This window comes from Streptomyces sp. NPDC025793, from assembly GCF_055558375.1.
On the sequence record NZ_JBVHMR010000006.1, the window covers coordinates 181,637 to 238,257 of the forward strand.

Genomic DNA, 56,621 nt, shown 5'->3' on the forward strand with positions numbered 1-56,621 from the left:
CAGCACGCCGACCAGCGCGTGGTCGGCGACCTCGCGGCCCGGTCCGACGATGCCGGAGTTGCCGACGAACGCGCGCTCGCCGACCCGTACCTCCCCCAACTTCAGCCAGCCGCCGCGCAGTTCGTACGGCGCGACCAGCGTGTCGTCGGCGAGGAACGCCCCGTCCTCCACCGTGAGCAGCGACGGCAGCGGCAGCACCGTGGAGATCTCGGTGCCGCGGCCGACGCGGGCGCCGAGCAGCCGCAGCCAGGACGGTGTCGCCAGGCTCGCGTACAGGGGGAAGTAGCCGGCCCGGGCACCGTCGAGGATGCGTGTCACGAGCCAGGCGCGCCAGGCCACGCCGCCGTCCGCACGGTGCATGCCGGGCCTGATCGACCGGTTCAGCAGCCGCACGGTCGCCGCGGTGAGCAGCAGCCCGAACACCATCGTCATGACGGCGAACAGCGGGGCTGCGGCGAGCAGGTGCCCCGCCGCGCCGGACAGCGTCGGCGTGGAGCGGACCAGCAGCCAGGTGAGGAACAGGGCGGGGGCCGCCGCCAGCAGTGAGGTCAGGGGCAGTACGGTCAGGGAGAGCGCGTAGGCCACGTGCCAGCGGCGCCGGCGGTCCGCCGGGGGTGCCGGCCACCCGACACCCGCGAGGCGCTCGGCGGGCTCGGCCGGCCGGGCCGGGGAGCCGGTCCACACCATGCCGTCGGGGATCCGCTCGCTCAGACAGCTGCCTGCGGTCAGTTCCGCGCCACGGCCCACGACGGCACCGGGCAGCAGCGTGCTGCGGTGACCGACCCGGGCGCCCGCCCCGACCGAGATTCTGCCGACGTGCAGCGTGTCACCGTCCAGCCACCAGCCCGCGATGTCCGCCTCGGGTTCGATGCTGCACCCGTCGCCCAGCTCGGCGAGGCCCGTCACCGGGGGCATCGTGTGCAGTTGGACGTCGCGCCCGGCGCGGCAGCCCAGGATGCGGGCGTACAGGACCGCCCACGGGGTGCCGAGCAGGGACGGCACACCGAACGTGGCGACCGCCCGTTCCGCGGTCCACAGCCGCAGATGCGTGCTGCCCCCGCGCGGGTGGGCGCCCGGAGTGATCGAGCCGGCCAGGGTGCGGGCGAGGACCGCGCCGGTCAGACAGCGCACCGGCGAGCTGAACAGCACCACCCAGCCTGCCAGGACCAGCCACCACGACGTGTGCGGCGCCCACTGGTGCGGCGCGACCCAGCCGAGCACGTTGTCGGCCGCCGCCAGCCCGACCAGTCCGCGCAGGCCCGTGACGGTGTAACCGGCCAGCTGTACGAAGAACTGCACGACGGCGGTCGTCCGGGGGATCGGCCGGACCTCGCGCACCTCCCGCGTGGTCCCGGCGAGGGAGTCGAGGTGGTCGGCCATGCGGTGCAGCACCGAGTGCCGGTAGAGGTCGGCGACGGACAGGCCCGGATACTCCTCGCGGAGTATCGAGGCCATCCGGGCGGCCGTCAGGCTGGTGCCGCCGAGCGCGACGAAGTCGCTGTCCGGGCCGGGCCGCAGCCCGAGCAACTGCTCCCAGACGTCCGCCAGCCGCGCCGCCGTACCCTCCAGCGGGTGGTCCCCGTCACCGGCGTCGCTCTCGCCGCCCGCCAGGGGCACCGGCCAGGGCAGGGCCGTGCGGTCGGCCTTCCCGGAGGCGCGCGTGGGCAGCGTCGTCACCTCGGCCAGCACCGGCACGAGCGCCGCGGGCAGTTGCTCGGCGAGCAGTGCTCTGGCCTTGCCCGCCTCGAACGCGGACCGCCCCGCCACGTCCTGTTCCGGTACGACGTACCCGACCAGGATCGAGGCACCGGCGGCCGTCGGCTGGACGGCCGCGGCCGCGCCGCGCACCCCCGGCAGGGCGAGCAGGGCCGCGTCGATCTCGCCCAGTTCCACGCGCCGTCCGCCGAGCTTGACCTGGTCGTCGACGCGGCCGAGGAACACCAGCCCCGCGGCGTCGGCGCGCACGAGGTCGCCCGAGCGGTAGGCGCGGAGAGAGTCCAGCGCGGGGCACGGCCGGAAGCGCTCCGCGTCCTTCACGGGGTCGAGGTAGCGCGCGGTACCGGCACCGGCGATGACCAGCTCGCCCTGCTCCCCGTACGCGACCGGTTCCCCGGCCTCGTCGACCACGGCAAGGTCCCAGCCCGCCAGCGGCAGGCCGATGCGCACGGTGCGGCCGCGCCGCAGCGGGGCGGCGCAGGCCACGACGGTGGTCTCCGTGGGGCCGTAGGTGTTCCACATCTCCCGCTCGGGACCGGCGAACCGCTCGACCAGGCCGGGCGGGCAGGCCTCGCCGCCCAGGATCAGCAACCGCACGCGGCGCAGGGCCTGTTCGGGCCACATGGACAGCAGGGTCGGCACGGTGGAGACGACGGTGATGCCCCGCTCGTCGAGCCAGGGCCCGAGTTCGTGGCCCGCCCGGACCAGGGCGCGTTCGGCCGGTACCAGGCAGGCACCGGAACGCCAGGCCAGCCACATCTCCTCGCAGGAGGCGTCGAAGGCGACGGACAGCCCCGCGAGGACCCGGTCACCGGGGCCGAGCGGCCGCTCGCGCAGGAACAGCCGCGCCTCGGCGTCCACGAACGCGGCCGCGGACCGGTGGGTGACGGCCACGCCCTTGGGGGCGCCGGTCGAGCCGGAGGTGAAGATGATCCACGCGTCGTCCTCCGGAGCGGGCGCGCGGCGGCCGCGCACCGCCCCCGACGCGACGGCCGCCCCGGCGGGCTGCGGGTGGGGGCCGAGGACGAGGCACACCCCGGCCTCGCGGAAGACGGTGGCCGCCCGCTCCTCGGGGTCGTCCGCGTCGACCGGTACGTAGGCCGCTCCGCAGTGCAGTACGGCGAGGATCGACAGATACAGCTCGGCGGTGCCCGAGGGGATCCGGATCCCCACCCGGTCGCCGGGACCGACACCCTGGCCGGTGAGCCACTGGGCACGACGGACGACCTCGGCCGACAGCTCGCGGTAGGTCAGTGTTTCCGTGCCGGTGTCCAGGGCCGGGGCGTCCGGATTCCGGGCGACGGTGGATTGCAGGACATCGACGAGGGTACGCGGCGACGAGGCGGCCGCGGAGCGGAAGAGAGCCTGATTCCCGGGCGAGCCGAGGGGTGGGTGTGACGCATCGAATGCGGGCGAAGACAAAGTGGTGCCTCTGGTGTGCGGTGCCAACGGATGCGAAATCCATTACGTCTAGTCAGACGTACTTGTGCCGCGAGGCGTTCACCAACTCATTGCAATTAATACACGGTCGGCCCATGGGGGGAAATTGATGAAGTCCAAACCGTGATTCGACCACTCGATTTGGCGTACGTACATTCTCTTCAATTACGGGAAGAATTCGGCGTGAGAACGGTTTGATTTCTGCGCCCTCATTGTGTGATGATCGCATGGTCGGCGCGTCCATCGGGCGCCGGGCGCGAGCGTCAGGAGTGATCGATGACTGTGGGAACCGAGCGGGCCGTGCTGGCGGGCGGTTGTTTCTGGGGCATGCAGGATCTGGTCCGCAAGCAGCCGGGCGTGGTCGCCACGCGCGTCGGCTACAGCGGCGGGGACACGCCGAACGCCACGTACCGCGACCACGGCGACCACGCCGAGGCCATCGAGATCCTCTTCGACCCGGCGGTCACGAGCTACCGCGACCTCCTGGAGTTCTTCTTCCAGGTCCACGACCCGACCACGAAGGACCGCCAGGGCAACGACATCGGGCGCAGCTACCGGTCCGCCATCTTCTACGGAGACGAGGAGCAGCACCGCGTCGCCCTGGACACGATCGCCGACGTCGAGGCGAGCGGGCTCTGGCCGGGCAAGGTCGTCACGGAAGTGGAGCCCCTGGGCGACTTCTGGGAGGCCGAACCCGAGCACCAGGATTACCTGGAGCGCTACCCCGACGGCTACACCTGCCACTTCCCCCGCCCGAACTGGAAGCTGCCGCGCCGGGCGTGAACGCCCCCCCCCGACGGACCGGGCGCCAGGGTGACATGTCCCCTCGGCGCCCGGTCCGTTGCGTAGACCGGCTGCCGCGGCGGGCGGGGCGCGGTGTGCGCCGCTGCTCGATCTCGCGCTGACGCCGGGTCCGTTCCCTGGGCGCCGGGCCCGCCGCCGCCCGCAACTCCGCGCCGTCACCCCGTACTTGGGGCAGGTCCGCGACGGACGCCTCCAGCCGATCGGCACGGACCGAAGCCCCGATTCTTGACCGCCGCCCCGGCCTCCGCGATGCTGTGTTGCGAACCGCGAGATGCGTGCCGTAATGGGCAACATAGGCAACATCCCAACTGTCAGCCGAGGAGTGGCCATGTCTCAGCAGGTCCGTGCTGTCGTCGCGATGCGCAGGGGCGCCCCCGTCAGTCTGGAAACGATCGTCGTGCCCGATCCCGGACCGGGCGAGGCGCTGGTCAAGATCGAGGCCTGCGGTGTCTGCCACACCGATCTGCACTATCGCGAGGGCGGGATCAGCGACGACTTCCCGTTCCTGCTGGGCCATGAGGCGGCGGGTGTCGTGGAAGCGGTGGGGGAGGGCGTCACCGGCGTCGCTCCCGGTGACTTCGTCATCCTCAACTGGCGTGCGGTGTGCGGTCGGTGCCGGGCCTGTCTGCGCGGGCGGCCGTGGTACTGCTTCGACACGCACAACGCGAAGCAGAAGATGACGCTGACCGACGGCACGGAGCTGTCACCGGCGCTGGGGATCGGTGCGTTCGCGGAGAAGACGCTGGTGGCGGCGGGACAGTGCACGAAGGTGGACCCGGCCGCGTCCGCGGCTGCCGCCGGGCTGCTGGGGTGCGGTGTGATGGCGGGTCTGGGCGCGGCGATCAACACCGGGAACGTCGGCCGCGGTGACAGCGTCGCCGTGATCGGCTGCGGTGGGGTCGGGGCCGCGGCCATCGCCGGGGCGAAGCTGGCCGGCGCGGCGAGGATCATCGCCGTCGACATCGACGACCGCAAGCTCGCCACGGCGACGAAGCTGGGCGCGACCCACACCGTCAACTCCAGGCAGGCGGACGCGGTCGACGCCGTGCGCGAGCTGACCGGGGGCTTCGGCGCGGACGTGGTGATCGACGCGGTGGGGCGTCCCGAGACGTACCGGCAGGCCTTCTACGCCCGTGACCTCGCCGGCACCGTCGTCCTGGTCGGCGTGCCGACGCCGGAGATGAAGCTGGAGCTGCCCCTGCTCGATGTGTTCGGGCGGGGCGGGGCGTTGAAGTCGTCCTGGTACGGCGACTGCCTGCCCTCCCGGGACTTCCCGATGCTGATCGACCTCCATCTCCAGGGGCGGCTCGACCTGGACGCCTTCGTCACCGAGACCATCGCCCTCGACGACGTGGAGAAGGCGTTCGAGCGGATGCACCACGGCGACGTCCTGCGCTCGGTGGTCGTCCTCTGATGCCGGGCGCCCGCATCGAACGCCTCGTCACCTCGGGGACGTTCTCGCTCGACGGCGGCACCTGGGACGTCGACAACAACGTGTGGATCGTGGGCGACGACACCGAGGTGATCGTCATCGACGCCGCCCACGACGCCGAGGCCGTCGTCCGGGCCGTCGGCGGACGCGCCCTGCGGGCGATCGTGTGCACCCACGCGCACAACGACCACATCGACGCCGCGCCCGAACTCTCCGCCCGGACCGGGGCGCCCGTCCTGCTGCACTCCGGCGATCTGGAACTGTGGAAACAGACCCATCCCGACCGGGCGCCCGACGCCGAGCTGACCGACGGGCAGCCCCTCCTGGTCGCGGGGACGGAGCTGACCGTGCTGCACACCCCGGGCCACGCTCCCGGGGCCGTGTGCCTGTACGCCCCACGGCTCTCCGCGCTCTTCAGCGGCGACACGCTCTTCGCCGGCGGGCCGGGCGCGACCGGACGGTCGTACAGCGACTTCCCGACTCTCATCGGCTCGATCAGCGAGCGCCTTCTCACCCTGCCGGGCGACACCGTCGTACACACCGGTCACGGTGACACCACCACCATCGGCGCCGAGGCGCCGCATCTCCAGGAGTGGATCGACCGCGGTTTCTGACCGCCCGGTCGGTGAGCGGCCCTGCCCCCGGCGCCTCCCCTGTGCGGACGGCATCGGCGGCAGGGTCGTCGGCGCGCCTCACGGACGCCCGTTTCCCCCGTCTGACCTGCGCTTTCGGGGGCGCTTCGGCATGCCCGGAACGGCGTCGGCGCAGCCCGCGCAACCTGGCCTTCCGACGCCTTGACAAGCCTTCAGCGCCGCCAGCAGACTGACGTTGCGCTCATCGCAATCCGTTTCGCTATACGCACCGAGGTGTCATGATGATTCCCGCGTGCCGTCTCGCGGATCTGCCGCGAGGCGAGGCCCATCGGCTCGACGTCGACCCGCCCGTGGCGGTGTTCCACACCGACGACGGTGAACTCTTCGCCGTCGACGACACCTGCACCCACCAGGACGCGTCGCTCGCCGACGGCTGGCTGGAGGGCTGTGAGGTGGAATGTCCCCTGCACGCCTCGAAGTTCGACCTGCGGACGGGTGCCGTGGACGCACCCCCGGCCAAGCTGCCGGTCCGCACCCACGAGGTCGTCGTCGAGGACGGCATGATCCACGTCCGGCTCTCCACGGCGGCACCCAACCTGCCGCCGTGCGTCTCCGCCCGCCTGGCCGGAGGCGCCGCGTGAGGACCGTGGCCGTCGTAGGCGCCTCGCTGGCCGGTCTGTCGGCCGCGCGCTCACTGCGCAAGCGGGGTTACGACGGCCGCCTGGTCCTCGTCGGCGAGGAACTGCACCGGCCGTACGACAGGCCGCCGCTGTCCAAGGAGTTCCTGGCCGGCGCCCTCGGCGAAGCCGAACTGGCGCTGGAGCGGGACGACGAGGACCTCCAGGCGGAGTGGGTGCTCGGCACCCGCGCCACCGGACTCGACCGCACCGAGCGGGCGATCCGGCTCGCCGACGGCCGGGAGATCCGCGCCGACGGCGTGGTCGTCGCCACCGGCGCGGCCGCCCGCACCCTGCCCGGCACCGAGGGCCTCGCCGGCGTCCACGTGCTGCGCACGCTGGACGACGCCCGCGCCCTGCGCGACGAACTGGCCCTGGGTGGACGGCTGGTGGTGATCGGCGGCGGGTTCGTCGGCGCCGAGGTCGCCTCCACCGCGTACGCCCTCGGCCTGGACGTCACGGTGGTCGAGGCGGCCCCGACGCCGCTGGCCGGCCCGCTCGGCGCGGCCATGGGCGCCGTTGTCTGCGCCCTGCACGCCGATCACGGCGTCCGCCTGCTGTGCGGTGCGGGAGTCAAGGGGCTCGGCGGGGAGCGCCGGGTGGACGCCGTGCTCCTGGAGGACGGCCGCAGCGTTCCCGCCGACACCGTCGTCGTCGGCGTGGGGGCCCGCCCCTGTGTCGACTGGCTCGACGGTTCCGGTGTCGCCCTCGACAACGGCGTGAAGTGCGGCGCCGACGGCCGCACGACCCTGGCCGGGGTGGTCGCCGTGGGCGACTGCGCCAACTGGTACGACCCGCACACCGGCGCCCACCGCCGGGTCGAGCACTGGACCGGCGCACTGGAACGGCCGGACACCGCCGTCGCCACGCTCCTCGCGGGCGGTGCCAGGGAACCGGGCGTGCCCCGGCCCGCGTACTTCTGGTCGGACCAGTACGGCGTGAAGATCCAGTTCGTCGGCCACGCGGCCGGGGCCGACGAGGTGACGGTCGAGGAGGGCTCGACCGGCGACCGCAGCTTCCTCGCCGTGTACCGGCGGGCGGGCCGGCCGGTCGCCGTGCTCGGGATGAACCAGCCGCGGCTGTTCACCCGCTGGCGCAAACAGCTCACCTCCGCGGCGACCGGGTCCTGACGCCACCGCGGCTCGACGTGCCGATGTGCCGATGTGCCGACGTATCGATGTACCGACGTATTGACGACACCACGACGTTTTCCCGAGGAGTGCACCGTGACCTCGACCAGCCTGCCGGACAGCCTGATCGCCACCCTCCCCGGCTCCGCCTACACGGACCCCGGTGTCTTCGCCCAGGAGCAGGAGCACATCTTCGAGACGATGTGGTTCTGTGTCGCGCGCTCGTCCGAACTGGCGAAACCCGGCGCGTTCCGCACCGTCGACGTGGGCCGCGAGAGCATCCTCGTCACCCGCGCCCGGGACATGTCCGTCCGGGCCTACTTCAACGTCTGCCGGCACCGTGGGGCCAGGCTCCGCACCGAGGAGACGGGTGAGGTCAAGCGCGCCTTCCAGTGCCCGTACCACGCCTGGACGTACGACCTGGAGGGCAAGCTCGTCGCGGCGCCCAACCTCACCAGGATGCCCGACGTCGGCCGTACCGAGTACGGCCTGGTGAGCGTGGCCGTGCGGGAATGGCTCGGCTATGTCTGGGTGTGCCTCGCGGAGCACCCGCCCTCCTTCGAGGAGGAGGTCATCGGCGAGGTGATCACCCGCCTCGGCGACGTCGAGTCGATCGACCGCTACGACATCGCGAACCTCTCGGTGGGCAGGCGGATCGTCTACGACGTGCGGGCGAACTGGAAGCTCATCATCGAGAACTTCATGGAGTGCTACCACTGCGCCACCATCCACCCCGAACTCACCGAAGTGCTGCCGGAGTTCGCCGACGGCTACGCCGCCCAGTACTACGTCGGCCACGGCGCGGAGTTCGGCACGGACGTCCGGGGCTTCACCGTGGACGGCTCCGAGGGCCTGGACCGCATTCCCGGGGTGTCCGAGGAACAGGACCGCCGGTACTACGCGATCACCGTCAAACCGCAGGTCTTCATCAACCTCGTGCCCGACCACGTGATCTTCCACCGGATGTACCCGGTGGCCGCCGACCGCACGATCGTCGAGTGCGACTGGCTCTACCTGCCGCACGTCGTGGAGAGCGGCAAGGACGTCAGCCGGTCCGTGGAGCTCTTCGACCGGGTCAACCGCCAGGACTTCGACGCCTGCGAGCGCACCCAGCCCGGCATGGGTTCACGGCTCTACGGCAAGGGCGGCGTGCTGGTCCCCAGCGAGCACCACATCGGCGCGTTCCACGACTGGGTGAGCGAGCGTCTCGGCGCACGCACGCCGCGATAGCAGGGGTCGCCCGTGGCCCGCGCAGGGGGCGAACGCGGGCCGAACGGCGGTCGTACCGGGTGCGATCAGCCCAGGTATCCCATCCGGTGGCTGATCTCCTCCGCGCCCTCGACGAGCACGGGAGCCAGCTCGTGCATGCGCTCCTCGGTGAACCGGTACCCGGGCCCGGACGCGCTGACCGAGGCGATGACCCGGCCGTCCCGGTCCCGGATCGGGGCGGCCATGGCGTGCAGCCCGATCTCCAGCTCCTCCAGCGTCCAGGCGTAACCGCGCTCCCGGGCCTCGGTGAGGTTCTTCTCCAGCTTCGCCTTCGAGGAGATCGTGTGCGGGGTCAGCTTCTTCTGGCCCGTCTCCGTCAGCAGCGCGGCGCGCTCCTCGGCGGGCAGGTGGGCCAGCATGATCTTGCCGCTGGAGGTGGCGTGCAGCGGGGTCAGCTGGCCGACCCAGTTGTGCGCGGTGACGGCGGCCTGCCCGCGCACCTGGTAGAGGTTGATCGCGTAGTGCTCCTGCAGCACGGCGATGTTGACCGTCTCGCCGATCTCCTCGGCCAGCCGCTCGCACACCGGCCGGCTCTGCTGGGTGATGTCGATACGCGCCGTGACGGCGCCGGCCAGGCGCACGATGCCGAAGCCGAGGGAGTATTTGCCCCGCTCGCCCGACTGCTCCACCAGGCCGCGCGCCTCCAGGGCGCCGAGCAGACGGAACGCGGTCGACTTGTGCACGTCGATCTCGGCGGCCACCTCGCTCACTCCCGCCTCGCCACGCTGGGCGAGGATCTCGAGGACGCTGATGGCCCGGTCGACGGACTGCACCCCGCCGGACTGTGGTCCGCTTGTTCCGGTATCCGGACTGTAGTTGCTCATGACGGAACTATACGCGCAGTAAACAACACCTTTCACGTAACGCGGTGTGAACAAGGATCTTACAAGTTGCGTTGTTCGCAACCTGGTGCGCATTGCGACACCCGTACTAGCATGCCGCGCATCACGACGGCGCGAGCGAGACGAGGCGGACACATGGCTCCTCTGCACTACGACTTCGTCATCGTCGGCGGCGGATCGGCCGGCAGCGCACTGGCGAACCGGCTGTCGGCCGACCCCGGAAACCGTGTGCTCGTCCTGGAGGCGGGCCGCTCCGACTACCCCTGGGACGTCTTCATCCACATGCCCGCGGCCCTCACCTACCCCATAGGCAGCCGCTTCTACGACTGGAAGTACGAGTCCGAGCCCGAGCCGCACATGGGCGGCCGGCGCATCTACCACGCCCGCGGCAAGGTGCTCGGCGGCTCCAGCAGCATCAACGGCATGATCTTCCAGCGCGGCAACCCCATGGACTACGAGCGCTGGGCCGCCGACCCCGGCATGGAGACCTGGGACTACGCCCACTGCCTGCCGTACTTCCGGCGGATGGAGAACTGTCTGGCGGCCGATCCGGACGACGAGTTCCGCGGCCACGACGGACCCCTCGTCCTGGAACGCGGCCCGGCGACGAACCCGCTCTTCGGCGCCTTCCTCCAGGCCACCCAGGAGGCGGGCTACGCCCCCACCGACGACGTCAACGGCTACCGGCAGGAAGGCTTCGCCAAGTTCGACCGCAACGTCCACCGCGGACGTCGGCTGTCGGCCGCGAAGGCCTATCTCAAGCCCGCGATGAAGCGGCCGAACCTCACCGTGCGCACCCGCACGCTCGTCACCCGGGTGCTCTTCGAGGGCGAACGGGCCGTCGGCGTCGAGTACCGGCGCGGCAAGGGCGCGCCCCAGCGGGTCCGGGCCGGCGAGGTCATCCTGTGCGGCGGCGCGATCAACTCGCCCCAGCTGCTCCAGCTCTCCGGCATCGGCAACGCCGCCGAACTGTCCGCCCTCGGCATCGACGTCGTCCACGACCTGCCGGGCGTCGGCGAGAACATGCAGGACCACCTGGAGGTGTACGTCCAGTACGCCTGCAAGCGGCCCGTGTCCATGCAGCCGTACATGGCGAAGTGGCGTGCCCCCTTCATCGGGCTGCAATGGCTGTTCCGCAAGGGGCCCGCGGCCACCAATCACTTCGAGGCGGGCGGATTCGCCCGCAGCAACGAGGACGTGGAGTATCCCAACCTGATGTTCCACTTCCTGCCGGTCGCGGTGCGCTACGACGGCTCCTCGCCGGCCGGCGGCCACGGCTATCAGGTGCACGTCGGACCCATGTACTCCGACGCGCTCGGCTCGGTGAAGATCAGGAGCACGGACCCGCGGGTCAAGCCCGCGCTGCGCTTCAACTACCTCTCCACCGAGCAGGACCGGCGCGAGTGGGTCGAGGCGATCCGCGTCGCCCGCAGGATCCTCGACCAGCCCGCGCTCGCCCCCTACAACGGCGGCGAGATCTCGCCCGGACCCTCCGTCGACACCGACGAGGAGATCCTCGCCTGGGTCGCCAAGGAGGGCGAGACGGCCCTGCACCCCTCCTGCACCTGCAAGATGGGCACCGACGAGACGGCCGTCGTCGACCCGCTGACCCTGCGGGTGCACGGCGTGGACGGGCTGCGCGTGGTGGACGCCTCGGTGATGCCCTACGTCACCAACGGCAACATCTACGCGCCGGTGATGATGGTCGCCGAGAAGGCCGCCGACATCATTCTCGGCAGGCAGCCGCTGGAGCCCTCCAAGGCCGTGTACTACCGGCACGGCGACGCCCGGACACAGGCCGGGTAGCCGGTGGCAGCCGAGGCTCTGCGGGCGCTGCTCGGCCGCGTCCGCTACGAGGTGCTCCCCGCGCGGGCGACCGAGGACAAGGTGCTCGCCCATGTGCCCCGCGACGTCGTGGTCACGGTCACGGCGTCGCCGGTCAAGGGGCTGGAACCGACCCTCGCCCTCACCGAGCGGCTCGCGGCACACGGTTACCGCGTCGTCCCGCACCTGCCCGCACGGCTGTTGCGGGACGACGCGCACCTGAAGGACGTCGCCGAGCGGCTGCGTGCGACGGGTATCGAGGACCTCTTCGTGCCGGCGGGCGACGCCGACCCGCCGGCCGGGCCGTACGAGGGCGCGCTCCCGGTGCTCCGCAGGCTGACCGAACTGGGCAGTCCCTTCCGGGAGTTGGGTATCACTGGGTACCCGGAGAGCCATCCCCTCATCCACGACGACATCACCGTCCAGTCGATGTGGGACAAGCGCACGCACGCGACGTACATCGTCAGCAACCTGTGCTTCGACCCGCGGGTGCTCGGCGACTGGATCACCCGGATCCGGCGCCGTGACATCACCCTGCCCGTGTACGTCGGGGTCGCGGGGCCGGTGCAGCGGGCGAAGCTGCTGGCCATGGCGACGAAGATCGGGGTGGGGGAGTCGACGCGCTTCCTGACCCGGCACCCCGCCTGGTTCCTGCGGTTCGCGGCCCCCGGCGGCTACGCCCCCGAGCGGCTGCTCAGCCGGGGCGCGCAGGCGCTGACCGGGCCGTCTGCCGCGGTGGCCGGGCTGCATCTGTTCACCTTCAACCAGCTTGCCGAGACGGAGTGCTGGCGGCGTGCCCTGCTGGACCGGCTGGGCGGCTGAGAATCGCGGTCGACCGACCCCTTGACGGGTGCCGGGCATTCGGCCAGGGTGTTCCACCACGAGCAATGCAATGCACAATGCGCAACGGATTCGGTTCGAAGGGCGCGTCGCATGGCAGATCTGTATGTGGCCGGAGAATGGCGTGATCCGGTGGCCGGGGGTCAGCGCGAGATCCGCTGTCCGGCGGACGGCACGCTCGTCGCGACGGTCTCGGAAGGCACCCGCCCCGACACCGGGGCGGCGATCGCCGCGGCCCGGCGGGCCTTCGACGACGGCACCTGGCCCGGCACCCCCGAGCGGGAGCGTGGCGCGCTGCTGCTGCGCACCGCGGACGTCATCGAGCGCGAGGCCAAGGAGTTCGCCCGCGCCGAGTCCCTCGACACCGGCAAGCGCCTGGTCGAGAGCGAGTACGACATCGCCGACGTCGTCTCGTGCCTGCGCTACTACGGCGGCATCGCCGGCACCGGCGCCGGCCGGGTGGTCGACACCGGCCGCGACGACGCCCTCAGCCGGGTCGTGTACGAGCCCGTCGGTGTCTGCGGGCTGATCACCCCCTGGAACTATCCACTGCTGCAGGCCTCGTGGAAGGTCGCCCCGGCCCTGCTCGCGGGCAACACGATCGTCCTCAAGCCGAGCGAGCTGACGCCGTCCACCTCGATCCTGCTGATGAAGGCGCTGGAGGAGGCCGGGCTGCCCGCGGGCGTGGCCAACCTCGTCCTGGGCGCCGGAGCCGAGGCGGGCGCACCGCTGGCCGAGGACCCGGCCGTCGACATGGTGTCGTTCACCGGAGGCCTGGACACCGGACGGCACATCATGGCGACCGCCGCCGCGACGGTGAAGAAGGTCGCGCTGGAACTCGGCGGCAAGAACCCGAACGTGGTCTTCGCCGACGCCGACGTCGAGACGGCCGTCGACTTCGCGCTCACCGCCGTCTTCCTGCACTCCGGGCAGGTCTGCTCGGCCGGTGCCCGGCTGATCGTCGAGGACTCGCTGCACGACGCCTTCGTGGACGAGGTCGTACGCCGTGCCCGGCTCATCCGGCTCGGCGGGCCCTTCGACCCCGAGGCGGAGACCGGGCCGCTGATCTCCGCGCGGCACCGGGAGAAGGTCGAGGCGTATGTCGCGGCGGGCCTCGCCGAGGGAGCCGTACTGCGCTGCGGCGGGGTACGCCCCGACGACCCGGCGCTGGCGGGCGGCTTCTACTACCCGCCGACGGTCCTCGACGCGTGCCGGCAGGACATGCGCGTGGTGCACGAGGAGTCCTTCGGACCCGTGCTCACCGTCGAGAGCTTCCATGACGAGGACGACGCCGTGCGCATCGCCAACGACACGGAGTACGGCCTCGCGGGAGCCGTGTGGACACAGGACGCGGGCAAGGCACAGCGGGTCGCCCGCCGACTGCGCCACGGCACCGTGTGGATCAACGACTACCACCCCTATGTGCCACAGGCCGAGTGGGGTGGGTTCGGGCACTCCGGCGTGGGCCGTGAGCTGGGGCCGACCGGCCTCGACGAATACCGGGAGCCCAAGCACGTCTGGCAGAACATCCAACCCCGGCCGCAGCACTGGTTCCGCGGCTGAACGCCGAAGAGAGGTCGACCATGGCCCCAGCACAGACCGAGGTGTCGCAGCGGCGCGACACGTCCGAGGATCCCCAGGACCGCACCCCCGTCATCTCCGTGCGCGGGCTGTGGAAGGTGTTCGGGCCGAAGGCCGACGAGGTGCCGGACTCCGCGGAGCTGTGCGGACTCACCCGCCGCGAGCTGATGGACCGCACCGGCTGCACCGCCGCCGTACGGGACGTGAGCTTCGAGGTGTCGCCCGGCGAGGTGTTCGTCGTCATGGGCCTGTCCGGTTCGGGCAAGTCCACCCTGGTGCGATGTCTCACCCGGCTGATCGAACCCACCGCGGGCGAGGTCGTCTTCGAGGGCGAGGACATCCGCGGCGCCGACCCCCGGCGGCTGCGCGAGATGCGACGCAGCAAGTTCTCCATGGTCTTCCAGCACTTCGGCCTGCTGCCGCACCGCAAGGTCGTGGACAACGTGGCCTTCGGGCTGGAGATCCGTGGCATGAGCAAGGCCGAGCGTGTCCGACGGGCACTGGAGACAGTGGAGTTGGTGGGCCTCGCCGGGTACGAGAACTCCTACCCCGACCAGCTCTCCGGCGGTATGCAGCAGCGCGTCGGCCTCGCCCGCGCCCTCGCCGGCGATCCCGACGTCCTCTTCTTCGACGAGCCGTTCTCGGCGCTCGACCCGCTGATCCGCCGTGACATGCAGAGCGAGGTCATCCGGCTGCACCACGAGGTCGGCAAGACCATGGTGTTCATCACCCACGACCTCTCCGAGGCGCTCAAACTGGGCGACCGCATCCTGATCATGCGGGACGGGAAGACGGTCCAGTGCGGCACCGGGGACGAACTGGTCGGCGCCCCCGCCGACGACTACGTACGGGACTTCGTGCGGGACGTGCCGCGCGGCGATGTCCTCACGCTGCGCTGGATCATGCGCCCCGCCCAGCCCGAAGACGCCCTCGACGGGCCCGAGTTGGGCCCGGACGTCGTCGTGCGCGAGGCCACCCGGGCGGTGCTGGCCGCCGAGAAGCCGGTCAAGGTCGTCGAGGGCGGCAGGCTGCTGGGCATCGTCGGCGACGAGGAGATCCTCTCCGTCGTCGCCGGTGACGAAGGCGGTGCGTGATGGCCGTCGCCGCCGACGCGACCGCGTCGGTCACCCCCCTGCGCGAGAAGGTCAGCCGCCCGATGGTGGTGGCCGCCGTCCTGGTCGGCTGGCTGGTGCTGTTCGCCGTGCTGCGCGGTCGGCAGACGCTCACCCTCGCGGCGGCCGACCTCACCGGACTGCACCGCTGGCTGAACGACGTCAACGACACCATCGGCGCCAACCGCGACTCCAACCCGCTCTTCCTGTACTTCTTCAACGAGATCCGGCTGGCCATCGACCACCTGGTGACCTTCGTCCAGCAGCTGATCTCCCAGCCGGTCGGCGCCCGCCCGGTCCCGCAGATCGGCTGGCTCGGCGTCGTCGGCATCACCGGCTACGTCTCCTGGGCCGTGGGCAACTGGCGGGTCGCCCTGCTGGCCGTCGCCGGCTTCACCTTCTTCGGGCTGCAGGGGCTGTGGCAGGAGAGCATGGACACCCTGGCGCTGACCCTGTCGGCGGTCCTCGTGGCGCTGCTCATCGGCATCCCGCTCGGTGTGTGGGCGGGCCTGTCCGACCGGTTCAACCGGATCATGACGCCCTTCCTGGACTTCATGCAGACGATGCCGACCTTCGTCTACCTCGCCCCGCTGACCCTGATCTTCCTCATCGGCGGCGCCTCCGCCGTGATCACCACGGTGATCTACGCGGCACCGCCCGCCATCCGCATCACCGCGCACGCCATCCGCTCCGTGCCCGAGACCACCGTCGAGGCGGCGGACTCGCTCGGCACGACACGCGGGCAGCAACTGGTGAAGGTGCTGCTGCCGATGTCCCGGCGCACGGTCGTCATGGGCGTGAACCAGACCATCATGGCCGCCCTCGCCATGGTGACCATCGCCGCCCTGATCGACGCGCCCGGCCTCGGCAAGACCGTCGTGCAGGCCCTCCAGTCCCTCGACGTCGGCACCGCGTTCAACGCCGGGCTCGCCATCGTCGTCATGGCGATCGTGCTCGACCGGGTGACCACGGCCGCCGCCGCGCGCACCGAGACGGCCCGCCGCACCGACGCCCGGCTGCTCAGGTGGCGCCGTCCGCTGCTGGCGGCGGGCGCGATCGGACTCGGCTTCGTGATCTACATGTCCCACACCTACGTGTGGGCGGCACAGTTCCCGGGCCATGGCACCGTCGGCAGTCACATCGCGAGCGCGGCCGACACCACGACCGGCTGGCTCCAGAACCATGTGTCGGGACTGACCAACGGCCTGCGCAACGTGCTCACCAACGGACTGCTCAACCCCTTCCAGACGCTGCTCACCGACTCCCCGTGGTGGCTCGTCGGCATCGTCCTGGTCACGCTGGCCCTGGTGCTGGGCGGCCGGTGGGCCGCGGTGACGGCCGCCGGGTGCGTCGGGCTGCTGGTCGGCACGGGCGTGTGGTCGGACAGCATGACCACCCTCGCCTCGACGGCCGTGGCCACGGTGCTGGTGATGCTGCTCGGTGTCGTCTTCGGCGTGTGGATGGGGCGCAGTGCGCTCGTGGACCGGGTGGTGCGGCCCACCCTGGACGCGGCACAGGTCATGCCGCCCTTCGTCTACCTCGTGCCGTTCCTGGCCCTCTTCGGCGCCACCCGGTTCACCGCGATCGTCGCGGCCGTGGTCTACGCGGCACCCGTCGCCATCAAGATCATCGCGGACGGGGTGCGGAACGTCCCCGGGACGACCGTGGAGGCGGCCACCTCGGCCGGGTGCAACACCTGGCAGATCATCACCAAGGTCCAGCTGCCGATGGCCCGCAGCGCCCTGACGCTCGCGACCAACCAGGGCCTGATCTACGTGCTCTCGATGGTCGTGGTGGGCGGCCTGGTGGGGGCCGGCGCCCTCGGCTACGACGTCGTGGCCGGATTCTCGCAGGGACAGCTGTACGGCAAGGGGCTCGCGGCGGGACTGGCCATCGTCCTGCTCGGAGTCATGTTCGACCGGATCACTCAGGCCGCGGCGCGCCGCACCCGGGCATAAGGAGCACGACACCATGGCAAGACACTGGCGAGCCGGCGCGGCCGGCCTGGCCGTCCTCGGCCTCACCCTCACGGCCTGCTCGGGGGCGAAGGTCGGCGACAGCACCTCCGCGGGCGCGAAGTCCTCGGGCGGCAAGTGCGGCACCTTCAACCTGGCCGTCAACCCGTGGGTCGGCTACGAGGCGGACGCGGCGGTCGTGGCGTACGTCGCGCAGCACGACCTGGGCTGCACCGTCACCAAGAAGGACCTGAAGGAGGAGATCGCCTGGCAGGGCTTCGGGACCGGCGAGGTCGACGCGGTCCTGGAGAACTGGGGCCACGACGATCTGAAGAAGAAGTACATCACGAGCCAGAAGACGGCCGTCGAGGCCGGCTCGACCGGCAACAAAGGCGTCATCGGCTGGTTCGTGCCGCCGTGGCTGGCCAAGGCGCACCCGGACATCCTCGACTGGAAGAACCTCGACAAGTACGCCGACGAGTTCAAGACGTCCGAGTCCGGCGGCAAGGGCCAACTGCTGGACGGCGACCCGTCGTACGTCACCAACGACGCGGCCCTGGTCAAGAACCTGAGGCTGAACTTCAAGGTGGTGTACGCGGGCAGCGAGACCGCGCTCATCCAGGCGTACCGGACGGCCGAGAAGAACAAGCAGTGGATGATCGGCTACTTCTACGAGCCGCAGTGGTTCATGTCCGAGGTGCCCCTGGTCAAGGTCAACCTCCCGAAGTACACGACGGGCTGCGACACCGACGCGGCGAAGGTGGCCTGCGACTATCCCCTCTACGACCTGGACAAGATCGTCAGTGCGCAGTTCGCCAAGTCGGGCAGCCCGGCGTACGGCCTGGTGAAGAAATTCCACTGGACCAACGACGACCAGAACACCGTCGCCCGGTACATCGCGCAGGACAAGATGTCGGACGACGCGGCGGCCAAGAAGTGGGTCGACGCGAACCGCGACAAGGTCGATGCCTGGCTCAAGTAGCACGGGCGGGAAAGGGCCGAACGGACCAGCCCGGCAGGCGGTGCGCACCCATGCGCACCGCCTGCCGGGCGCTGTCGTGTTCCCGCCCGTGATCAGGCCGTTTTCCGACGTCACCGGCCCCTTGACACCCCTCCTCGACGCCGGGCACATTGAGTTGCGCAGCCTGAATCGCGTTGCGCAGAAAGCAACTGAATCGGTCTCAAGTTCGGAGGTTGGGCGATGGCGGGACCCCGAGTGGTGATCATCGGAGCGGGCGTCGTGGGAGCGGCCCTGGCGGACGAGGTCTCCGCACGCGGCTGGACCGAAGTGACCGTGGTCGACCAGGGCCCCCTCCCGGCCACCGGGGGCTCCTCCTCGCACGCCCCCGGCCTGGTCTTCCAGACGAACCCCTCGAAGACGATGACGGAGCTGGCCCGCTACACCGTCGAGAAGTTCTGCTCCCTCGACGTCGACGGAGAGCCCTGCTTCCTCCAGGTCGGCGGCCTCGAAGTGGCGACCGGCCCCGAGCGACTCGCCGAGCTGCACCGCCGGCACGGCTGGATCACCGCGTGGGGCATCGAGTCCCGCCTGCTGAGCCCGGACGAGTGCGTCGAGCAGCACGCGCTGGTCAACCGGGACCGGGTGCTCGGCGGTCTGCTCGTCCCCACCGACGGACTCGCCAAGGCCGTCCTCGCCGTCGAGGCGCAGATCCGCCGGGCCACCGAACGCGGCGTGCGCTTCCTCGCCCGCCACGAGGTCCTCGACATCCGGCAGAGCGCGGGCCGCGTCACCGGCGTCGTGACCGACCAGGGCGAGATCCCCGCCGACATCGTCGTGTGCTGCGCCGGCATCTGGGGGCCGAAGATCGCCCGCATGGCGGGGATGAACCTGCCGCTCACCCCGCTCGCCCACCAACTCGCCTGGACCGGCCCGATACCGGCGCTGAAGGGCCAGACCGAGGAGGCGGTCCGCCCGATCCTGCGCCACCAGGACGCCGACCTCTACTACCGCGACCGCTTCGAGGGCCTCGGCATCGGCTCCTACGGACACCGCCCCATGCCGGTCTCCGCCGACGACATCCTCTCCGTGGACGAGGCCGAGCAGATGCCCTCGGTCCTGAAGTTCACCGAGGACGACTTCGCGGACGCCTGGACCGAGACGCAGTCCCTCCTCCCGGCGACCCGTGAGGCCGAGGTCGAGGAGGGCATCAACGGCCTGTTCTCCTTCACCACCGACGGCTACCCGCTGCTCGGCGAGTCCCCGGACGTCAAGGGTTTCTGGGTCGCCGAGGCGGTCTGGGTCACCCACTCCGCGGGCGTCGGCCGCGCCGTCGCCGAATGGCTGGTCGACGGCCACTGCTCCTCCTTCGACCTGCACGAGTGCGACGTCAACCGCTTCGAGCCGCACCAGCTCTCCCCGGAGTACGTCCTGGCCCGCGACTGCCAGAACTTCGTCGAGGTCTACGACATCCTCCACCCCCTCCAGCCGTCCGGGAAACCGCGCCCGATCCGCACCAGCCCCTTCCACGCCCGCCAGCAGCAGCACGGCGCCTTCTTCCTGGAGGCGAACGGCTGGGAGCGCCCGCAGTGGTACGAGGCCAACGCGGGCCTGGTGGAGGGCCGTTCGATCCCCACCCCGGGCGACTGGGCCGCCCGGTACTGGTCGCCGATCGTCGGCGCCGAGGCCCAGGTCACCCGCGAGAGCGTCGCGATGTACGACATGACCGCCCTCAAGCGCCTGGAGGTCAGCGGCCCCGGCGCCGCCGACTTCCTGGAGGGCCTGGTCACCGGCAAGGTCGCCAAGTCCGTCGGCTCGGTGACGTACACGCTGCTGCTCGACCACGACGGCGGCATCCGCAGCGACATCACCGTCGCCCGCCTCGCCCCGGACCGTTTCCAGATCGGCGCCAACGGCAACCTCGACCTCGACTGGTTCACCCGCCACCTGCCCGCCGACGGCAGGGTCCAGGTCCGCGACATCACCGCCGGCACCTGCTGCATCGGCCTGTGGGGCCCGCTCGCCCGGGACGTCCTCCAGCCCCTCACCGACGCGGACTTCAGCAACGAGGGCCTGAAGTACTTCCGCGCCAAGCACGCCTACATCGGCAGCGTCCCGGTGACCGCGATGCGCCTGTCGTACGTCGGTGAGCTGGGCTGGGAGCTGTACACCACCGCCGACCAGGGCCAGAAGCTGTGGGACACCCTGTGGGCGGCGGCCGAGCCGCTCGGCGGCGTCATCGCCGGCCGCGGCGCCTTCAACAGCCTCCGCCTGGAGAAGGGCTACCGCTCCTTCGGCACCGACATGACCTACGAGCACGACCCCTACGAGGCCGGCGTCGGCTTCGCCGTCAAGCTCGACAAGGGCGACTTCATCGGCAGGTCCGCGCTGGAACGCCGCACGGCGGACGTACGACGCAGGCTGACCTGCCTCACCATCGGCGACCCGCGCTCGGTCGTCATGGGCAAGGAGCCGGTGTACGACGGCGAGCGCGCCGTCGGCTACGTCACCAGCGCCGCCTACGGCTACACCATCGGCAAGGGCATCGCCTACGCCTGGCTCCCGGCCGACCTCGCCGTCCCCGGCACCACGGTGCACATCGGCTACTTCGACCGGCGCGTCGAGGCGGTCGTGGCCGAGGAGCCGCTGTTCGATCCGACCATGTCCCGCCTTCGTGGCTGAGCGCTGGAAGGAGCACCGCGCGTGACCGCACAACTCCTCGACGGCAGGGCGACCGCCGCCGCCATACGTCGCGAACTCGCCGATCGCGTAGGCAAGTTGACTGCCCTCACGGGACGCGCCCCGGGCCTCGGCACCGTCCTCGTCGGCGACGACCCCGGCAGCCACGCCTACGTCGCGGGAAAGCACCGCGACTGCGCGCAGGTGGGCATCGCCTCGCTGCGCCGCAGCCTGCCCGCCGACGCCACCCAACGCCAGGTCGAGGACGTCGTCGACGAACTCAACGCCGATCCGGCCTGCACCGGCTACATCGTCCAGCTCCCGCTCCCGCGCCACCTGGACGCGAACGCCGTCCTCGCGCGCATGGACCCCGCCAAGGACGCCGACGGACTCCACCCGGTCAACCTCGGGCGACTCGTCCTCGGCGTCGACGCCCCCCTGCCCTGCACCCCGCGCGGCATCGTGGAACTGCTGCGCCGCTACGAGGTCCCGCTGGCCGGAGCACGCGTCTGCGTGGTCGGACGCGGCATCACCGTCGGCCGGCCGATCGGGCTGCTGCTCACCCGCCGCTCCGAGAACGCCACCGTCACCCTCTGCCACACCGGAACCAAGGGCCTGGCCTGGCACGTACGCGAGGCGGACATCGTCGTCGCGGCGGCCGGCTCGCCGGGACTGATCACCAAGGACATGCTGCGCCCCGGCGCGGCCGTCCTGGACGTCGGCATCACCCGAACCGACCAGGGCCTGGTCGGTGACATCCACCCGGAGGCCGCCGAGGTCGCCGGACGGCTCGCGCCGATGCCCGGGGGAGTGGGACCCATGACCCGGGCGATGCTGCTCGCCAACGTCGTCGAGGCCGCCGAGAGGAACGCGAACCCCGCATGAACGCGCTGAACACCCCCCTGGCCGAGCTGGACCCCGAGGTCCACGACGCGCTCCGGGCCGAACTGCACCGCCAGCAGTCCACCCTGGAGATGATCGCCTCCGAGAACTTCGCGCCCACCGCCGTGATGGAGGCCCAGGGCTCGGTCGCGACCAACAAGTACGCCGAGGGCTACCCCGGCCGCCGCTACTACGGCGGCTGCGAACACATCGACGTCACCGAGAAGTTGGCCATCGAACGCGTCAAGTCCCTCTTCGACGCCGGCTTCGCCAACGTCCAGCCGCACTCCGGCGCCCAGGCCAACACCGCCGTGTTCTTCGCCCTGCTGAAGCCCGGCGACACGATCCTCGGCCTCGACCTCGCGCACGGCGGCCACCTCACCCACGGCATGCGCATCAACTACAGCGGCAAGATGCTCAACGTCGTGCCGTACCACGTCTCCGGGACGGACCACCTCGTGGACATGGACGAGGTGGAGCGGCTCGCCAAGGAGCACCGCCCGAAGATGATCATCGCGGGCTGGTCGGCGTACCCGAGGCAGCTGGACTTCGCGGCGTTCCGCCGGATCGCCGACGAGGTCGGCGCCCTCCTCATGGTCGACATGGCGCACTTCGCGGGCCTGGTCGCCGCCGGACTGCACCCGAGCCCCGTCCCGCACGCCCACGTCGTCACCACCACCACGCACAAGACGCTCGGCGGTCCCCGTGGCGGCGTCATCCTCACCAACGACGCCGACCTCGCCAAGAAGCTCAACTCGGCCGTGTTCCCCGGGATGCAGGGCGGCCCGCTGGAGCACGTCATCGCCGCGAAGGCGGTCTCGTTCAAGGTCGCGGCATCGCCGGAGTTCGCCGAACGGCAGGCCCGCACGCTCGCCGGCGCCCGCATCCTCGCCGAACGCCTGACGCGGCCCGACGCGGCGGCGGCCGGAGTGCGCGTGCTGACGGGCGGCACCGACGTCCACCTCGTCCTCGTGGACCTGCGCGACTCCGCACTCGACGGCAAGCGCGCCGAGGACCTCCTCCACGAGATCGGCATCACCGTCAACCGCAACGCCGTCCCCTTCGACCCGCGCCCGCCGATGGTCACCTCCGGGCTGCGCATCGGCACTCCGGCGCTCGCCACCCGTGGCTTCACCGAGGCGGACTTCACCGAGGTCGCCGACGTGATAGCCCTGGCCCTCCAGCCCGAGCCGGACGTGGCCGCACTGCGCGCCCGCACCGAGGCGCTGGCCGCCAAGCACCCGCTCTATCCGCACCTCTCCGGCCCTTCAGGAGACACCCGATGAGCCCCCGCACCCCCGGCGCCGACCTGCCCGACCACCCGGACTTCCTCTGGCGCACCCCCGAGCCCAAGCGGTCGTACGACGTGGTGATCGTGGGCGGCGGCGGACACGGCCTCGCCACCGCCCACTACCTGGCGAAGAACCACGGCATCACCGACGTCGCGGTCCTGGAGAAGGGCTGGCTCGCGGGCGGCAACATGGCCCGCAACACCACGATCATCCGCTCCAACTACCTGTGGGACGAGAGCGCGGGCATCTACGAACACGCGTTGAAGCTGTGGGAGGGGCTGGAGGAGGAGCTCGACTACCCGATCCTCTTCTCCCAGCGCGGTGTGCTGAACCTCGCCCACAGTCTCCAGGACGTCCGCGACAGCGTGCGCCGGGTCGAGGCCAACCGGCTGAACGGCGTCGACGCCGAATGGCTCGACGCCGAGCAGGTCAAAGAGGTCTGCCCGATCGTCAACACCTCGCCCGACGTGCGCTATCCGGTCCTCGGCGGCACCTACCAGCCCCGCGCCGGCATTGCCAAGCACGACTACGTGGCCTGGGGCTTCGCCCGCTCCGCGGACGCCGCCGGCATCGACATCATCCAGAACTGCGAGGTCACCGGCCTCGACGTGGTGGGCGGCCGGGTGGTCGGGGTGCGGACCACGCGGGGCCCGATCGCGGCGGGCAAGGTGGCCCTGTGCTCGGCCGGCCACACCTCGGTCCTCGCCGCCATGGCCGACATCGAACTCCCCCTCCAGAGCCACCCGTTGCAGGCCCTCGTCTCCGAACTGCTGGAGCCCGTGCACCCGACCGTGGTGATGTCCAACGCGGTCCACGTGTACGTCAGCCAGGCGCACAAGGGCGAGCTGGTGATGGGCGCGGGCATCGACGCGTACAACTCCTACACCCAGCGCGGCGCGTTCCACGTCATCGAGGAGCAGATGGCCGCCGCCCTGGAGCTCTTCCCGGTGTTCGCCCGCGCCCATGTGCTGCGCACCTGGGGCGGCATCGTCGACGTCAGCCCCGATGCCTCGCCCGTCGTCGGCCTCAGCCCGGTCCGCAACCTCTACCTCAACTGCGGCTGGGGAACGGGCGGTTTCAAGGCCACCCCCGGCGTCGGCTGGGTGTACGCCCACACCATCGCCCACGACTCACCGCACACGCTGAACGCCCCGTTCTCGCTCGACCGTTTCACCACCGGCGCGCTCGTCGACGAGCACGGCGCCGCCGCCGTGGCCCACTAGGGAGGCCGACCATGCTGCTGATCTCCTGCCCGTGGTGCGGGCCCCGCGACGAGGCCGAGTTCCACTACGGCGGCCAGGCCCACGTCCCCTACCCCGAGGACCCTGCTGCCCTCGGCGACGAGGAGTGGGCGCGCTACCTCTTCTTCCGCGACAACCCCAAGGGCCCCTTCGCCGAACGCTGGAACCACGCGGCGGGCTGCCGCAAGTGGTTCAACGCGGTGCGGGACACGTCGACCAACGAGATCCTGGCGGTGTACCGGCCGAGGGAGGAGCGCCCGGAGCGGCTGGAGCCGCGCCCGGTGACCTCTCACCCGGCCCCGGCCGTGCCGGCCCGCCCGGCCACCGAGGCCGTGGCCCCTGCTGAGCCGAGCCGGGCTCTGGATGCGGCGCCCCCGGCACGGCTCGCGGGTCAACCCCACCGCCTCGCCACCGGCGGCCGCATCGACCGCGCCACCCCCCTCACCTTCACCTTCGACGGCACCGAGTACCAGGGCTACCGCGGCGACACCCTCGCCTCCGCCCTCCTCGCCAACGGCGTCATCACGGCGGCGACCAGCATCCGGCTCGGCCGCCCGCGCGGCATCTTCTCGGCCGGTGTCGAGGAACCCAACGCCGTCGTCCAGATCGAGGCCCCCTTCCCCGAGCCCATGCTCGCCGCCCCGGCCGTCGAACTGTACGACGGCCTGGTCGCGAGCAGCCTGCCCGGCCAGGGACGCCTCGCCACCGAACCCGACCCTGCCCGCTACGACGCCGTGCACGCACACTGCGACCTGCTGGTCGTCGGCGCCGGCCCGGCCGGTCTCGCGGCGGCCGCCGCGGCAGCCGACAGCGGCGCCCGCGTCATCCTCGCCGACGACCAGCCGGAACCCGGCGGGAGCCTGCTCGGCACCGGGGAGCACCTCGACTGGGTCGAGGCGACACGCGCACGGCTCGACGCCGCCCCCGAGGTGCGCGTCCTCGCCCGCACCACCGTCTTCGGCCACTACGACGACAACCACGTCCTCGCCGTCGAGCGGCGCACCAACCACCTGGGCGCCGACGCCCCGGCGAACGTCTCCCGCGAACGCGTCTGGCGGATCCGCGCCCGGCGCGTCGTCCTCGCCACCGGCGCCCACGAACGCTTCCTGGCCTTCGGCGACAACGACCGGCCCGGCGTGATGCTGGCCGCCTCGGCCCGGACGTATCTGCACCGGTACGCCGTCGTGCCGGGCCGGCACGCCGTCGTGTTCACCACCAACGACAGCGCCTACGCCGCCGCGCTCGACCTGGCGGCGGCCGGAGTGGACATCGCGGCGATCGTCGACACCCGGCCCGAGCCGGGCCAGTGGGCCGAGCGCGCCCGGTCCGCCGGAATCGAGGTGCTGGCCGGACACGCGGTCACCGGTACCGAGGGCGCGGACCGTCTCACCGCCGTCACCGTCGCCCCGTACGCGCAGGAGCCCACGGGCCGGCGGGAGTTCGCCGTCGACCTCCTCCTGGTCTCGGCCGGCTGGAACCCGGTGGCGCACCTGTACAGCCAGGCGGGCGGCAAGCTCCGGCACGACGACGTGCTCGGCGCGTTCGTCCCCGACCACTGCCGTCAGGCGGTCGAGGTGACGGGCAGCGCGAACGGGACCTTCGACCTCGCGGCGGTCCTCGCGCAGGGCGCGGCGGCCGGCGCCCGCGCGGTCGGGGCGGAGGGCCAGCCCGCCGGGGCGCCCGCCCTCCCGGCCGTCGCCACCGCGCCGTGCACCCCGCCCATGCAGGTCTTCACCGTGCCCACCGCCGCCGGCGCCCCCCGCTTCGTCGACCTCCAGCGTGACGTCACGGTGGACGACCTGGCGCGGGCCACCGGGGCGGGCCTGCACTCGGTCGAGCACACCAAGCGCTACACCACGGCGGGTACGGCAAGCGACCAGGGCAGGACGGGCGGCGTCCTGGCGAGCGGGGTCGTCGCCGAACTCCTCGGCGTCGACATCTCGGCGCTCGGCCTGCCGACCTTCCGGCCGCCGTACACCCCGGTCTCCTTCGCCGCCCTCGCCGGCCGCGACCGCGGCGCGCTGCACGACCCGATCCGTACGACCGCCCTGCACGCGTGGCACGTCGAGCACGGCGCGCTGTTCGAGAACGTCGGCCAGTGGAAGCGGCCCTGGTACTACCCGCGAGACGGCGAGGACAGGGAGGGCGCCGTGCTGCGCGAGTGCCGCGCCGCCCGCGAGGGCGTGGCCTTCATGGACGCCTCCACGCTCGGCAAGATCGACCTACAGGGCCCGGACGCCGCCCGCTTCCTCGACCTGCTCTACACCAACATGATGAGCACCCTGAAGACGGGCATGATCCGCTACGGCGTGATGTGCCGCCCGGACGGCATGGTCTTCGACGACGGCACCGTCATCCGGCTGGCCCAGGACCGCTTCCTCGTCACCACCACGACCGGCAACGCGGCGGCCGTCCTGGACTGGATGGAGGAGTGGCTCCAGACCGAGTGGCCCGACCTGCGGGTGCACTGCACGTCGGTGACCGAGCAGTGGGCCACCGTCGCCCTGGTCGGCCCCAGGTCCCGCGCGGTCCTCGGCTCGCTCGCACCCCAACTGGCCGTATCCAACGACGACTTCCCGTTCATGGCCTGGCGTGACACGAACGTCGCCGGCATCGGGGCCCGGGTCTGCCGGATCAGCTTCTCCGGCGAACTCGCCTACGAGATCAACGTGTCGCCGTGGCACGCCCTCGCGCTGTGGGAGGCGCTGTACGAGGCGGGCGCCCCGTACGGCATCACCCCGTACGGCACCGAGACCATGCATGTCCTGCGCGCCGAGAAGGGCTACCCGATCGTCGGCCAGGACACGGACGGCACGGTCACCCCGCAGGACCTCGGCATGGGCTGGGCGGTGTCCAAGAAGAAGCGCGACTTCATCGGCAAGCGCTCCTACGCCCGCGCCGACACCGTCCGCCCCGACCGCAAACACCTGGTCGCCCTGCTCCCCGACGACAGCGGTGTCCTCCTCCCCGAAGGCACCCAACTGGTCGCCGAGAGCGAACTGCCCGCCCCGCCCGTGCCGATGCTCGGCCACGTCACCTCCAGCTACCGCAGCGCGGCGCTCGATCGGACCTTCGCGCTCGCCCTGGTCAAGGGCGGCCGGGACCGTATCGGCGAACGCCTCTACGCACCCGTCGGCGACCGGCTGTTCCCGGTGACAGTCGCCAGTCCCGTCCTCTACGACCCCGAGGGAGCCCGCCGCGATGGCTGACACCGCCCCGACCGCCCGGCCGCGCAGCCCCCTTGCGCATGCCGCCGACCGCCTGGCGGACGTGACGCGCACCTCCGCAGGCGCGATCCGGCTGGCCGAACTGCCCTTCCTGGCCCAGGTGAACGTCCGTCTCGACGCCAAGAGCCCGGCGGCGGACGCCGTGGGGCTCGCGCTCGGGCTCCCCCTGCCACTGGAACCCAACACGGTCGTCCGCCGGGGCGAGTTGACCGTGGTGTGGCTCGGCCCGGACGAGTGGCTGGTCGTGGGACAGCCCGGGGCCCAGAAGGAGTTGGAGGGCAGGATCCGCGCGGCGGCGGGGGACGAACACGTGTCGGTGACCGACGTCTCCGCCCAGCGCACCACCCTCCTGGTCACCGGCCCCCGCGCCCGCGACCTGCTCTCCCACGGCTGTGTGCTGGACCTGCACCCGAGCGCCTTCGGCCCCGGCCGCTGCGCCCAGACCACCCTGGCCCGCGCCCAGGTCCTCCTCGTCGCCCGCGACGAGACCAGGGCGGGCTTCTGGGTCCTGGTGCGCTCCTCCTTCGCCGGCTATCTGACGGAGTGGCTGCTGGACGCGGCCGTCGAATACGGGTGAACGACTCCGCGCCGGCACCTCTGCGGGGCTCAGCCCAGGTACCCCATCCGGTGGCTGATCTCCTGCGCGCCCTTGAGCAGTGTCGGCGCGAGTTCGTGGAGTCGTTCCTCGGTGAAGCGGTACGCCGGCCCCGATGCGCTGAGGGCGGCGATGACCTCGCCGTCGCGGGAGCGGATCGGGGCCGCAATGGCGTGCAGGCCGATCTCCAGCTCCTCCAGCGTCACCGCGTAGCCGCGCTCGCGCGCCTCGGTGAGGTTCTTCTCCAGCTTCGCCCTCGCGGTCAGGGTGTGCGGCGTCAGCTTCCGCAGGCCGGCCGCCGCGAGCACCCGGGCGCGCGCCTCCGTCGGCAGATGGGCCAGCAGGATCTTGCCGCTCGACGTGGCGTGCACCGGGGTGAGCTGGCCGACCCAGTTGTGTGTGCCGACCGCGCCGGGGCCGCGCACCTGGTAGAGGTTGACCGCGTAGTGCTCCTGGAGGACGGCGATGTTGACGGTCTCGCCGATCTCCTCTATCAGCCGCTCGCACACGGCCCGGCCCTGCTGGGTGACGTCGAGACGGCCCGTGACCGCGCCCGCGAGGCGCACGATCCCGAAGCCCAGCCGGTACTTGCCCCGTTCGGCCGTCTGCTCGACCAGGCCGCGTGCCTCAAGTGCGCCGAGCAGGCGGAACGCGGTCGACTTGTGGACGTCGATCTCGGCGGCGACCTCGCTGACACCCGCCTCGCCGCGCTGGGCGAGGATCTCCAGGACGCTGACGGCACGGTCGACGGACTGCACCCCGTTCACAGCGGGGCCTGTTGCTTCGCCATCTGCTGTGTAGTTGCTCATGGCGCAACTATACGCAGCGACGTCCCGGTGTCCCGCCCTTGAGACGAAGGCATACCACGGCACAGTACTGTCCGTACTGCCCGCGGCGCCCTCGGTCCGTGGTTGCGGTGTGCGCCGCCGCCCTTCCCGTCAGCGGAAGACGACCGTGCAGCGGCCGTTGACCAGTACGCGGCTCTCGCTGTGCCACTCCACGGCGCGGGCGAGCACCTGGGCCTCGACGTCACGGCCGAGGGCGACCAGTTCGTCCGGGGCATGCCTGTGGTGCACACGGACGACGTCCTGCTCGATGATCGGGCCCTCGTCGAGGTCGGGCGTGACGTAGTGCGCCGTGGCCCCGACGAGCTTGACGCCGCGCTGGTGCGCCTGGACGTACGGCTTCGCCCCCTTGAAGCTCGGCAGGAAGGAGTGGTGGATGTTGATGGCCCGGCCGTCGAGCTTCTTGCACAGGTCGTCGGAGAGGATCTGCATGTACCGGGCGAGGACCACGAGGTCGATGTCCAGTTCGTCGACGAGCCGGAGCAGCCGGGCCTCCGCCTCCGCCTTGGTCTGTGGTGTCACCGGGATGTGGTGGAAGGGGATGCCGTAGTTCCGGGCCAGCGGTTCGACGTCGCGGTGGTTGGAGACGATCGCCGGGATCTCGATGTTGAGCGCGCCCGTGGACGTGCGGAAGAGCAGGTCGTTCAGGCAGTGGCCGAACTTCGAGACCATGACCAGCGTGCGGGTCGGGGTCGAGGCGTCGTGCAACTGCCACGTGATCCGGTACGCCTCGGCGACCGGCCCGAAACCGGTGCGCAGATCCTCCAGCGAGACGCCCGGATCCGAGACGTCGAAGTGCACCCGCATGAAGAAGCGGTCCTGGAGCCGGTCGTCGAACTGCTGGCTCTCCAGGATGTTGCCGGAGCGGGTGACGAGGAAGGAACTCACGGCGTGGACGAGACCGGCCCGGTCGGGGCACGAAAGAGTGAGGACGAACTCGCGGCCGGGCTGCGGTCGAGGGGACATGACATCCTCCCTTGGTGCGCTATGCGCAACGAAGCGGGTGATACGCAACATGGTCCGGCGTGAGGGGTCGACTGGTCAAGAGTGCCGTTCTTATTGCGCATCAGGTTTCGTCACGTGCAACGGGTGGATCTCACGATGTTCGACAGGGAGGCCCTCCTCCTGAGGTGCGGCCTCCTGCGCCGTACGCCCGCGCAGGGCCGTCACCACCAGTACGGCCGAGAACAGGGCCGCCGCACCGCACACCACGAACCCGATCGAGTAGCCGTGCCCCAGGGCGTCGAGGGCGTACGAACGGGCTGCACCCGGCGGGGTGTCGGCGGGGACGGAGTTCAGGGCGAGGGGGCCGCCCTCTGCGAGCACCCCGTGCGCCGCCGCCTTCGACTCCGGGTTCAGCGACGACGAGGCGCCCAGCGAGGACGTCACCCGGGACGCCGCCTGGCTCAGCGCGACCGCGCCGATGACCGCCGGGCCGAGGGTGAAGCCGAAGTCGCGCAGCAGGTTGGTCGCCGCGCTCGCCATGCCCGCGAGCGGGAGCGGCACCGTGTTGACGGCGGTCGCGGTGATCGACGACACCGTGAACGCGAAGCCGATGCCGACGAGCCCGAGCGGCAGGATCAGCGAGGTCAGGGCCCGGTCGCCGACGTCGAGCCCCGCGGCCAGGAAGTCGCCCGCCGCGAGCAGTGCCAGACCGGCGGTGAGCAGCGCCCGCGCGGGCAGCCGGTGCAGCAGTCGCGAGGTCAGCGGGGTGAGCAGCGGTGTGATGCCGTTGAGCAGCAGGAACGCGAAGGAGGCGCGCATCGGGCTCTGGTGCTGGACGGGGCCGAGCCGGATGCTGGTCGCGTACGCCGTGCCCAGGAAGCTGAACATGCCCACGACCGCGACCGCCGACGCGATGGCGAAGGAGCGGTTGCGGAACAGGTCCAGGCGCAGCAGCGGGGAGCGGGCCCGGCTCTCGGCGACCACGAACAGGCCCACGAACACCGCTGCGATCACGAACGCCACGACCACCGGAGCCGAACCCCAGCCGTCGGCCGGCCCCTGGATGACGGCGTACAGCAGGGCGAACAGACCGACGCCGATGGCGATCTGACCGCCCACGTCCAGCGAACGCCCCTCCGGCGAGCGGGAGTTGGCCGCGAGCCACCGGCTCACCAGCGCGCTGACCGCGGCCAGCGCGGCGACCACCACGAACGCCGAGCGCCATGAGCCGTAGGTGCCGGTGATCCCGCCGAGCAGCGGGGCGAGGAAGCCGCCCGCGGACAGGCTGGAGGCCCAGAGCGCGATGGAGCGGGCACGCTCGGCGCCGGTGTGCGTACCGGCCGCGATCATGGCGAGCGAGGTGGGGAAGAGCGCGGCCGCACCGAGACCGGCCAGCGCCTGGCCCACCCTCAGCTGATGGACGCCGGCGGCGCTCGCGGCGACGACCTCACCCGCGCACACCAGCGCGGCGCCGCCGACGAGGAGGCGTTTGCGGCCGAAGAGGTCGCCCAGTACACCGAAGGTGAGTTCGAGGACGGCGACGGGGAGCAGGAACGCATCGGATATCCAGGTCAGTTGGGAGCCGACCGGGTGGAGGTGCTCCTGGAAGAGCCCGTTGAGGGTGGCGGGTATCGCGAGGCCGATCTGGGCGAGGCAGACCGCGAGACAGCCGGCGACGAGCGTGCCGACGGGCAGGGACGCACGGGGGAGGGACGTACGGGGGAGGGACGTGTGCGGGGCGGCGGATGCGTCGGACATGAGCGGGGTCCCAACGTCAGTGGCGGGCGGGGTGCACGGGCCGGTCGCGGCCGACCGTGAGCGGTGCGGGGCGGAACGGGACGTACGCCGCCCCGTCCAGGCCGAGTGCGGTGGCGGACCGCTGGAGCGCGGCCGGGCTCGCGGCGTCGTCCCAACGGCCGGCGCTGACGCGGTGTTCGAGGGCGTGCAGGGCGGCCACGGTCTCGGCGGTCGTGAACGTGCAGTGGCCCTGGCGCTCGACGTACGCCTGCCGCAGCAGCGCGCCGGCCCCGGCCGTGCGCACCCGGTCGCCGAACCGCCGCTCCTGTTCGACCGGGACCAGGTTGTCGGCGATCGTGTGCACGTCCAGCAGCGGCACGCCGAGCCCCTGCCCGGCGGAGGAGCTGCGCTGTGCGGCACGGACCGCGGCGGGGTCCGCGGTGACCGAGGCGTCCCGGGTCAGGGCGGCGAGGTCGGCGCGCAGGTCGAGCCCGGCCGCCCGGTACAGCGCGCGGACCTGCGGCGCGTGCACGGATCCGGCGAGCAGGCTCGCGTAACTGACGCCCTGGTTCCAGGAGTTGTCGCCGCCGACGGACCGCTCGACGGCGTACCGGCCGCCCTCGACGAACGCCAGGATGCCCTGCGCGAACCAGGCGTACTGCTGCCGTTCCTGGCCCGCCCAGTCGGTCGGCGCGGGCCGGTCCTGCCCGGGTGCCCAGGCGGGCAGGTTGAGGAAGGCTGCGGCCAGCGCGATCCGGGCCCGGCCCCGCGGGGTGGCCTGGGCGGCGGTGACGGCGTCGGTGAGCCTCTGGGCGGTCGCGGCCGCGGCGTCGGCGGACCCGAACCGGACGAGGCCGACGTCCTGCCCCGGCAGGAGCAGCCGGGCGATGGTGTACTCGGCGTCGAGCTGGTAGTTGTCGAGGTCCGTGCCGCCCGCGACCAGACCGCACAGCCCGAGCGCGCCGTCGACGCGGCCGGCGCCGTCGCGGGCGATCTGCGCGTTGACCAGCCCGCCCATGGACTGGCCGACGGCGAGGGTGCGGCGCGGGGTGCCGATCTTCGCGCTGACGGCGTCGAGCGTGCCGAACTGATCGTGTTCGGCGCTGTTCAGGGCCCACATCGAGCCGTGGGGGTCGTACGACGACCCGGCCAGCGCATACCCCTCGGTGAGCAGTTCGGCGCGTACGGCGTCGGAGGGCGCGTCGTTGGCGACGACGGGGCCAAAGCCGTGGCTGAACAGCAGCAGCGTGCCGTTCCAGCGGGCGGGGACGTCAGCGACCCAGGCTGCGCCGTCGGAGAGCGTGCCGGTGAGGTGACCGGCGGTCCCCGTGTCCGCCCGGGCGGCGTGCGCGGGCGAGGCGGCGAGGGCCGCGGACGCGAGCGTGGCCAGCGCGGCGAGGGCCACCCGCAGGCGGGTCCGGGAGGCGCGGGGCCGGGGACGGGACGTGCGGGGCGGGGTACTGGCGCGCATGGGTGGGCTCCTTCTGGGCGGCGGCGGAGCGGGTCCCGGACGGATGTCCAGATGCTCAGTGCACTGAACGACGCGGGGTGTCAGGAATGTAGGGCGGATTTCTTGCGGCCGTCAATGCAATGCACAACATCACTTGAGGAAGGAGCGCACGACGCCGTGCGGCACGTGCGCCCGACGGGAACGCCGCTACGCCACGGGAAGGGTCTCGATGAGCCGGCGCGCCGCGTCCCGGGCGGGCGTCTCCAGGCGGGCGTGCACCGCACGGAACGTCTTCTCGGCCTGGGCCGCGGGCCAGTCGGCGGGCAGGTGCTGCACGGGCAGCCGGGGGTCGGCGCGGATGACCTGAAGCCATTCGGCGGTCAGCCGGAGGCGCAGCGCGAGAGCCTCCTCGGCGGCCAGGTGCGCTCCGCCCGAGGCGTACGGTCGCCAGGCCTCGTCGAACTCCCGGTAGCAGGCGGCCAGTTGGGCCAGGTCCCAGGTCTCGTCGATCATCCCGGCGATGTCCGTGCCGGCGTCCGCGTTGGCACGGAAGACCTTGACGTGCGCGGCCAGGCCCAGCTCGCCGACGATCTCGGAGACGTCGACCTCACCCGGCGCGATCCACAGCCCGCTGAACAGTGTGCCGAAGCCCGCCCAGGTCAACTGCGCGCGCAGATCGTGCCGTTGGCGCTGCCACGACTCCGGCAGCGAGAACCCGAGCAGCGTCCAGGTCCCGTCCCAGTCCCGGTTGACCGCCCCCGTGTGCCAGATGCGCCGCTCCCCGTCACGCAGGACCGCCTCGGAACGGTCGGTGAGCCCGATGTACGTCCGCCGGCCCTGCCGCCGCCGGCTCAGCAGCCCGCGCCCGGCCATCCGGCTGAGCATGGACCGGGTGGCCTGCTCCCCGACACCGGCCCGGCGGAACACCTCGATGACACTCCCCGTGTACACGCACACCCCACGCCCCAGCACCTCGTCACCGAGGAAGCTGAGCAGCAGGGACTGGGGGCGGGGGACGGGAGCGGTCACGTGGACACAGTACGAGACGGCCGCCGACCGGAGCAGCCGCTGGAGGCTCCGTACCTTCGGGCCATGACGCACGAGACGGAAGTCCCGGTGGGACCGTGAGCGGATGGTGGACCTGTCTGGACGAGCGGACCCGCCGGGAGGTCGACGCGCGGGTGCTGGGCGACCGCCGGTTCGCGGCGGTCACGACCGTCTGGGCGGCGCTGCGTCCGCTCGGGCTGGGCGTGCACGAGGCGGAACAGGTGGTCCACGCGCGCTACGCGGCGCTCGGCGACCGTGTGCGGCCCACCCCGCCCGATCCGCTCGACGTACCCTCACTCGCCGCTCGCGTCGCCGCCCATCGGGGCCGGGCCGTCGCGATCGAGGCGATCTGGGACGGCGACACCGTCCACGACTGGTTCGTCGTCCTGGTCGCGGTCCTGGAGGACCCGTCCGGAGAGGGTCCTCTCGCGACGGTCTACCGCCGCCGGGGCGGCCCTGCTCCGGGGACGGTCGCCGCGGACGCGGGCCGGGCCCTGGCGGACCACCTCGGCGTGCCGTTCCGCTTCGCCTCCCCGGACGACCCTGACGACGAGGCCCCTCGCCGGCGCGCGACCCCTCGCCCGTCCGAAGAGCCGTGAACACGACGCCGGTCAGCCGACGAGTGAGCGGAACCGCTCGATCGTACGGCGTCGCATCGTGAGGAAGGCGAGCCACGAGCCGTCGGCGTAGTGCAGCCGGAAGCGGGCCATGAGCTGGGTCCGGGGGCGGCGTTCGACCCGGACCGCCCAGGCGCGGGGCACCTCCCAGACAGGGGTGCCGTCCAGGGGCCTGACGAGTCCGACTCGCTGGTCCGTGACGCGCAGCAGCAGCGCGCCTGACGTGTCGGGCATCCCCGCGGCGATGCTGCCGGCCGCGCCGGACTGCGCACCGACGCTGTTGACGAACTGGTTCGCGATGACCCCGCCGACGTTCAGGCCGATGCCCTTGGCGCTCTTGGCGGGTACGACGCTGCCGTACCCCAAGAGCCGCTCGCCGGGAGCCAGTTGATGGAGGGCGGAACGCTCTTGGAGGGCAGACATGCCCATGATCATAGGTGATCGGCGTCGAGGCCGGCGGAGAGCGCGGAGACCGCCGGCCGGAGGTGCCGGTAGCGCGCTGCGATGCCGGAGCGCTCTCCTCCTGCGCGCTGAGAGACAACGCCCAGGTGGAGAGCGGCCACCCGGTCCGCGGCGTACGCGGCGATGACGGCGACCGCGGTCCTGCCCCGTCGACGTCCACCACCGTTCCGTGCGCGAACGCCGCCTCGTCGCTCGCCGGCCAGACCGCGGCGTGCGCGATGGCGTCCGGCGTGCCGACCCGGCCGGCCCGGATGGGGCTCGCCGCCCTCCGGCGCCGGAGGCTGGATCACACCCGGCGAGATCGCGTTGACCCGCACGCCGAGCGGGCCGAACTCCGCGGCCCGCGCGCGCGTGAGCGTCTCCGTGGCCCCCTTGGTGAGCTGTAGAGCGCGCCCAGGGGAACGCCCAGGCGCGCGATCCAGGAGCCGAGGTTGATGATCACCCTGCCGCCGGACTCCGTCATGGCGGGGACCACCGCCGCGGTGAGGAAGAACGGCGCCTTGACGTTGATCGCGTAGACCCTGTCGAACGTCTTCTCGTCGGTGGCGGTCGTGCCGGGGGCGCCGCGCTGCTGGCCGGCGTCCAGGGGGGTGTGGCCATCATGATGTCCACGGGCGGCTCGACCCACCTCAAGGCGGCGCTCGGCACAGGCATCGCCCACCTGCGCGCGACGGCGGGGGAGTCGGGACGGACCTGACGGTCGCCGGCCACCGACGGCGTACCGGCGCGACATGAACCCCCACGGGCGGTGACCGCATCGAGGTGGTCGGGACCGTCCCGCGGTCCGGACGCGCCCCGCCCGTGCCAACGGGCAGCAGATCCTGATCCGGGTGAACAGGCCCGAGCGGTGAGCCCCTTGTCGGCGCCGTCGTCGTAGGTGACCTGGCGGTTCAGGCCGTTCGGGCGCACGAACGTGAACATGCGCATGCAGGACGGGGCCGATCTCGGCCCGGATGTGATCCGCCTCACCCCGCCCCACTCGCGGACCTGGCCGCCAGGGTATCCGCCCCCGACTCCTTCCCGACGACATGTCAGATGTGACCTGCCGGACCCCGCCGTGGATCGCTGTTCAGCGGTGTGTGCCGAGTCACGTATTTCTGGTACCGCATAAGTTGTCTGCATCACAGCGGAAATGTCCCTTTGGTGTCCATGCTCGATGCGGACATCGGCGCCCCAAGTGGAGCCCCTCGGCAACCTCTTGGGCGCGGCGCCCAAAGTGACCCATGACACAGCACTCGTGACATTCCTCCTCCCCCGGGAAGGTGCCCCCTTATGGCCGCTTACCTCTGTCCTCCTGCCGTGATACACGGCGAACACCCCGTGGAGACCAGCCAGATCGTGGCGGAAGTGCGCGAGCGGCACCCGCACGCCGCGTGGGCGCCGCGGATCGACGGCATCGCGGCCGGCACGGGCATCGAAACCCGCGGGTGGATGCTGCCGCTGGAGGCCGCCGTCGCGCCCGGCGACGGCGGTGGCCTGCGGGCTGTCGGCACCGGGGCGGCCCAAGAGGCGCTGGCACGCGACGGGTTCACCCAGCAGGACGTGGACCGCGCGATCGCCGCACTTGAGGCGATACCCGCGCCGCAGACCGTCCAGGAACGCACCGCGCCGGCCTGGGAGGCCGTGCAGTCCTACGGGGAGCGTGCGGCGCGCGGGGCCCTGCAGAGCGCCGGGCTGGACGCCGCGGACATCGACTGCCTGATCACCAGTCACTCCACCACCCCGGCGCTGCCGGGCCTGGACGTCGCCCTGGCCAACAAGCTCCCCCTCCGCAACGACGTGATGCTGCTGCCGGCCACGCAGTGGGCCTGTGTCGCGGGGACCCGCTCCCTGGCACTGGCGGCGGACCTCGTGGCCGCCGACCCCGACCGGGTGGTCCTGGTCGTGATCGCGGAGGCGCTGAGCACGACCTACCAGCCCGCGGACGACACGCTCGAATCCCTGATCGTCCGGTTGCTGTTCGCGGACACCGCGGTCGCCGCGGTGGTCACGGGCCGTCCGAGGCGCGAGTCGACGCTGCGGCTGGACGCCGCCTGGCACCACACCCTGCCCGGCACCCACGACCTGCACCGATTGGAGACGCGGGCGGACGGCACCCACTTCGTGATGGACCGGCGTGGGCCGCGCGCCGTCCAGGAGACGGTCACCGCGATGTGGGAGTGGCTGCGCCTGCGTTACCGGGACGACCCCGACTCCTGGCACCCCGACGTGCTCCTGGCGCACCCCGGCGGGACCCGCGTGCTGGAGTACATGGAGCAGACGATGCCCGACGCGTGGCCGTCGGGGCTGCTGGACTACAGCCGGGACAGCTACACCAGCGGCAACCGCGGAGGCGCCGCCGTGTTCGACATCATGCGGCGGGCGTACGACACCGGGCAGAAGCCGGGCAGTCGCGCCGTCCTGTACGCGGCGGCCCCGGGCTTGACCGCCACCGCCCTGGAAGGCGAGTGGCTGTAGCGCGACCCCGCGCCACCCGCACCACTCGCACCGGCGGACAGGCGGTGCGCATCACATGTCGTACGCCGGTCACCCACCCCACCCCACTCCCCGCCCCGCACCCGCGTCACCTCGCGACTTCCGCCCAGACCACCTTGCCGGTGTCCGTCCACCGCACTCCCCACCGGGTGGTCAGCCTGTGCACGGTCTGCAGGCCGCGACCGCCGTCGTCGAGGAGGCCGCCCCGGCCCAGACGAGGCCTGCCGTTCCCGGTGTCGCCCACCTCGCACAGCAGGCCGTGACCGGCTCTGATCAGCCGTACCGTGATGGGACCGGTGGCGAAGCGCACCGCGTTCGTGACCAGCTCGCTGACCAGCAGCAGCACGTTGTCCCGGGTGTCGGCCCTGGTGCCCCATCGCCGCAGCAGCGCGGAGACCTGCGCGCGGGCACGGGCGGGCGCGTCGTCGCGGGCGGGCAGCCGCCAGGTCGCGGTGTCCCCCTTGCGGTAGCCGATCATCCGCGCGAGCAGCAGGGTCACGTCGTCGCGCTGGTGCGCGGGTGCCAGCGCGGAGACGACGTGCGGTGCGGCCTGCTGCAGGGCGTCCCAGGGGTGCACCGCGGACACGGCGTCCGCCAGCCTGGCGATGCCCTCGTCGATCGACACCGCCGGATCCTCCACCAGGCCGTCGGTGTAGAGGGCGAGCAGCGAGCCCGGGGGTGCGTCGAAGGCGTGCACGTCGAACGGCTCCCGCAGCGCGAACTCGGCGCCCAGGCCGGGGTGCGGGCGGACCACCAGCGGGACCGCGTGCCCCTCGGGGGAGACCAGGACCGGGGGCAGGTGGCCGGCGCTGGACAGCGCCAGGTCGTAGCTGACCGGGTCGTAGAGGGCGATGCAGCAGGTCGACCCGAGGGCGCTGTAGCCGGCCGCCAGCCCGGACTCCGTGTCGTCCAGCAGCGTCACGGTCTCGTCCAGGTGCTCCAGCACCTCGTCGGGCGCCAGTCCCGCGGACAGCAGCGCGCGGGCCTCCATGCTCAGCTGGCCCATGGTGGCCGCGGCGCCCAGGCCGTGCCCGACGACGTCACCGACCACCAGCGCGGTACGGCCGTCCGGCAGCGGAAAGCTGTTCACCCAGTCGCCGCCGACGCCCGCGCTGTCGGGCGTGGCGGGCTGGTAGACGCTGGCGACCTCGATGGTGTCGCCACCGGTCCGCGGCAGCAGTCGGCGCTGTAGCGCCAGCACCTGCGTGTGCTCGCGCTGGTGCTGACGGGCCAGGTCGACGTGGTGGACGGTCCTGGCCACGAGTTCCTGCAGGTCGAACAGCTCGCTGTCGCGGAAGGGGCGGTCCGACCGCCGCCAGACCTCCGCCACGCCCAGCACGACGGGCGGCGCGCTGTCCAGGACCAGCGGTATGCACGCCACACCTGCCGACCGGTCACCGGGCACCAGGGCACGCATCACGCGCGGACTGCCGAGCACCCGCTCGACCGCCGCCCCGTCGGGGATGACGATGGCCTGCGGGGCGTCGGCCCGCCGTATGGCCTGCGCCAGCAGGCGGCTCGCGTCGCCGGGAAGATCGTCGCCCGGAGTCACGTAGCCCTCGGGCCACGCCCGGTCCGGCACCAGTGCCGCCCGTCGTAGCCGGATGCGCCCCTGCGCCCGCTCGGTGACTCCCTCGCCCGTCCACACGGCGAAGTCGAGGTCGACGGCGGCGACGTCTCCCCAGGCCAGCAGGGACTCCGCCAGCGACTGCGCGGTCTCGCCGATGTCCAGCGAGGTGCCGATCGCGGTCTCGGCGGCGTACAGGTGCAGCCTCCTGGCCATGGCGATCACGGAGACGGTCAGGCTTTCCTGGGGCGCCGCTGCGGGCAGGATGCTCAGCGAGACCACCAGCTCCGACCCGTCGCCGCGCCGCAGGCGCTGGATCCGGGCGACGTGCGCCTCACCGGTTTCCAGGACCTGCCGCAACCGCCGTGTGACCGTCGGTACGTCCCCGGGAGGCAGGAGATCGACGAAAGGGCTCCCGGGCACGGCCTCCAGACCCGCGAACACGGGGGCGTCCAGATTGCAGCGGGTGATCCTCAGATCCTCGTCCAGGTTGATCGCGCCGAGAATCCGCTCCTGACCGCCGTCCGCCGTGTCGTCGGGTACACGCCGCCTTGCGGTGCCGTCGCCCTGCGCGCCGGCAGGCCCTGCGGCCGCTGCCGCTCCGCCGCTCGGGAAGTAGCGCCCCAGAGCGCTGCTGACCAGGTCGAACGGCGAAGAGGACGAGGCGGAGGGTGTGGAGTCCATGCGGCTCTCTCGGCAATCCCCGGCGCGGCGCCGGGGCCGTACTCGGACCCGTCCGACGAGGCCCGAGATCCCTGACGGCACACCTCATTGAATAACACCGGGGGCCGCTTCGCCCACATCAGCGGATCACGCCGTGACGGCGGACGGTGCGGAATGCCGCGGCCGATGGGGCGTCAGCCGGTCGCGCTGCCCGCGACCCACTTGCTCCACGGCATGTTCCAGTCGCTGAGCCCGTTGCCCGGGGCCAACGTGGTCTTGTCCGCGGAGTTCTTGACGATCACGACGTCACCGATCATCGAGTTGTCGAAGAACCACGCGGCCGGCTGCCTGTCGTCGCCGCCGCCCTTGACGTCCTTCAGGCCCACGCAGCCGTGGCTGGTGTTGACCTTGCCGAAGATCGAGTCGGCACCCCAGTAGTTGCCGTGGATGAACGTGCCCGAGTCGGTCAGGCGCATGGCGTGCGGTACGTCATTGATGTCGTACGCGGCCGTGCCGTCCTTCTTCGTGAGGCCGACGCTCGCACCGTTCATGTGGATCTGCCGGAACTTCTCGGAGATGACCATCTGACCGTTGTACGTCGGGTGCTCGGGGCTGCCGGACGAGATGGGGATGGTCTTGATCGTCTTGCCGTCCCGTACGACGGTCAGCTGCTTCGTCCTGGCGTCGACGGTGCTGATCTGGCTCCGGCCGATCGTGAACGTGACCGTCTTCCGGATGCCGTGGCTGGTGAGCTTGACGGTGACGGTGGAGCCGGGCTTCCAGTAGCTCTCGGGGCGGAAGTCCAGACGGTTGTCGTTGAACCAGTGACCGACGACCCGCTGGCCGCTGCTGGAGCTGACCTGGATCTTCGACTCCACGGCGGCCTTGTCGCCTACGGCCTTGTCGAAGTCGACCGTCACCGGCATGCCCACGCCGACGGTCGAGCCGTTCTCGGGGGAGAGGTGCCCGATGAAGTCGTTGGCCGGGGAGACCGTGGTGATCGTGGCGTTCCCGGTGACGGGGCGGCCCTTGGCGTCCGCAGCCTCCGCCTCGACCTGATAGGTGGTGGCTCGCGCCAGGCGCCCGTTCGGCTTCCAGGACGTGCCGTCCGCGGACAGCGTGCCCGGGATCTCGGTGCCGGTCGCGACGGCGGTCATGGTCACCCTGGTGAGCTTGCCGTTGCTGACGGTGACGTTGACGGGGCTGTCGATCCCGACGTTGTGGGCACCTTGACCGGGCGTGATCCTTATGCGCGCGGCGGAAACGTCCTGGGCGACCGTTCGGTCTCCCTGCGCCTGCGTTTTCGGGGGCTTCCCGTTGCCGTTGCCGCTGGTGGCAGCGTTGCTGGTACCGCCGAGAGCCGTGAGCGCGAGTACGCCGCCGAGCACGCCGGCCGTTCCTATCAGTCCCGTGCGTCGCTTACGTGCCGTGATCAAACGCTTCTCCCATGTCGCTGGTCGGTGCATCCCTGGAGCCGGTTGACCGGAGGGGCGCAACCGGCATTAAGGATCCACTCTTACGCGGTTATCCGCCCTAAAGGGAGTGAATTGTGGCGAATTCCACGTATGCGAGGGCGCCGTCGAGGGCGGTGGCCACGCCGGCGACATGCGGCCTGCGGGCGTCTCCCGGGAGCGGAGCTCCGGACGGTTCGTCCGTGCTGCGGCGCAGAACCAGGCCTGTTCGGAAGGGAGTTGACGGGGCGGTCGACCGAGCGAGGGGCCGGCGTCCCCGAGTGGGGAGCCGGCCCCCGTGGCGTAGACCGGGGCTCAGCCGAGGCCGAGCTTCGCCAGTGCCGTCGTCCAGTCGGTCATGATGGCGTCCTGCGCGTCGTTGAGGCTGACGGTGCCCGCGCAGACGGCCTTCTTGAGCTTGTTCTCGACCACGTCCTTGTCGGCCGAGGTCTTGGTGCCGTAGTGCGGCTCGGGCCACAGGTTCTGCTCGCTCTTCGGCGCGCCGCCGAGTTCGAGCGGGACGAAGTGGTCCTCTTCGTAGTCCGAGGTGCTGGTGTCCGTGTAGCCGTACTCCACGATTTGCTTCTTCTTCAGCGCGGTGGTGTACGAACTCGGGGGACGCACCGTCGAGGTCCAGCCCGAGACGCAGATCGTGGAGTTGATGGTGCTCTGGGTGACGTCGGGGTTGAGGGCGCCGGGCTGACACGTGGGGTCGGGGAGGGGGAGGTGGGCCTGGCTGCACGACTGCGCGTGCGCGCTTCCGGTGGTGACGATGAGCCCCGCCGCCGCGAGGGCGAGGGCTGACAGGGCGGTCACGAGGGGGCGTGCTGTTCGGGACATGTGGGGGGATCTCCCGGTGTGGTGCCCGGCATTTGTCCGGGCGGTCATGATCATGACAACACAGGGATCATCTATGCGGGTAGACGCTTTGCCGCCCGGGGAAATCCTTTGGTTGAAGATTTGTCTACGGCAGGGGGTGTCAAGGCCAAGTCCTGGCCGGAACTTGGTTGTTGACAAGGATGCCGCGCGTCACTCCGGGCCGTAGTAGAGCCGGAGGAACTCCTCCATCGCCGCGTCGACCCCCGCCCGGTCACCGGTGGCGAGCAGGTCGAGCAGCAGGCCGCGGACGGTGGCGAGGCCGAGCCGGGCGCGGTTGCGGGCCGAGACGGGGTCGGCCCCGGCCGCCGTCTCGGCGGCCACCAGCGGCTCCAGCCAGTCCGACACGAGCCCGTCGAGGACCGGGACGGCCTCGGGGCGGCCGCGCAGCGCCTGCCCGCAGAGCTCGAAGAACAGCCGCTCCTGGCCGGCCAGCCCGGGGTCCGTCAAGCGGTGCCACAGCCGGCGGGCGGCGTCGGCGGGCGACAGGCCCGGCTCCAGGCGGAGTTGGGACAGCAGCTCGCGCTGGCGCCGCTCCGACGTCCGGACGATCTCGACGAGGAGCTGTTCCTTGGAGCCGAAGTAGTGGATCAGCATGCGGTGGCTGACGCCGATCGCGGCACCCAGGCGGCGCAGGCTCAGGTCCGCGATGCCGTGGGCCGCGACGTGGTCGACGGCCGCGTCCACCAGCCGGGGGCGCCGGTCCCCGTCCGTGCCGTGCGCTGTCCCGCCGCCCGGGGCGGGGTCATCGGTCTTCGCCACGTCGCGAGTGTACCGAGTGGTACATGCCGGATGTACCGTGTGGTACATGAAGTCTGTCACCGTGTCGACCGACGTACCGCAGACGCCCGAGCAGGTCTACGACTTCCTCGATGTCATGGCTCACCACGAGCGCTTCACCGACCACTACCTGAGCGACTGGCGCTACAGCGGCCCCGCCCGCGGCATCGGATCGTGCGCCACGGTCACCGCCGCGCTGGGCGGCGCCAGGACCGACGTCACGATCGAGGTCGTCGAGGCCGACGCGCCCCGCCGCATCGTCGAACGCAACGTCAGCGCGGGCGGGCGGCGCCTGGCCCACGGCACCTACACCCTCGCACCGCTGCGCACCGGCGGGAGCCGTGTCGCGTTCACATACGCCTGGGTCCGCGCCCCGCTCGCCGACCGCATGCTCGCACCCGCCGTCCGGGCCGTGATGCGGCGCGCCAACCGCACGGTCATGCGACGCCTCGCCGCCGAGCTGGCCCACCACACCTCCGCGTCCGGCTCCTGACACCGGGCCGTACGCGCCCGCCCGTCACCGTGCGCGGACGAGCCCTCGCCAAGGCGGGCATCGATCCGCGGACGACGCCGCACGGGCACCCGGAGCGGTGCCGTCCGCCCCTCACTCGCTCTGGGTGCGCCGTACGCACTCCGTGACCACGCCCCGCAGGCTGCCCGTGCGTTCCAGGAGCAGCCGCTGTTCGCAGGCGCCGTTGCCCCGGCCGAGCAGCCGGGCCACCGTGTGCTCGACGCGGGCCGCGTCACCGTTCTCGCTGAGGACGTCGCCGATGCGGTCCAGCAGCGAGCGCACCACCTCCGCGGCGGGCCGGGGCCGCATGGTCGCCGGGTCGAGCAGGTCCTCGTCCAGGCCGGCGTGGGCGGCCTGCCAGGAGGCCAGCCGCAGCACGCTGACACTGTGGTCGAGCGGCGGTTCGCCCGCCCGCCAGTCGCGAGCCGCCGTCTCCACCAGGGCACGGCACAGCGCGGCGACGAGCACGGCGGTCTCCGCGTGCAGACACACGTCCGGCACCCGGATCTCCACGGTGGGGTAGCGCGCGGACGGGCGCGCGTCGAAGTAGGCCATCGCCTCGTCGAGGATCACCCCGGTGGCCAGCATGTCCGACACCCGCCGGTGATAACCCTCGGCGGACCCGAACAGCTCGGTCGGTCCCGCCGACGGCCAGCGGTTCCACAGACGGCTGCGGTAGGCGGCGTAGCCGGTGTCCCGGCCCTGGCAGTACGGCGAGTTGGCGCTGAGCGCGCACAGCACGGCGAGCCAGGGGCGCAGCCGGTCGACCACGGCCACGGCCTCCTCGTCGGACTGCACCGACACATGCACATGGCAGCCGCACACCAGCTGTTCCCGGGCGGTGACCCCGTACCGCTCGGCCATCCACCGGTAGCGTTCGTTCACGCTGATCGTCGGGCTCACGGGCAACGGGGAGGTGGCCAGCGCGGCCACCGCGCAGCCGATCTCGCCCGCGTGGCGCGCCGCTTCCCGGCGGCAGTGCGTGATCTCGGCGCCGAGGAGCTCCATCTCCGCGTGCGGGTGCGTGGCGAACTCCAGCATCTGCCCGAACAGCTCCTTCTCGAACACCTCCTGCCCGGGGTCGTCCTCGGCCGCGTGGGCGAGGACGGCGGCCGACATGGCCTGCGGCTCCCCGCTGCGGGGGTCGACCAGAAGGAGCTCCTCCTCCACGCCTACCGTGCGCACCAGCATGCCGCCTTCCTGCTCGGTACGGCCCGGGGGTATCCGGCGCCCGGGGGTGAACGGCGCCCAGGGGTCGTCGCCACGCCGAAACCCGGATCTGCCCTCCGCATCCCGCCGCGGCCGTGCTGCGCCGCGAGAGCGGACGGCGACCGGGCCGAAGACCGGCGGGGCATGGCCGCCCCGGAGGTCGTCGGGCCCTTTGTACGCGAAATCCATCGTAATCACGTCCGGGAGCCGCTTCCTGGGCTACCGCGTCGGCGGCCTTCAGGCGTGCGGTCCCATCGTGTGCTCCAGAGCCTTGCGGGCGGCGAGACAGCCCGCGATCTTGAAGGCGAGTTCATGGGAGCCGAGCGTGTGGGCGCGGACCTGTCGCAGCACCACCCTGGCCGCGGTCAGGACCCCGTGCTCGGGCAGGCTCAACTGCTCTCGAACCCCCGCGGCGATCGCGGCGAAGAAGCGCGGCAGATCCTCGGCAGACGCGTGGTCCACCGTCAGCCCCTTCGCCACCTGGAAGGCCAAGCCCTCCGCCGCGGGCTCGAAGTCCACCGTGATGTCCGCGAACTGCGGCGCACAGTTCTGCCGTTGGTGCAGCACCCGCACGCCACGGATCGGATACGGCGGGAACCGGAGCGGCGCTGACGTCATGCGACGACGCTACCTCGCACGCCCCGGTCGACGCGGTCCCTCCACAACTCCCGTGACCCGCCCGGGCGTTGACTCGACCACGGTGACCGGTGCCCCCGCCCGCACGTCCATGCCGTTGGCGCGGTGTACGCCTGCCGGATACGCGCCCACCACGACCGGCCGGCAGCAGGTGGCGGGCTTCTCCCGCGGGGCCAGGGCGTCCGGAATCTGTGCGGACGGCGGCGGCCGGTCGCAGGGCGGGTGCCTCTGCTGTCCGACGGGGGTGGGGGAGCCGTCGAGCCCCACCCCGTCCCGATGCGCCGCGTCCGGGTGCGTGCTCAGCGCTTCATCGACACCGTCGGCGTTCCCTTCCGTACTCCGGCCCGGCTCGGGCCGGCCGGGGCCTGTCGGTTCAGGCGTGCCGGCCCCAGTCCAGCCGGTCGGCGAGGCCTGCTGCGGCGAAGGCGGCCGCCAACTCCTCGCGGCCCTCGGTGAAGTGGGCCCAGCTGTCGTAGTGCGCGGGAACGACCCGGCGGGCGCCGAGGATCTGTGCGGCCTCGGCGGCCTGGGCGCTGTCGAGGACGATCAGCGCGCCGTCGAAGAGGACGGGAAAGCGCGGGGCTCCGGCGAAGAGGACGGCGGTGTCCACCGGGGCGAAGCGCCCGGCGATCTCCTTGACCGCGTCGAGGGAGGCGTTGTCGCCGCTGACGTAGACGGTGGGCAGGCCGGCTCCGGTGAGGACGAAGCCGACGACCTGGCCGGTGATCGGCTCGATCTCCTCGTGCGTCCCCGGTCCGTGGATCGCGGGAACTCCGGTCACGGTGATCGTGCCGCCGTCCGGGCGGTCCAACTCCACGGACTCCCAGTCGGCCAGACCCTTGGCCGTGCCGCCGAGGCGCCGGCCGCCGCCGGGTGTCGTGAGGGTGAGCGGGATGTCGGCGAGCAGGGCGCGGCCGGAGTTGTCGAGGTTGTCGGCGTGCTCGTCGTGCGAGAGCAGGACCACGTCGATGGGGCCGAGGTCGGCGGGGGCGGCGGTGGAGGGGGTGGTCTTGGTCAGGACCGGGCGGCCGGGCCGGCCGTAGTCGCCGGGGCCGTCGAAGGTCGGGTCGGTCAGGAAGCGCAGGCCGCCGTACTCGAAGAGGACGGTCGGGCCGCCGAGGGCGTGGACCGGGAAGGGGTGGGGGGCCGCGGGGAGCGTGGACGAGGGCATGATGGAGTCACCTCACGGATGGATTTTTATGAACCGTGAGGTGACCGTAACTGCTTCTCACGGTTGGGTGCAAGACGTAACATGAGGAGCGTGAAGGAGTACGTCATGGAAGAACCGTCCCTGCCACCCGCGCAAGGCGAGGAGGAGCACATCTCCCTGGCCCTCGCCAACAGCTCGATCACCCTGCCCGGCGGGCACACGGTCGATCTCCTGGCGACTCCGGCACAGGCGAACCACTGGCTGACGGCACGTGGTCTCGCACCGGTCGATGCCGGCATGCTGGAGATGTGTACGACCCAACTGCGTTCGCTGCGCGAACAGATCAGGTCGCTGCTCGCCTCCCGCACCGCGGGGCTGCCCGCCCTCCCTGCCGCCGTCACGGCCGTCAACGACGCGATGACCCGCGTCCCCACCGCCCCGCTGCTGCACTGGGACGACCGGGAGGGTCCCTACCGCGCCACACCGCATCCCACGACCGCGATCGTCGAGCACGCGCTGGCCACCCTCGCCGCCGACGCCGCGGAACTGCTCACCGGCCCCGACGCCGATCGCCTGACCGCCTGCGGCTCGACCCCCTGCAACCGCTACCTGCTCCGCCACGGCCGACGCCACTGGTGCTCCATCCGCTGCGGCGACCGCGCCCGCGCCGCCCGCGCCTACGCCCGCCGCGCCCGGCCCGGGGCGGAATGAGGAGCCTGCGGAGCCGATGACGTCGGCTCTCCGTGTTGCTGTGGACGGCCGTCCCGGCCGCCGCGGGGATCGGCGCCGGCGAAGTGTTGGGCCGGGCGGCGGGCGGTCCCATGCGTGCCGTCGCGCCGCGCACGGCAGGTCCGCTTCGCCTGTGGTGGCGGCCTGGAGCAGGGCCTGGCCGAGGCCGGCGACGTTGCCGTGTCCGAAGATGCCCCACACGCCGGGGGCAGGCGCTGTTCCTGGCCGTCACGCTCGCTGTACTGGTTGGCCGGAAAACGGACCAGGGCCTGGGCGGTGGTGAGCCCGATGGCTTCCGTTACGCGTTCTCCTCGGGGCCGAAGAGGAGCCGCTCGTCGCGGTTGCCGCCCGGGGTGAGGACCTCGCACACCGGGAGCTGCTCGGCGGCGGTGCCGGGCAGGCAGTAGTTGCTGACCTGCCGGGAACATGCGCCCGCGGCCCGAAGCTCGACGGGCGCGTCCTCCGTGCGCCCGTACCGAGCGGGGAGGCCACCGCGCTCGGCACGGGCGGAGGGCGGCGCGAACGTCCCGCCGTTATGCGCTGCTGATCTGAGCCGTCGCGTCGGGTGGCGGGTACGCGAAGTCGGCGACCGCGTCGAACAGCCCCGTGCGTCCGGCGAGTGCGAAGACCTGCCCGCCGGTCACGGCAGTGCAGTCGCCTCTCAGCGGCAGCACGAGGAACTCGGCGTCTCCGGTGGTCGGTTGGTGACTCTCGCACGGCTTCAGGGTGAGGACCCTGAGGTTGGGGTATCGCCAGCCGGCCGACTCCGGCGTGACCGCGACGTCGTACTCTCGCCGCGGGAGGGCATGGCCCGCTGAGTGCGATCTGGTGGTCGAAGCGCTCGGCGGCCGGGGCGGGGTGGGGCGGGGCGGCCCATGACCGTCGTGACGGCCGACACCAGGTCGTCCGTCAAGGTCCACGGCGAACGCGGACTCGTGCGTGCCGAGTGTCCCTGGCTGGAGCTGGGTCTTTACAGTTTGCTGCCCACCGATCCCGAGGTGGGCCGCGACGAGTTCGCTCGCCGCGGCACCGGAGCTTCGCCGGCGGTGCGTGGCTAGCGGGGCGCGATCTCCGTTCCGTTCGCGTCCCGGATGCTGATGGCCAGCATCGGGCAGATGTCCGCGGCTTCCAGAGCGCGCTCGTCGTGCTCGGTGAGGTGCTCGTGCACGGGATGTGCGTGGTCGTCGTCGAGGACGAACAGGTCCGGTGCGGTTCCGGCGCACATACCGGAGCCGATACAGCGGTCGGCGTCGATGCGCAACTCCCAGCTCATGGGCCGCCTCACCATCCCACCGGCATCACGCGGGGGCCGCGCACCAGCATTTCCGTCTTCCAGGTGATGTCGCCGGCGATGTGCAGCCGGGGGAAGCGGGTCACCAACGCGCCGATGGCCTCCTGGAGTTCGAGGCGGGCCAGGGGAGCCCCGAGGCAGTGGTGGACTCCGTGGCCGAAGCCCAGGTGGGCGTTGCCGCTCCGGGTGATGTCGAGCGTCCCCGCCGAGGTGAAGCGCAGCGCGTCGCGGTTGGCCGCGCCGACGGCGACCAGCACCGGCTCCCCGGCCCGCACCAGGGTGCCCCCCACCTCGACGTCCTCTTTGGCGTACCGAGGCTGACCGGCCCCGCTGCCCAGGGGCACGAAGCGCAGCAGTTCCTCGACCGCGCCGGTGATCAGCTCCGGCTCGGCGCGGAGGCGGGACAGCGCCTCCGGATGGTCGAGCAACGTGACCACGAAGTTGGGGATCTGGGTGGCGGTGGTCTCATGGCCGGCGACGAGGATTCCGACGCACAGGTCGACGAGCTCCAGCTCGGACAGCCGGTCGTCGTGGTCGCGCGCCTCGATCAGCGCCGTCATCAGGTCGTCCCGGGGCTCCTTGCGGTGCGCGCCGATCAGCTGGGACATGTACCCGCGCAGCTCTTCGCGGTTGCGGTCGAACTCCTCGGCGGTCAGTGAACTGGTGGACAGCGCCGCGTCGCTCCACGCACGAAAGCGCGGCCGGTCCTCCTCCGGCACCCCGAGAAGCCGGCAGATCACCGCGACAGGAATGGGCAGGGCGTAGCGGTCGACCAGGTCGGCCGGCGGGCCCGACGCCTCCATCTCGTCCAGCAGGGCGGACGTCAACTCCTTGACGCGCGGCCGGAGTTGCTCCACCTGGCGGACGGTGAAGGCCTTGGCGACCAGCGACCGCAACCGGGTGTGGTCGGGTGGATCCATGCTGAGGATCCCGCTGTCCCGCCTGCCCTCGGAGGCACGTGGCTCGTCGTGAACGAGTGCCAGAGCACGGCTGAAGCGCTGGTCGCCGAGGACGAGCCGGGCGTCCGCGTAGCGGGTGGCGAGCCAGGCCGGCTCGCCGTAGGGCAACTGGACGCGTGACAGTCCCGGGGTGTCACGGGCCCGCTCGTACGCCTCCGACAGGGCCAGATCCTCGCTGGAGTTGAAGGGATAGGCGAGGGGTGCGTGGTCCGTTGCCGTCACTGCTGCCTCCCTGGTGTAATCACGTGCTTACAAAGCTAGGAGGTGCGCACCGGCCGGTCAACGACGCTAATCGGCCGTTACCCTGACGGCTCCTCGGCAGGCGCGAGCGGGCCCACGGCGGCAGAAGGAGCAGAGGGTGGACACCAGCGAGCAGACCCTTCACCAGGACCGGACCGGCGGTGGCCCGCCACGGCAGGACTCCCCGCGAGAGGACTCCCCGCGGCAGGACTCCCCGCGAGAGGACAACCCACACCGTCCGCGCGACGCCCGAGGGACCCGCACGCGCATCCTGCACGCGGCGGGCGCGGTCTTCGCGGAGCGTGGATACGAGGCGGCCACCGTCCGTGACATCGCCGGCCGCGCCGGGGTGAACCAGGCGCTCATATTCCGCTATTTCGGATCCAAGAAGGCCCTGCTCACCGAGGTGATGGCCCAGGGAGGCAAGGAGCAGGTGAGCGGCACGCCCCCGGACCGGCTGTTCGAGACCGCGCTGCGCGGTGTCCTCGCGGACGGCGGCAAACCCGGGTCGGACCGCCTGCTCGCCGTCTACCTGCGCTCCATCGGCAGCGCGGACGCCGCTCCTGACACCGTCCGCGCGCTGGGCGAGGAGTACGCCGCCGCGCTCGCCGCCCTCTCCACGGCCGACGACAGCAAGCTGCGCGCCCAGCTCGCCATGGCGTGGCTGCTCGGTATCGGTCTGATGCGGGTCGTGGTCGGCCAGGAACCGCTGGCCAGCGCCGAACCGGACAAGATCTGCGGGCATGTCCTCACGGCGCTCGACGGGCTCCTGCGCGACGGGACGGCGCCCGGGGGAGCGGGAACGGAGCAACGATCCGACGAGAGGCCGTAGCGGGTGACGGCCGTAGCCCCGGTGGCGGACGCGCCGGTGTCGCGCCGCCGTCCGTCGTCCCGTTGCCGGCGCCCGTCCCCCGTCGCTGTCGCTGTCGCTGTCGCCGTCGTCGTCGGTGAGGGGCGAGGCGTGGTAGACCGTGAGGTGTCCGGGCTCCGCCGCGGCATCCGACGGTCGCCCGTGACCGGCGGGACCGGTGATTGCGCGTCCCGGCGTCCGCCCGGGTGAGGTGAGGTGAGGTGAGGCGCGCGTGCGCTGTGCGACTCTGAACGTCCTGCACGGCCGGCGGCTCCGGAGCGGCGGCCGCCCGGCACCGGCATCGGACGACATCCCCTGGTGGCCGCTCGCTGACGCCGTCGCCGCCCTCGACGCCGATGTGCTGGCCCTTCAGGAGGTCGACCGCTTTCAGGACAGGTCGGGCCGTGTCGACCAGGCCGCCGTTGCCGCCGATGCCATGGGCGCGCCCGACTGGCGCTACGCCTCCGCCCTCCACGGACGGCCGGTGCCCGGCCGGGGATGGGTGTTGGACCCCGCCCGGCCCGGGCCAAACCTGTACGGACCGCGCGACACGGACCAGGCGGACGCGGTTCCCTCGCACGGGGTCGCGCTACTGTCCCGGCTCCCGGTGCGGGAGTGGCTGGTCCTGCGACTGTCCCCGGCGCCGTGGCGCCTGCCGCTACGGGTCGCAGGGAACCCGGGATTCGCCCTGAGCCGGGATCAGCCGCGCGCCGCGGTGGCGGCCGTGCTCGACGGAGCGCAGGGCCCCTTCACGGCCGTGGCCCTGCACCTCTCCTTCGTCCCCGGCTGGAACATCGGCCAGTTGCTCCGCGTGCGTCGCTGGATCGCCGCACTGCCCCGGCCGCAGCTGCTGCTCGGTGACTTCAACCTGACGGGCGCGCTGCCCAGGGCCGTGCTCAACGGGGCGACGCCGGGCCCGTGGCCGGGTCGGGGGCGGGCCGACCGCTGGCGGGATCTGGCCCGGGCCCCGACCTATCCCGCGCACCGTCCGATCGTGCAGCTCGACCATGTCCTCGCGAGGGGCGTCGCGGCGGACGCGGTGCGCTCGGAGAGCGCGCCGGTGCTCGGCGTCTCGGACCACCGACCCCTCGTGGTCGAGCTGCCGCCGTGACGCCTCCGTCCGCCAGCGGCCCTCGACCGGGGCGGCTCGCGCGGCAGTGAGGGCCGTACCTCAGGTCGTCGTGGCGGACTGCACGCCGAGCCCGGTGAGCGCGCCTCCCACTCTGCGCCGGCAGGCCCGGTCCGTGGCGAAGCCGCTCGGATCCCCGACGCCTACGACGAGACCGTGGGTGCGATGAACCGGAGGGTGCGGCAGAGCACGGCCGGGTCGGCCGGGGACCCGCGCGCCGCGCGGCCGAGATCACCGTGCGAACCGTACGGCAGGACCGGTCCCTGAGCCACCTCCTGCTGGGCGTGGAGCCCTACCCCACGGAACTCCACCGTAAGAACGTCCGTGACCGTGGCCCCGCCCATGACGCAAGGGCGGGGAGGCCCCGTGGGGCACGAGGCCGGGGCGCCACGGTCGTGGCCCCGCCCGTGTGTCCCCGGCGGCCCCCGGTCGTGCGCGGAGCGGCTCACCGGACAGAGAGGTGGGGCAGGGATTCGGCGACGGTCCAGGCGTACCGCCCCGGGGCGACGGCGTGTATGCGGTGGGCGGTGTCCGGCGGGACCTGGTACGTCACGCGCCGGCCCGCGGAGTCGATGATCCGGCACCCCGCCGGGCCCGGAGACCGGTGCCGGCGCCACCAGCACCCCTCTCCCGGCCGAATCCGCCCGGCTGCCCTCGGCACCGTCTCTCCCGGACGGGCCCGCATCGGCGCCCCCAGCACCCCCTTCCTCGGTCGGAGCAGCCACACGACCCGCGCACCGGTCCCGGCCCATCGCGCTCGGCCGACCCGATCCGGCACCCGGTGCCGCACATCGCCCGGCACCGCCCGACGGGGACCCCGGGCCCGGAGCGTCCGACCGTACGGACGCGCATATCGGAGGGGGACCCGTGGCCGGTGATGGTGACGAGCTTCCTGCTCCTGGCCGGCCTCGGTGTGGTGGCGGTCGTCACCGCGGTCATCGTCTGGTTCCTGGTGGAAGCGACGGCCCGGATGTCCTGCCGGAGCTGGGCACCGTCTTCGCCGTCTCGATCGGCGTCGTCGGCCTGGAAGTCGTCACGGGGACGTTCCTGGCGAGGCTGGGCACTTTCATCTACAACCTGTCGGCGCAGCACAACGGAGGTGTCGAAGTGGCCGTGACCAACGATCTGGGGCCGACCCCGGCCGCCGCCCGGGCCCTGCTCGTGGTGGCCCGGGCCCGGGTCCAGGCTCGCCGTTGTCCGCTCGCGCACGCCCCGGCCTGGGCCTCCCACGTCGTACGACGCCTGCCGGTCAAGGAAGACTGAGCGGAGGACAACGGCTACTCGGGCAGGCCCTCGGCGAAGAGGAGCCGTCGTTCGAGCGCGACCTGACGCAGCTTCAGTGCCTGCGCGTACTCGGGCGAGGCGTACCACTCCTTGGCCCGGTCCATATCGGGGAACTCGACGATCACGAGCCGCTGTTCGGAAGGCCAGGCCCCTTCGACGGCATCCGGCCGCGCGCCGCGGACGACGTAGCGGCCCCCGTGACGAAGGATCGACGCCTCGGCCAACCGCCTGTACTCGTCCGCGAGTGCGGGGTTCAGGAACTTCACCTCGGAGATCACATAGGCAGCCATGCCGCTCATGCTGCCACGCGTGCCTTGTCCAGGATGCGTGGCGGAGCGCGGGTGCCGGAGCGCTGTCGGCATCCGGTGGCCGGACTCGTGGGGTGGTCACAGCGGGCGAGACCGGCCCAGTGGGTGCGATCGGCCGCCCGGACGTGTCAGCCGTCGCTCGCCGTCCGCCTGACTCGTGGGGGCGCAAACTCCGTTGGCGGGATGCGCCGAGCGGCCGACACTGAAGTCATGCTTGGATTCGTCAGGACCGACAATGCATCACTCGTCTCGTGCCTGGGTGATCCTCAGCGCACCGTCGCCGCGTATCACGCGTTGCTCCGACGTGGGGAGAGCGTACTGGGCGCCGTCCGTGCCGGCCTGCGGGACCGGAACCTGGCCGTGCGTGAGGGCTGTTGCCGCCTGCTCGATCACCTGGTGGACACCGAATCGATGGGCGAACTCATCGCCATGGCGGACGACCCCGACGCCCGCGTGAGGATCGCCGCGCTCCACGCTCTGGCCTGCGACCGGTGCAAGGGCGACACCTGCGCACCGGGAGCGGACCGCGTCCTCGAACCCGCACTGCGCCACCTGGCCTCGGACCCCGACCCGCACGTCCGGTCGATGGCCGCCGAACTCGTCGGGAGGTTCGCCCACTTCGACGCGCGCGCCCTCGCCGCCCTGGGCGCGTCCCACGCCGGCGACCCGAGCCCCGCGGTGCGTAAGAAGGCGGGTTGGTTCACACCCGGCGGGACCATCTACGAACGGACCCTGCCGTCCGCCGCCGGATGACGGGGCCTTCTCGGCACATGACGGCTCGTGTCAGATGCCCGGTGAAAGGCGAGGGAGCCCGTGTCCGCCGGTGGGGCGATCGCGCGCACCTCCGCGCGGGCGGCCAGGTTCCCGGGTTTTCCGAGCCTGCGACATACGATGTCCGAATGACCAAAGTATTGCTGAACACCTCGGCCGGAGACATCACGCTGGAACTCGACGAGGCGAAGGCACCGAAGACGGTGGCCAACTTCGTCGAGTACGTCCGGTCCGGCCATTACGACGGAACGATTTTCCACCGGGTGATCCCCGGATTCATGATCCAGGGTGGCGGCTTCACCCCGGAGATGGAGCAGCGGCCGGCGCCGCAGCGCGTGGAGAACGAGGCCAAGAACGGCCTGCGCAACGACAAGTACACGGTGGCGATGGCCCGGACCTCGGATCCGCACTCGGCGAGCGCCCAGTTCTTCATCAACACCAACGGCAACGACTTCCTGAACTACCCGGGCCAGGACGGCTGGGGTTACGCGGTCTTCGGGAAGGTCGTGGCCGGCAACGAGGCCGTGGACGCGATCGAGGGAGTGCCCACCACGACCCGGGCCGGGCACGGCGATGTGCCGGTGGAGCCGGTCACCATCGTGTCCGCGCGGCTGGCCTGAGCCCAGTGACGTGTGTCTGTGCGGCCCCGCACCGGGGCCGCACAGGTACGGTCCGGCGGGGTGCCCACCGCTTCAACGGCTGATCGCTGCACGACCAGCACGTCCCCCGCGTCCTCGAACCCGGCCAGTGCACGCAGCGCGGTTCCCGCGGGCATCGACACCTCACCCTTCTTCAGGGACACCGTGAGCAGCGCGAACAGCGCCGCAAGAGCGGCTGTGGCGCAGACGAGGCCCCGGCGACGCACCCGGGCACGCGACGTGGACGTCGTACGTACGGACACGGCGGCGCCGCTCGTCGGGCCACCTTCCGGGCCGGCAGGGCGAGCAGCGGCGCGCCGAGGAACGCCGTCACGATGCCGACCGACAGCTCCGAGGGCCGGATCACCAGCCGGCCGAGCACGTCGGCGGCGAGCAGCAGCGGGCCGGTGATCAGACAGCCGGGCACGAGCAGCCGGTGGCCGTTGCCGAGCAGGGGCCGTACGAGATGGGGTGCGGCCAGGCCGATGAAGGCGACGGGGCCGGCCATGGCGACCGCCGAACCGGCGAGCGGCACCACGGCGATCCCGCCCGCCGGCCGGATCCGGGCCACCGGAACGGCCAGTGCCTGCGCCGAATCGTCGCTCAGGGCAAGGGCGTTGACGGCGGGGGAGAGGGCGAGGGCGAGGGCGACGACCAGTCCGGGCAGGAGAGTGGGCAGTACCGGCCACAGCACCTCCAGGAGCCTGCCGGACAGGGACCCCGCCGGCCAGAACCGCGCCTCGTCAAGTGTCCGCTGGTTCAGCAGCATCACCGCCGACGTCCATGACAGCAGCACGAGTTGGAGCACGGTGCCGCCGAGCGCCAGCCGTACGGGGTAGAGGTCACCCGAGCGCTGGGCGAGCGCCTGGGCGAGCAGGGCGGCAGCCGCCGCGCCCGCGAACGCGAAGTGACTGTCCGTGAACTCTCCGTGCCGGAGCGCCCGGGCCATGGCACTCAAGACCTCCTCGGCCGACGTCGTCACGCACGCTCTGGGCGACGTCTACCCTCGATCGGCCGACGTCTGCGAGGCGCTGACCGTGCGGGTCGCGGAGCCGGGTGACGGCGTGGGTGAGACGGGCGTACGCGAAGCGGGCGTACGTGAAACGGGGGTCACGGCCGAGGAGTTGATGCCGGGCCGAGGCGCGCTCGACGCCTTCGTCGACGCCGAGGCCGCCCGCATCCGGGACCGCCACGGGGCCACCGTCCGCCGGCATGCCGCCGCCTCACGCGCCCTGCACGGCTACGCCTGGTCGGTGGGCCTGCTGATGGAGGAGCGTGGTTCCTCGAACGACGAGTGCCGCACATCCGCCCGCAGGACCTGTGGCTGGATCTCGCCTCGGGTACGTACGTCATCGCCCCTGGCAGGGAGCTCGCCCGCCTGGCGGACGACGCCCTCGCCGGTGCGCTGACGTTCCATCAAGAAAACATTTCGCACACGGCGTTGCGTCTGGCGATGGCCGATCGCATGCGTCCACTGCTGGCCGCCATCGGGCCGTCGCGCGGCGCGGGGTGTGCCCCCTGTGGGGCATGGTCGGTGACGACCTCGTGTCCGGGATCTGGAACATCGGCAGAATGCTGGACCGGGAGGAAGACGCCGTACGCGCCGCGACCGACATCTTGCCGGCCGCCGTTCCCCCTACCCGTCAGGCGCCGACTTCTGCCGTCCGACCGACGAGGACGGCCGCACGTACGCCACCCGCACGCGCACCGGTTGCTGCATGCTCTACGCGATCCGGCCGGCCGAGGCGTGCGTGACCCGTCCGCGGAACTCCCGGCCGCAGCGGAAGACCTGGACTCGGCGCACGCTCCGGGCGACGGTGGGTCTCGCCGGCTCCCGCTTCGCGTCGAATTCCGCGCGACAGGGCGCGAAAGCTCTGCAACGCTACGGGCCTGGGCCTGGGCCTGGGCCTGG

The 56,621-nt window shown here is 72.0% G+C and carries 48 protein-coding genes and 4 pseudogenes (1 of these 52 cut by a window edge); 30 read left to right on the forward strand and 22 right to left on the reverse strand.

All coding sequences use genetic code 11. The features are described from left to right. Positions 1-3,138 carry the 5' portion of a Pls/PosA family non-ribosomal peptide synthetase gene (locus ACZ4MF_RS15140; RefSeq protein WP_467492450.1) on the reverse strand. Its footprint begins 828 nt before the window's first position, so only the first 3,138 of its 3,966 coding nucleotides appear in the window; its start codon is at positions 3,136-3,138; the stop codon falls past the left edge of the window. Between the two features lie 294 nt (positions 3,139-3,432). Here ACZ4MF_RS15140 and msrA point away from each other — a divergent pair, with 294 nt between their 5' ends. The 6 genes from msrA (at position 3,433) to ACZ4MF_RS15170 (ending at position 9,022) form a co-directional block, all read left to right on the forward strand. Next, positions 3,433-3,939: a peptide-methionine (S)-S-oxide reductase MsrA gene (gene msrA, locus ACZ4MF_RS15145; protein WP_356031889.1), complete on the forward strand. Its 507-nt coding sequence runs from the start codon at positions 3,433-3,435 to the stop codon at positions 3,937-3,939. Between the two features lie 349 nt (positions 3,940-4,288). Then, positions 4,289-5,374 carry an S-(hydroxymethyl)mycothiol dehydrogenase gene (locus ACZ4MF_RS15150; RefSeq protein ID WP_467492451.1) on the forward strand — a complete coding sequence of 362 codons (1,086 nt, stop codon included), beginning with the start codon at positions 4,289-4,291 and terminating at the stop codon, positions 5,372-5,374. Continuing rightward, a complete protein-coding gene (locus ACZ4MF_RS15155; RefSeq protein ID WP_467492452.1) occupies positions 5,374-6,006 on the forward strand; it encodes an MBL fold metallo-hydrolase in 633 nt (210 codons plus the stop codon). Before ACZ4MF_RS15150 ends, ACZ4MF_RS15155 begins: the two co-directional genes overlap by 1 nt. Before the next feature lie 257 nt (positions 6,007-6,263). Beyond that, positions 6,264-6,626: a bifunctional 3-phenylpropionate/cinnamic acid dioxygenase ferredoxin subunit gene (locus ACZ4MF_RS15160; RefSeq protein ID WP_356031896.1), complete on the forward strand. Its 363-nt coding sequence runs from the start codon at positions 6,264-6,266 to the stop codon at positions 6,624-6,626. Beyond that, positions 6,623-7,792, forward strand: coding sequence for an NAD(P)/FAD-dependent oxidoreductase (locus ACZ4MF_RS15165; RefSeq protein WP_467492453.1), 1,170 nt, complete (start codon positions 6,623-6,625; stop codon positions 7,790-7,792). Before ACZ4MF_RS15160 ends, ACZ4MF_RS15165 begins: the two co-directional genes overlap by 4 nt. A 96-nt stretch (positions 7,793-7,888) precedes the next feature. Continuing rightward, positions 7,889-9,022, forward strand: coding sequence for an aromatic ring-hydroxylating oxygenase subunit alpha (locus ACZ4MF_RS15170; protein WP_467492454.1), 1,134 nt, complete (start codon positions 7,889-7,891; stop codon positions 9,020-9,022). A gap of 65 nt (positions 9,023-9,087) precedes the next feature. Here the strand turns inward: ACZ4MF_RS15170 and ACZ4MF_RS15175 are convergent, their stop codons facing one another. Then, complete coding sequence (locus tag ACZ4MF_RS15175; RefSeq protein WP_467492455.1) at positions 9,088-9,885, reverse strand: IclR family transcriptional regulator; 798 nt, start codon at positions 9,883-9,885, stop codon at positions 9,088-9,090. 153 nt (positions 9,886-10,038) lie between these two features. Between ACZ4MF_RS15175 and betA the strand changes: the two genes are divergently transcribed. The 12 genes from betA to ACZ4MF_RS15235 all read left to right on the forward strand — a co-directional run bounded on the left by betA (position 10,039) and on the right by ACZ4MF_RS15235 (position 28,071). Beyond that, entirely contained in the window at positions 10,039-11,709 is a 1,671-nt protein-coding gene (gene betA / locus ACZ4MF_RS15180; RefSeq protein ID WP_467492456.1) for a choline dehydrogenase, read from the forward strand. Positions 11,710-11,712: 3 nt separating this feature from the next. After that, on the forward strand, positions 11,713-12,549 hold the full coding sequence (locus tag ACZ4MF_RS15185) for a methylenetetrahydrofolate reductase (protein ID WP_467492457.1): 837 nt from the start codon (positions 11,713-11,715) through the stop codon (positions 12,547-12,549). Between the two features lie 111 nt (positions 12,550-12,660). Then, positions 12,661-14,130, forward strand: coding sequence for an aldehyde dehydrogenase family protein (locus ACZ4MF_RS15190; protein ID WP_467492458.1), 1,470 nt, complete (start codon positions 12,661-12,663; stop codon positions 14,128-14,130). Positions 14,131-14,150: 20 nt separating this feature from the next. Then, positions 14,151-15,242 (forward strand): quaternary amine ABC transporter ATP-binding protein, encoded by a 1,092-nt coding sequence (locus ACZ4MF_RS15195; protein WP_467492459.1) that lies wholly within the window; start codon positions 14,151-14,153, stop codon positions 15,240-15,242. Beyond that, positions 15,242-17,218 carry an ABC transporter permease gene (locus tag ACZ4MF_RS15200; RefSeq protein ID WP_467492460.1) on the forward strand — a complete coding sequence of 659 codons (1,977 nt, stop codon included), beginning with the start codon at positions 15,242-15,244 and terminating at the stop codon, positions 17,216-17,218. The genes ACZ4MF_RS15195 and ACZ4MF_RS15200 overlap by 1 nt, the downstream gene beginning before the upstream one ends. 13 nt (positions 17,219-17,231) lie before the next feature. After that, complete coding sequence (locus ACZ4MF_RS15205) at positions 17,232-18,197, forward strand: ABC transporter substrate-binding protein (RefSeq protein WP_467492461.1); 966 nt, start codon at positions 17,232-17,234, stop codon at positions 18,195-18,197. Between the two features lie 219 nt (positions 18,198-18,416). Beyond that, positions 18,417-20,855 carry a GcvT family protein gene (locus ACZ4MF_RS15210; RefSeq protein WP_467492462.1) on the forward strand — a complete coding sequence of 813 codons (2,439 nt, stop codon included), beginning with the start codon at positions 18,417-18,419 and terminating at the stop codon, positions 20,853-20,855. Positions 20,856-20,876: 21 nt separating this feature from the next. Next, positions 20,877-21,737, forward strand: a complete 861-nt coding sequence (locus tag ACZ4MF_RS15215) for a bifunctional methylenetetrahydrofolate dehydrogenase/methenyltetrahydrofolate cyclohydrolase (RefSeq protein WP_467492463.1) — start codon at positions 20,877-20,879, stop codon at positions 21,735-21,737. After that, the gene (glyA, locus tag ACZ4MF_RS15220) at positions 21,734-23,020 is read left to right on the forward strand and encodes a serine hydroxymethyltransferase (protein ID WP_467492464.1); all 1,287 of its coding nucleotides are present in this window, start codon (positions 21,734-21,736) and stop codon (positions 23,018-23,020) included. Before ACZ4MF_RS15215 ends, glyA begins: the two co-directional genes overlap by 4 nt. Further along, positions 23,017-24,249: a sarcosine oxidase subunit beta family protein gene (locus tag ACZ4MF_RS15225; protein WP_467492465.1), complete on the forward strand. Its 1,233-nt coding sequence runs from the start codon at positions 23,017-23,019 to the stop codon at positions 24,247-24,249. Before glyA ends, ACZ4MF_RS15225 begins: the two co-directional genes overlap by 4 nt. 11 nt (positions 24,250-24,260) lie before the next feature. Continuing rightward, on the forward strand, positions 24,261-27,476 hold the full coding sequence (locus ACZ4MF_RS15230; RefSeq protein WP_467492466.1) for a sarcosine oxidase subunit delta family protein: 3,216 nt from the start codon (positions 24,261-24,263) through the stop codon (positions 27,474-27,476). Next, a complete protein-coding gene (locus tag ACZ4MF_RS15235) occupies positions 27,469-28,071 on the forward strand; it encodes a sarcosine oxidase subunit gamma (protein WP_467492467.1) in 603 nt (200 codons plus the stop codon). The genes ACZ4MF_RS15230 and ACZ4MF_RS15235 overlap by 8 nt, the downstream gene beginning before the upstream one ends. A gap of 29 nt (positions 28,072-28,100) precedes the next feature. Here ACZ4MF_RS15235 and ACZ4MF_RS15240 read toward each other — a convergent pair whose 3' ends face one another. The 5 genes from ACZ4MF_RS15240 to ACZ4MF_RS15260 form a co-directional block, all read right to left on the reverse strand. Further along, the gene (locus ACZ4MF_RS15240; RefSeq protein ID WP_467492468.1) at positions 28,101-28,898 is read right to left on the reverse strand and encodes an IclR family transcriptional regulator; all 798 of its coding nucleotides are present in this window, start codon (positions 28,896-28,898) and stop codon (positions 28,101-28,103) included. Between the two features lie 129 nt (positions 28,899-29,027). After that, positions 29,028-29,900: a formyltetrahydrofolate deformylase gene (gene purU / locus ACZ4MF_RS15245; protein ID WP_467492469.1), complete on the reverse strand. Its 873-nt coding sequence runs from the start codon at positions 29,898-29,900 to the stop codon at positions 29,028-29,030. A 90-nt stretch (positions 29,901-29,990) separates the two neighbouring features. Next, on the reverse strand, positions 29,991-31,637 hold the full coding sequence (locus ACZ4MF_RS15250) for an MFS transporter (protein ID WP_467492470.1): 1,647 nt from the start codon (positions 31,635-31,637) through the stop codon (positions 29,991-29,993). 16 nt (positions 31,638-31,653) lie between these two features. After that, positions 31,654-33,087 (reverse strand): alpha/beta hydrolase, encoded by a 1,434-nt coding sequence (locus ACZ4MF_RS15255; protein WP_467492471.1) that lies wholly within the window; start codon positions 33,085-33,087, stop codon positions 31,654-31,656. 186 nt (positions 33,088-33,273) lie between these two features. Beyond that, positions 33,274-34,095, reverse strand: a complete 822-nt coding sequence (locus tag ACZ4MF_RS15260; protein ID WP_467492472.1) for a PaaX family transcriptional regulator — start codon at positions 34,093-34,095, stop codon at positions 33,274-33,276. 95 nt (positions 34,096-34,190) lie between these two features. Between ACZ4MF_RS15260 and ACZ4MF_RS15265 the strand changes: the two genes are divergently transcribed. Beyond that, positions 34,191-34,712: a hypothetical protein gene (locus ACZ4MF_RS15265; protein WP_467492473.1), complete on the forward strand. Its 522-nt coding sequence runs from the start codon at positions 34,191-34,193 to the stop codon at positions 34,710-34,712. A gap of 12 nt (positions 34,713-34,724) precedes the next feature. Here the strand turns inward: ACZ4MF_RS15265 and ACZ4MF_RS15270 are convergent, their stop codons facing one another. Together ACZ4MF_RS15270 and ACZ4MF_RS15275 are read right to left on the reverse strand one after the other, a co-directional pair. Further along, complete coding sequence (locus ACZ4MF_RS15270) at positions 34,725-35,153, reverse strand: hypothetical protein (protein ID WP_467492474.1); 429 nt, start codon at positions 35,151-35,153, stop codon at positions 34,725-34,727. 155 nt (positions 35,154-35,308) lie between these two features. After that, positions 35,309-35,751: pseudogene (locus tag ACZ4MF_RS15275) on the reverse strand (SDR family NAD(P)-dependent oxidoreductase); the annotation flags it as partial. Between the two features lie 3 nt (positions 35,752-35,754). On the opposite strand from ACZ4MF_RS15275, the pseudogene ACZ4MF_RS15280 reads away from it, so the two are divergent. Both ACZ4MF_RS15280 and ACZ4MF_RS15285 read left to right on the forward strand, forming a co-directional pair. After that, positions 35,755-35,889, forward strand: a pseudogene (locus ACZ4MF_RS15280) (TetR/AcrR family transcriptional regulator); the annotation flags it as partial. A gap of 575 nt (positions 35,890-36,464) precedes the next feature. Then, positions 36,465-37,649 (forward strand): type III polyketide synthase, encoded by a 1,185-nt coding sequence (locus ACZ4MF_RS15285; RefSeq protein ID WP_467492475.1) that lies wholly within the window; start codon positions 36,465-36,467, stop codon positions 37,647-37,649. Between the two features lie 106 nt (positions 37,650-37,755). On the opposite strand, the gene ACZ4MF_RS15290 is transcribed toward ACZ4MF_RS15285, so the two are convergent. The 4 genes from ACZ4MF_RS15290 to ACZ4MF_RS15305 form a co-directional block, all read right to left on the reverse strand. Next, positions 37,756-39,918, reverse strand: a complete 2,163-nt coding sequence (locus ACZ4MF_RS15290) for a SpoIIE family protein phosphatase (RefSeq protein WP_467492476.1) — start codon at positions 39,916-39,918, stop codon at positions 37,756-37,758. A gap of 173 nt (positions 39,919-40,091) precedes the next feature. Then, positions 40,092-41,363: a L,D-transpeptidase gene (locus ACZ4MF_RS15295; protein WP_467492477.1), complete on the reverse strand. Its 1,272-nt coding sequence runs from the start codon at positions 41,361-41,363 to the stop codon at positions 40,092-40,094. Between the two features lie 300 nt (positions 41,364-41,663). Next, the gene (locus tag ACZ4MF_RS15300; RefSeq protein ID WP_467492478.1) at positions 41,664-42,188 is read right to left on the reverse strand and encodes a hypothetical protein; all 525 of its coding nucleotides are present in this window, start codon (positions 42,186-42,188) and stop codon (positions 41,664-41,666) included. Positions 42,189-42,377: 189 nt separating this feature from the next. Next, a complete protein-coding gene (locus ACZ4MF_RS15305) occupies positions 42,378-42,986 on the reverse strand; it encodes a TetR/AcrR family transcriptional regulator (RefSeq protein WP_467492479.1) in 609 nt (202 codons plus the stop codon). A gap of 46 nt (positions 42,987-43,032) precedes the next feature. Between ACZ4MF_RS15305 and ACZ4MF_RS15310 the strand changes: the two genes are divergently transcribed. Further along, the gene (locus ACZ4MF_RS15310; protein WP_467492480.1) at positions 43,033-43,497 is read left to right on the forward strand and encodes an SRPBCC family protein; all 465 of its coding nucleotides are present in this window, start codon (positions 43,033-43,035) and stop codon (positions 43,495-43,497) included. A 111-nt stretch (positions 43,498-43,608) separates the two neighbouring features. Here ACZ4MF_RS15310 and ACZ4MF_RS15315 read toward each other — a convergent pair whose 3' ends face one another. From ACZ4MF_RS15315 to ACZ4MF_RS15325, 3 genes are all read right to left on the reverse strand, one after another. After that, the gene (locus ACZ4MF_RS15315; protein ID WP_467492576.1) at positions 43,609-44,700 is read right to left on the reverse strand and encodes a glutamate--cysteine ligase 2; all 1,092 of its coding nucleotides are present in this window, start codon (positions 44,698-44,700) and stop codon (positions 43,609-43,611) included. A 261-nt stretch (positions 44,701-44,961) separates the two neighbouring features. Then, the gene (locus ACZ4MF_RS15320) at positions 44,962-45,342 is read right to left on the reverse strand and encodes a hypothetical protein (protein ID WP_467492481.1); all 381 of its coding nucleotides are present in this window, start codon (positions 45,340-45,342) and stop codon (positions 44,962-44,964) included. Between the two features lie 391 nt (positions 45,343-45,733). Further along, a complete protein-coding gene (locus ACZ4MF_RS15325) occupies positions 45,734-46,531 on the reverse strand; it encodes an MBL fold metallo-hydrolase (RefSeq protein ID WP_467492482.1) in 798 nt (265 codons plus the stop codon). 81 nt (positions 46,532-46,612) lie between these two features. Between ACZ4MF_RS15325 and ACZ4MF_RS15330 the strand changes: the two genes are divergently transcribed. Beyond that, positions 46,613-47,221, forward strand: a complete 609-nt coding sequence (locus ACZ4MF_RS15330) for a CGNR zinc finger domain-containing protein (RefSeq protein ID WP_467492483.1) — start codon at positions 46,613-46,615, stop codon at positions 47,219-47,221. A gap of 316 nt (positions 47,222-47,537) precedes the next feature. On the opposite strand, the pseudogene ACZ4MF_RS15335 reads toward ACZ4MF_RS15330, so the two are convergent. After that, positions 47,538-47,717: pseudogene (locus tag ACZ4MF_RS15335) on the reverse strand (5-deoxy-glucuronate isomerase); the annotation flags it as partial. Between the two features lie 55 nt (positions 47,718-47,772). Beyond that, complete coding sequence (locus ACZ4MF_RS15340) at positions 47,773-48,159, reverse strand: 5-deoxy-glucuronate isomerase (RefSeq protein ID WP_467492484.1); 387 nt, start codon at positions 48,157-48,159, stop codon at positions 47,773-47,775. Here ACZ4MF_RS15340 and ACZ4MF_RS15345 point away from each other — a divergent pair. Continuing rightward, positions 48,115-48,297 carry a hypothetical protein gene (locus ACZ4MF_RS15345; RefSeq protein WP_467492581.1) on the forward strand — a complete coding sequence of 61 codons (183 nt, stop codon included), beginning with the start codon at positions 48,115-48,117 and terminating at the stop codon, positions 48,295-48,297. The two genes, ACZ4MF_RS15340 and ACZ4MF_RS15345, sit on opposite strands and share 45 nt — an antisense overlap. Here ACZ4MF_RS15345 and ACZ4MF_RS15350 read toward each other — a convergent pair. Both ACZ4MF_RS15350 and ACZ4MF_RS15355 read right to left on the reverse strand, forming a co-directional pair. Continuing rightward, on the reverse strand, positions 48,294-48,512 hold the full coding sequence (locus tag ACZ4MF_RS15350) for a ferredoxin (protein WP_467492485.1): 219 nt from the start codon (positions 48,510-48,512) through the stop codon (positions 48,294-48,296). The genes ACZ4MF_RS15345 and ACZ4MF_RS15350 overlap by 4 nt on opposite strands. An 8-nt stretch (positions 48,513-48,520) precedes the next feature. Next, on the reverse strand, positions 48,521-49,711 hold the full coding sequence (locus ACZ4MF_RS15355) for a cytochrome P450 (protein ID WP_467492486.1): 1,191 nt from the start codon (positions 49,709-49,711) through the stop codon (positions 48,521-48,523). A gap of 136 nt (positions 49,712-49,847) precedes the next feature. On the opposite strand from ACZ4MF_RS15355, the gene ACZ4MF_RS15360 reads away from it, so the two are divergent. The 3 genes from ACZ4MF_RS15360 to ACZ4MF_RS15370 all read left to right on the forward strand — a co-directional run bounded on the left by ACZ4MF_RS15360 (position 49,848) and on the right by ACZ4MF_RS15370 (position 52,971). Further along, positions 49,848-50,561 carry a TetR/AcrR family transcriptional regulator gene (locus ACZ4MF_RS15360; protein WP_467492487.1) on the forward strand — a complete coding sequence of 238 codons (714 nt, stop codon included), beginning with the start codon at positions 49,848-49,850 and terminating at the stop codon, positions 50,559-50,561. Between the two features lie 250 nt (positions 50,562-50,811). Continuing rightward, positions 50,812-51,690 (forward strand): endonuclease/exonuclease/phosphatase family protein, encoded by an 879-nt coding sequence (locus ACZ4MF_RS15365; protein WP_467492488.1) that lies wholly within the window; start codon positions 50,812-50,814, stop codon positions 51,688-51,690. 885 nt (positions 51,691-52,575) lie between these two features. Continuing rightward, a complete protein-coding gene (locus ACZ4MF_RS15370) occupies positions 52,576-52,971 on the forward strand; it encodes a DUF3566 domain-containing protein (RefSeq protein WP_467492489.1) in 396 nt (131 codons plus the stop codon). 14 nt (positions 52,972-52,985) lie between these two features. Here ACZ4MF_RS15370 and ACZ4MF_RS15375 read toward each other — a convergent pair whose 3' ends face one another. Beyond that, entirely contained in the window at positions 52,986-53,282 is a 297-nt protein-coding gene (locus ACZ4MF_RS15375) for a DUF1330 domain-containing protein (protein WP_467492490.1), read from the reverse strand. A 414-nt stretch (positions 53,283-53,696) separates the two neighbouring features. Between ACZ4MF_RS15375 and ACZ4MF_RS15380 the strand changes: the two genes are divergently transcribed. Beyond that, entirely contained in the window at positions 53,697-54,053 is a 357-nt protein-coding gene (locus ACZ4MF_RS15380; protein WP_467492491.1) for a HEAT repeat domain-containing protein, read from the forward strand. A 146-nt stretch (positions 54,054-54,199) separates the two neighbouring features. After that, positions 54,200-54,691, forward strand: a complete 492-nt coding sequence (locus ACZ4MF_RS15385) for a peptidylprolyl isomerase (RefSeq protein WP_467492492.1) — start codon at positions 54,200-54,202, stop codon at positions 54,689-54,691. Between the two features lie 295 nt (positions 54,692-54,986). Here ACZ4MF_RS15385 and ACZ4MF_RS15390 read toward each other — a convergent pair. After that, positions 54,987-55,658: pseudogene (locus ACZ4MF_RS15390) on the reverse strand (FecCD family ABC transporter permease); the annotation flags it as partial. Between ACZ4MF_RS15390 and ACZ4MF_RS15395 the strand changes: the two are divergent. Next, positions 55,657-56,118: a hypothetical protein gene (locus ACZ4MF_RS15395; RefSeq protein ID WP_467492493.1), complete on the forward strand. Its 462-nt coding sequence runs from the start codon at positions 55,657-55,659 to the stop codon at positions 56,116-56,118. The pseudogene ACZ4MF_RS15390 and the gene ACZ4MF_RS15395 overlap by 2 nt on opposite strands. Positions 56,119-56,621 lie beyond the last annotated feature (503 nt).

What these genes read in the sequence shown, in the direction of transcription:
- msrA (WP_356031889.1), top strand. Translation starts at nt 3,433, where the DNA reads ATGACTGTGGGAACCGAGCGGGCCGTGCTGGCGGGCGGTTGTTTCTGG.
- ACZ4MF_RS15150 (WP_467492451.1), top strand. Translation starts at nt 4,289, where the DNA reads ATGTCTCAGCAGGTCCGTGCTGTCGTCGCGATGCGCAGGGGCGCCCCC.
- ACZ4MF_RS15155 (WP_467492452.1), top strand. Translation starts at nt 5,374, where the DNA reads ATGCCGGGCGCCCGCATCGAACGCCTCGTCACCTCGGGGACGTTCTCG.
- ACZ4MF_RS15160 (WP_356031896.1), top strand. Translation starts at nt 6,264, where the DNA reads ATGATGATTCCCGCGTGCCGTCTCGCGGATCTGCCGCGAGGCGAGGCC.
- ACZ4MF_RS15175 (WP_467492455.1), bottom strand. Translation starts at nt 9,885, where the DNA reads ATGAGCAACTACAGTCCGGATACCGGAACAAGCGGACCACAGTCCGGC.
- betA (WP_467492456.1), top strand. Translation starts at nt 10,039, where the DNA reads ATGGCTCCTCTGCACTACGACTTCGTCATCGTCGGCGGCGGATCGGCC.
- ACZ4MF_RS15190 (WP_467492458.1), top strand. Translation starts at nt 12,661, where the DNA reads ATGGCAGATCTGTATGTGGCCGGAGAATGGCGTGATCCGGTGGCCGGG.
- ACZ4MF_RS15195 (WP_467492459.1), top strand. Translation starts at nt 14,151, where the DNA reads ATGGCCCCAGCACAGACCGAGGTGTCGCAGCGGCGCGACACGTCCGAG.
- ACZ4MF_RS15200 (WP_467492460.1), top strand. Translation starts at nt 15,242, where the DNA reads ATGGCCGTCGCCGCCGACGCGACCGCGTCGGTCACCCCCCTGCGCGAG.
- ACZ4MF_RS15205 (WP_467492461.1), top strand. Translation starts at nt 17,232, where the DNA reads ATGGCAAGACACTGGCGAGCCGGCGCGGCCGGCCTGGCCGTCCTCGGC.
- ACZ4MF_RS15210 (WP_467492462.1), top strand. Translation starts at nt 18,417, where the DNA reads ATGGCGGGACCCCGAGTGGTGATCATCGGAGCGGGCGTCGTGGGAGCG.
- glyA (WP_467492464.1), top strand. Translation starts at nt 21,734, where the DNA reads ATGAACGCGCTGAACACCCCCCTGGCCGAGCTGGACCCCGAGGTCCAC.
- ACZ4MF_RS15225 (WP_467492465.1), top strand. Translation starts at nt 23,017, where the DNA reads ATGAGCCCCCGCACCCCCGGCGCCGACCTGCCCGACCACCCGGACTTC.
- ACZ4MF_RS15230 (WP_467492466.1), top strand. Translation starts at nt 24,261, where the DNA reads ATGCTGCTGATCTCCTGCCCGTGGTGCGGGCCCCGCGACGAGGCCGAG.
- ACZ4MF_RS15235 (WP_467492467.1), top strand. Translation starts at nt 27,469, where the DNA reads ATGGCTGACACCGCCCCGACCGCCCGGCCGCGCAGCCCCCTTGCGCAT.
- ACZ4MF_RS15240 (WP_467492468.1), bottom strand. Translation starts at nt 28,898, where the DNA reads ATGAGCAACTACACAGCAGATGGCGAAGCAACAGGCCCCGCTGTGAAC.
- purU (WP_467492469.1), bottom strand. Translation starts at nt 29,900, where the DNA reads ATGTCCCCTCGACCGCAGCCCGGCCGCGAGTTCGTCCTCACTCTTTCG.
- ACZ4MF_RS15250 (WP_467492470.1), bottom strand. Translation starts at nt 31,637, where the DNA reads ATGTCCGACGCATCCGCCGCCCCGCACACGTCCCTCCCCCGTACGTCC.
- ACZ4MF_RS15255 (WP_467492471.1), bottom strand. Translation starts at nt 33,087, where the DNA reads ATGCGCGCCAGTACCCCGCCCCGCACGTCCCGTCCCCGGCCCCGCGCC.
- ACZ4MF_RS15270 (WP_467492474.1), bottom strand. Translation starts at nt 35,153, where the DNA reads ATGTCTGCCCTCCAAGAGCGTTCCGCCCTCCATCAACTGGCTCCCGGC.
- ACZ4MF_RS15285 (WP_467492475.1), top strand. Translation starts at nt 36,465, where the DNA reads ATGGCCGCTTACCTCTGTCCTCCTGCCGTGATACACGGCGAACACCCC.
- ACZ4MF_RS15290 (WP_467492476.1), bottom strand. Translation starts at nt 39,918, where the DNA reads ATGGACTCCACACCCTCCGCCTCGTCCTCTTCGCCGTTCGACCTGGTC.
- ACZ4MF_RS15295 (WP_467492477.1), bottom strand. Translation starts at nt 41,363, where the DNA reads ATGCACCGACCAGCGACATGGGAGAAGCGTTTGATCACGGCACGTAAG.
- ACZ4MF_RS15300 (WP_467492478.1), bottom strand. Translation starts at nt 42,188, where the DNA reads ATGTCCCGAACAGCACGCCCCCTCGTGACCGCCCTGTCAGCCCTCGCC.
- ACZ4MF_RS15310 (WP_467492480.1), top strand. Translation starts at nt 43,033, where the DNA reads ATGAAGTCTGTCACCGTGTCGACCGACGTACCGCAGACGCCCGAGCAG.
- ACZ4MF_RS15320 (WP_467492481.1), bottom strand. Translation starts at nt 45,342, where the DNA reads ATGACGTCAGCGCCGCTCCGGTTCCCGCCGTATCCGATCCGTGGCGTG.
- ACZ4MF_RS15325 (WP_467492482.1), bottom strand. Translation starts at nt 46,531, where the DNA reads ATGCCCTCGTCCACGCTCCCCGCGGCCCCCCACCCCTTCCCGGTCCAC.
- ACZ4MF_RS15330 (WP_467492483.1), top strand. Translation starts at nt 46,613, where the DNA reads ATGAGGAGCGTGAAGGAGTACGTCATGGAAGAACCGTCCCTGCCACCC.
- ACZ4MF_RS15345 (WP_467492581.1), top strand. Translation starts at nt 48,115, where the DNA reads ATGACCGTCGTGACGGCCGACACCAGGTCGTCCGTCAAGGTCCACGGC.
- ACZ4MF_RS15350 (WP_467492485.1), bottom strand. Translation starts at nt 48,512, where the DNA reads ATGAGCTGGGAGTTGCGCATCGACGCCGACCGCTGTATCGGCTCCGGT.
- ACZ4MF_RS15375 (WP_467492490.1), bottom strand. Translation starts at nt 53,282, where the DNA reads ATGGCTGCCTATGTGATCTCCGAGGTGAAGTTCCTGAACCCCGCACTC.
- ACZ4MF_RS15385 (WP_467492492.1), top strand. Translation starts at nt 54,200, where the DNA reads ATGACCAAAGTATTGCTGAACACCTCGGCCGGAGACATCACGCTGGAA.
- ACZ4MF_RS15395 (WP_467492493.1), top strand. Translation starts at nt 55,657, where the DNA reads ATGGCACTCAAGACCTCCTCGGCCGACGTCGTCACGCACGCTCTGGGC.